This window comes from Pseudoalteromonas sp. 23_GOM-1509m (assembly GCF_000518425.1).
Lineage (GTDB): Bacteria > Pseudomonadota > Gammaproteobacteria > Enterobacterales > Alteromonadaceae > Pseudoalteromonas > Pseudoalteromonas tetraodonis.
The window spans coordinates 1-57,671 of sequence record NZ_JADO01000012.1 but is presented as its reverse complement, the minus strand read 5'-3'; the positions used below and the strand labels follow the sequence as shown (position 1 = coordinate 57,671).

50 protein-coding genes (1 of these 50 running past the window's edge) are annotated in these 57,671 nt (G+C 40.0%); 21 read left to right on the top strand and 29 right to left on the bottom strand.

The annotated features are described in order from the left end of the window. The 13 genes from N523_RS0105985 to N523_RS0105925 all read right to left on the bottom strand — a co-directional run. A protein-coding gene (locus N523_RS0105985; RefSeq protein WP_028834589.1) for a tetratricopeptide repeat protein crosses the window boundary here: on the bottom strand, positions 1-1,140 show its 5' portion. Its footprint begins 189 nt before the window's first position; the window shows 1,140 of its 1,329 coding nt (coding positions 1-1,140); it begins with the start codon at positions 1,138-1,140; the stop codon falls past the left edge of the window. Positions 1,141-1,177: 37 nt separating this feature from the next. Further along, entirely contained in the window at positions 1,178-1,783 is a 606-nt protein-coding gene (locus tag N523_RS0105980; protein WP_008111498.1) for an energy transducer TonB, read from the bottom strand. Between the two features lie 6 nt (positions 1,784-1,789). Continuing rightward, on the bottom strand, positions 1,790-2,200 hold the full coding sequence (locus N523_RS0105975; RefSeq protein ID WP_008111500.1) for an ExbD/TolR family protein: 411 nt from the start codon (positions 2,198-2,200) through the stop codon (positions 1,790-1,792). Between the two features lie 53 nt (positions 2,201-2,253). Next, positions 2,254-2,781, bottom strand: a complete 528-nt coding sequence (locus tag N523_RS0105970) for a MotA/TolQ/ExbB proton channel family protein (RefSeq protein ID WP_008111501.1) — start codon at positions 2,779-2,781, stop codon at positions 2,254-2,256. A gap of 3 nt (positions 2,782-2,784) precedes the next feature. Next, positions 2,785-4,152, bottom strand: a complete 1,368-nt coding sequence (locus N523_RS0105965; RefSeq protein ID WP_028834588.1) for a MotA/TolQ/ExbB proton channel family protein — start codon at positions 4,150-4,152, stop codon at positions 2,785-2,787. Between the two features lie 10 nt (positions 4,153-4,162). After that, positions 4,163-4,915 carry a DUF3450 domain-containing protein gene (locus N523_RS0105960; RefSeq protein ID WP_016900178.1) on the bottom strand — a complete coding sequence of 251 codons (753 nt, stop codon included), beginning with the start codon at positions 4,913-4,915 and terminating at the stop codon, positions 4,163-4,165. Positions 4,916-5,138: 223 nt separating this feature from the next. After that, on the bottom strand, positions 5,139-5,759 hold the full coding sequence (locus tag N523_RS0105955) for a DsbA family protein (RefSeq protein ID WP_028834587.1): 621 nt from the start codon (positions 5,757-5,759) through the stop codon (positions 5,139-5,141). Beyond that, complete coding sequence (locus N523_RS0105950) at positions 5,737-6,843, bottom strand: GGDEF domain-containing protein (RefSeq protein WP_028834586.1); 1,107 nt, start codon at positions 6,841-6,843, stop codon at positions 5,737-5,739. The genes N523_RS0105955 and N523_RS0105950 overlap by 23 nt, the downstream gene beginning before the upstream one ends. Beyond that, entirely contained in the window at positions 6,840-8,729 is a 1,890-nt protein-coding gene (locus tag N523_RS0105945; protein ID WP_028834585.1) for a methyl-accepting chemotaxis protein, read from the bottom strand. Before N523_RS0105945 ends, N523_RS0105950 begins: the two co-directional genes overlap by 4 nt. Before the next feature lie 238 nt (positions 8,730-8,967). Continuing rightward, positions 8,968-10,611, bottom strand: coding sequence for a M1 family metallopeptidase (locus tag N523_RS0105940; RefSeq protein ID WP_231485789.1), 1,644 nt, complete (start codon positions 10,609-10,611; stop codon positions 8,968-8,970). A gap of 196 nt (positions 10,612-10,807) precedes the next feature. Further along, positions 10,808-11,323: an RNA methyltransferase gene (locus N523_RS0105935; RefSeq protein WP_028834583.1), complete on the bottom strand. Its 516-nt coding sequence runs from the start codon at positions 11,321-11,323 to the stop codon at positions 10,808-10,810. After that, positions 11,323-11,835 carry a YcgN family cysteine cluster protein gene (locus N523_RS0105930; protein ID WP_016900173.1) on the bottom strand — a complete coding sequence of 171 codons (513 nt, stop codon included), beginning with the start codon at positions 11,833-11,835 and terminating at the stop codon, positions 11,323-11,325. Before N523_RS0105930 ends, N523_RS0105935 begins: the two co-directional genes overlap by 1 nt. 96 nt (positions 11,836-11,931) lie before the next feature. After that, positions 11,932-13,749: a DUF885 domain-containing protein gene (locus tag N523_RS0105925; RefSeq protein ID WP_028834582.1), complete on the bottom strand. Its 1,818-nt coding sequence runs from the start codon at positions 13,747-13,749 to the stop codon at positions 11,932-11,934. A gap of 159 nt (positions 13,750-13,908) precedes the next feature. Between N523_RS0105925 and N523_RS0105920 the strand changes: the two genes are divergently transcribed. After that, a complete protein-coding gene (locus tag N523_RS0105920; protein WP_028834581.1) occupies positions 13,909-15,180 on the top strand; it encodes a Xaa-Pro dipeptidase in 1,272 nt (423 codons plus the stop codon). Between the two features lie 294 nt (positions 15,181-15,474). Beyond that, positions 15,475-17,895 (top strand): TonB-dependent receptor, encoded by a 2,421-nt coding sequence (locus N523_RS0105915; protein ID WP_028834580.1) that lies wholly within the window; start codon positions 15,475-15,477, stop codon positions 17,893-17,895. Between the two features lie 52 nt (positions 17,896-17,947). Here the strand turns inward: N523_RS0105915 and adhP are convergent, their stop codons facing one another. Next, positions 17,948-18,958, bottom strand: coding sequence for an alcohol dehydrogenase AdhP (adhP, locus tag N523_RS0105910; protein WP_013463315.1), 1,011 nt, complete (start codon positions 18,956-18,958; stop codon positions 17,948-17,950). A 217-nt stretch (positions 18,959-19,175) separates the two neighbouring features. On the opposite strand from adhP, the gene N523_RS0105905 reads away from it, so the two are divergent. Then, the gene (locus tag N523_RS0105905; protein ID WP_013463314.1) at positions 19,176-19,724 is read left to right on the top strand and encodes a GbsR/MarR family transcriptional regulator; all 549 of its coding nucleotides are present in this window, start codon (positions 19,176-19,178) and stop codon (positions 19,722-19,724) included. Between the two features lie 48 nt (positions 19,725-19,772). On the opposite strand, the gene N523_RS0105900 is transcribed toward N523_RS0105905, so the two are convergent. After that, entirely contained in the window at positions 19,773-20,789 is a 1,017-nt protein-coding gene (locus N523_RS0105900) for a lytic murein transglycosylase (RefSeq protein ID WP_016900168.1), read from the bottom strand. Then, complete coding sequence (locus tag N523_RS0105895; protein ID WP_013463311.1) at positions 20,782-21,063, bottom strand: YcgL domain-containing protein; 282 nt, start codon at positions 21,061-21,063, stop codon at positions 20,782-20,784. The genes N523_RS0105900 and N523_RS0105895 overlap by 8 nt, the downstream gene beginning before the upstream one ends. A gap of 155 nt (positions 21,064-21,218) precedes the next feature. Here N523_RS0105895 and minC point away from each other — a divergent pair, with 155 nt between their 5' ends. Genes minC through minE form a run of 3 tightly spaced genes read left to right on the top strand, consistent with a single transcriptional unit; the run spans position 21,219 to position 23,003 of the window. After that, positions 21,219-21,923, top strand: a complete 705-nt coding sequence (minC, locus tag N523_RS0105890) for a septum site-determining protein MinC (RefSeq protein WP_013463310.1) — start codon at positions 21,219-21,221, stop codon at positions 21,921-21,923. 5 nt (positions 21,924-21,928) lie between these two features. Beyond that, on the top strand, positions 21,929-22,738 hold the full coding sequence (gene minD / locus N523_RS0105885) for a septum site-determining protein MinD (RefSeq protein WP_013463309.1): 810 nt from the start codon (positions 21,929-21,931) through the stop codon (positions 22,736-22,738). A gap of 1 nt (position 22,739) precedes the next feature. Continuing rightward, positions 22,740-23,003, top strand: coding sequence for a cell division topological specificity factor MinE (gene minE / locus N523_RS0105880; protein ID WP_008111532.1), 264 nt, complete (start codon positions 22,740-22,742; stop codon positions 23,001-23,003). Between the two features lie 54 nt (positions 23,004-23,057). Here the strand turns inward: minE and rnd are convergent, their stop codons facing one another. The 3 genes from rnd to N523_RS0105865 form a co-directional block, all read right to left on the bottom strand. Continuing rightward, positions 23,058-24,188: a ribonuclease D gene (gene rnd / locus N523_RS0105875; RefSeq protein WP_028834579.1), complete on the bottom strand. Its 1,131-nt coding sequence runs from the start codon at positions 24,186-24,188 to the stop codon at positions 23,058-23,060. A gap of 50 nt (positions 24,189-24,238) precedes the next feature. After that, on the bottom strand, positions 24,239-25,891 hold the full coding sequence (gene fadD, locus N523_RS0105870) for a long-chain-fatty-acid--CoA ligase FadD (protein WP_028834578.1): 1,653 nt from the start codon (positions 25,889-25,891) through the stop codon (positions 24,239-24,241). Positions 25,892-26,006: 115 nt separating this feature from the next. Next, positions 26,007-26,858, bottom strand: coding sequence for an alpha/beta fold hydrolase (locus N523_RS0105865; protein ID WP_028834577.1), 852 nt, complete (start codon positions 26,856-26,858; stop codon positions 26,007-26,009). Positions 26,859-27,045: 187 nt separating this feature from the next. Here N523_RS0105865 and N523_RS0105860 point away from each other — a divergent pair, with 187 nt between their 5' ends. Further along, a complete protein-coding gene (locus tag N523_RS0105860; RefSeq protein ID WP_028834576.1) occupies positions 27,046-28,332 on the top strand; it encodes an alkaline phosphatase in 1,287 nt (428 codons plus the stop codon). Between the two features lie 65 nt (positions 28,333-28,397). Here N523_RS0105860 and N523_RS0105855 read toward each other — a convergent pair whose 3' ends face one another. From N523_RS0105855 to N523_RS0105830, 6 genes are all read right to left on the bottom strand, one after another. Then, the gene (locus N523_RS0105855) at positions 28,398-28,727 is read right to left on the bottom strand and encodes a hypothetical protein (RefSeq protein ID WP_028834575.1); all 330 of its coding nucleotides are present in this window, start codon (positions 28,725-28,727) and stop codon (positions 28,398-28,400) included. A 74-nt stretch (positions 28,728-28,801) separates the two neighbouring features. After that, complete coding sequence (tsaB, locus tag N523_RS0105850) at positions 28,802-29,503, bottom strand: tRNA (adenosine(37)-N6)-threonylcarbamoyltransferase complex dimerization subunit type 1 TsaB (RefSeq protein WP_016900163.1); 702 nt, start codon at positions 29,501-29,503, stop codon at positions 28,802-28,804. A gap of 8 nt (positions 29,504-29,511) precedes the next feature. After that, positions 29,512-31,428 carry an ATP-dependent DNA helicase gene (locus N523_RS0105845; protein WP_013463302.1) on the bottom strand — a complete coding sequence of 639 codons (1,917 nt, stop codon included), beginning with the start codon at positions 31,426-31,428 and terminating at the stop codon, positions 29,512-29,514. Positions 31,429-31,528: 100 nt separating this feature from the next. After that, positions 31,529-33,385 carry a M28 family metallopeptidase gene (locus N523_RS0105840; protein WP_028834574.1) on the bottom strand — a complete coding sequence of 619 codons (1,857 nt, stop codon included), beginning with the start codon at positions 33,383-33,385 and terminating at the stop codon, positions 31,529-31,531. Between the two features lie 71 nt (positions 33,386-33,456). Further along, a complete protein-coding gene (locus N523_RS0105835; protein WP_028834573.1) occupies positions 33,457-35,637 on the bottom strand; it encodes a M4 family metallopeptidase in 2,181 nt (726 codons plus the stop codon). 497 nt (positions 35,638-36,134) lie between these two features. After that, positions 36,135-36,368, bottom strand: coding sequence for a hypothetical protein (locus N523_RS0105830; protein ID WP_013463298.1), 234 nt, complete (start codon positions 36,366-36,368; stop codon positions 36,135-36,137). Between the two features lie 396 nt (positions 36,369-36,764). Between N523_RS0105830 and hisG the strand changes: the two genes are divergently transcribed. Genes hisG through N523_RS0105800 form a run of 6 tightly spaced genes read left to right on the top strand, consistent with a single transcriptional unit; the run spans position 36,765 to position 42,465 of the window. Further along, positions 36,765-37,664 carry an ATP phosphoribosyltransferase gene (gene hisG, locus N523_RS0105825; RefSeq protein ID WP_013463297.1) on the top strand — a complete coding sequence of 300 codons (900 nt, stop codon included), beginning with the start codon at positions 36,765-36,767 and terminating at the stop codon, positions 37,662-37,664. Positions 37,665-37,669: 5 nt separating this feature from the next. Beyond that, positions 37,670-38,971 carry a histidinol dehydrogenase gene (gene hisD / locus N523_RS0105820; protein ID WP_028834572.1) on the top strand — a complete coding sequence of 434 codons (1,302 nt, stop codon included), beginning with the start codon at positions 37,670-37,672 and terminating at the stop codon, positions 38,969-38,971. Next, positions 38,961-40,061: a histidinol-phosphate transaminase gene (gene hisC / locus N523_RS0105815; protein WP_028834571.1), complete on the top strand. Its 1,101-nt coding sequence runs from the start codon at positions 38,961-38,963 to the stop codon at positions 40,059-40,061. The genes hisD and hisC overlap by 11 nt, the downstream gene beginning before the upstream one ends. Then, a complete protein-coding gene (gene hisB, locus N523_RS0105810; RefSeq protein WP_013463294.1) occupies positions 40,058-41,119 on the top strand; it encodes a bifunctional histidinol-phosphatase/imidazoleglycerol-phosphate dehydratase HisB in 1,062 nt (353 codons plus the stop codon). The genes hisC and hisB overlap by 4 nt, the downstream gene beginning before the upstream one ends. Further along, positions 41,116-41,706 carry an imidazole glycerol phosphate synthase subunit HisH gene (gene hisH / locus N523_RS0105805; protein WP_013463293.1) on the top strand — a complete coding sequence of 197 codons (591 nt, stop codon included), beginning with the start codon at positions 41,116-41,118 and terminating at the stop codon, positions 41,704-41,706. The genes hisB and hisH overlap by 4 nt, the downstream gene beginning before the upstream one ends. A 33-nt stretch (positions 41,707-41,739) precedes the next feature. Continuing rightward, on the top strand, positions 41,740-42,465 hold the full coding sequence (locus N523_RS0105800) for a 1-(5-phosphoribosyl)-5-[(5-phosphoribosylamino)methylideneamino] imidazole-4-carboxamide isomerase (protein ID WP_028834570.1): 726 nt from the start codon (positions 41,740-41,742) through the stop codon (positions 42,463-42,465). A 66-nt stretch (positions 42,466-42,531) separates the two neighbouring features. Here N523_RS0105800 and N523_RS0105795 read toward each other — a convergent pair whose 3' ends face one another. Together N523_RS0105795 and N523_RS0105790 are read right to left on the bottom strand one after the other, a co-directional pair. Continuing rightward, on the bottom strand, positions 42,532-43,071 hold the full coding sequence (locus N523_RS0105795; protein ID WP_028834569.1) for a cytochrome b: 540 nt from the start codon (positions 43,069-43,071) through the stop codon (positions 42,532-42,534). 16 nt (positions 43,072-43,087) lie between these two features. After that, positions 43,088-44,095, bottom strand: coding sequence for a catalase family peroxidase (locus tag N523_RS0105790; protein ID WP_028834568.1), 1,008 nt, complete (start codon positions 44,093-44,095; stop codon positions 43,088-43,090). A gap of 555 nt (positions 44,096-44,650) precedes the next feature. Between N523_RS0105790 and N523_RS0105785 the strand changes: the two genes are divergently transcribed. From N523_RS0105785 to N523_RS18950, 7 genes are all read left to right on the top strand, one after another. Further along, on the top strand, positions 44,651-45,721 hold the full coding sequence (locus N523_RS0105785) for an efflux RND transporter periplasmic adaptor subunit (protein WP_028834567.1): 1,071 nt from the start codon (positions 44,651-44,653) through the stop codon (positions 45,719-45,721). 10 nt (positions 45,722-45,731) lie between these two features. Then, positions 45,732-48,791: an efflux RND transporter permease subunit gene (locus N523_RS0105780; RefSeq protein ID WP_028834566.1), complete on the top strand. Its 3,060-nt coding sequence runs from the start codon at positions 45,732-45,734 to the stop codon at positions 48,789-48,791. Between the two features lie 238 nt (positions 48,792-49,029). After that, positions 49,030-51,012: a GGDEF domain-containing protein gene (locus tag N523_RS0105775; RefSeq protein WP_028834565.1), complete on the top strand. Its 1,983-nt coding sequence runs from the start codon at positions 49,030-49,032 to the stop codon at positions 51,010-51,012. A gap of 295 nt (positions 51,013-51,307) precedes the next feature. Continuing rightward, positions 51,308-52,084 carry an imidazole glycerol phosphate synthase subunit HisF gene (gene hisF, locus N523_RS0105770; RefSeq protein ID WP_028834564.1) on the top strand — a complete coding sequence of 259 codons (777 nt, stop codon included), beginning with the start codon at positions 51,308-51,310 and terminating at the stop codon, positions 52,082-52,084. After that, positions 52,078-52,692: a bifunctional phosphoribosyl-AMP cyclohydrolase/phosphoribosyl-ATP diphosphatase HisIE gene (gene hisIE / locus N523_RS0105765; RefSeq protein ID WP_013463284.1), complete on the top strand. Its 615-nt coding sequence runs from the start codon at positions 52,078-52,080 to the stop codon at positions 52,690-52,692. The genes hisF and hisIE overlap by 7 nt, the downstream gene beginning before the upstream one ends. A gap of 423 nt (positions 52,693-53,115) precedes the next feature. Then, a complete protein-coding gene (locus N523_RS0105760) occupies positions 53,116-53,631 on the top strand; it encodes a hypothetical protein (RefSeq protein WP_028834563.1) in 516 nt (171 codons plus the stop codon). A gap of 14 nt (positions 53,632-53,645) precedes the next feature. Further along, complete coding sequence (locus tag N523_RS18950; protein ID WP_036959698.1) at positions 53,646-53,834, top strand: DUF1289 domain-containing protein; 189 nt, start codon at positions 53,646-53,648, stop codon at positions 53,832-53,834. Positions 53,835-53,850: 16 nt separating this feature from the next. On the opposite strand, the gene N523_RS0105750 is transcribed toward N523_RS18950, so the two are convergent. Then, positions 53,851-54,510 (bottom strand): NADPH-dependent FMN reductase, encoded by a 660-nt coding sequence (locus tag N523_RS0105750; protein ID WP_028834562.1) that lies wholly within the window; start codon positions 54,508-54,510, stop codon positions 53,851-53,853. A 68-nt stretch (positions 54,511-54,578) separates the two neighbouring features. Beyond that, positions 54,579-55,850, bottom strand: coding sequence for an O-acetylhomoserine aminocarboxypropyltransferase/cysteine synthase family protein (locus N523_RS0105745; RefSeq protein WP_028834561.1), 1,272 nt, complete (start codon positions 55,848-55,850; stop codon positions 54,579-54,581). Positions 55,851-56,184: 334 nt separating this feature from the next. On the opposite strand from N523_RS0105745, the gene N523_RS0105740 reads away from it, so the two are divergent. Further along, positions 56,185-57,255 carry a hypothetical protein gene (locus N523_RS0105740; protein ID WP_028834560.1) on the top strand — a complete coding sequence of 357 codons (1,071 nt, stop codon included), beginning with the start codon at positions 56,185-56,187 and terminating at the stop codon, positions 57,253-57,255. Positions 57,256-57,671 lie beyond the last annotated feature (416 nt).

Here is a 57,671-nt window from a genome sequence, read left to right as displayed (position 1 = left end):
AAGGCCGCCTTTATCCAGCGCCATTCGCGCCGCATCGGCAGCTTCGTCATACTGTTCTGTGTTTACATACACTTCAGCCAAGCGCTGATCGTATTTACCATGCTCTGAACGCTCTGCAGCTTTGGTAAAGTAACTAATCGACTTAGCATCTTCTTTAGCTTGTACCATGGCCTCGGCTACAAAGGCATAATTTTTAGCAGTTGGTTCAGCAATCCCTTGCTCTATTGCTTTACTCATTACACTGGCTGCTTTATAAGCAAGCTGATTATATAAATATACCTGCGCAAGCTGCCTTAAGTCAGATTTAGAGGTTAAAAATCCTTGCTGGTAAGCAGCCTCTAAAACACTAAGCTGCTGTTTTTCTTGCCCAGTTTCACCATACATACCGGCTAATTGGACCCAATACTCAGGTTTATTGTAAAGCTTTACCATACGCTCAAGTACGCTCACTACTTTATCGGTTTGGTTAAGTGAGTAATACATAGCGCGTTGCAGTACCAGCCAGTTTTCTTTGGGTACTTTGCCTTCGCTATCACTTAAGTTAATGGCTTGCGTAATGTAACTCAGGCCTTGCTCATAGTCTTTTAATTGATAGTAGGTTTGCGCCCTTAATAAATAATAGGCGTCGGTTTTAGGCTTAGTGTTTATAGCATCCCATTTGTCTAAAAATGCAATCACCTTTTTATAGTCACTGTTAGCCATAGCAAGCTGCGCAAGGCTGAATGTTGTGCTCAGGCGTAGTGTTTCAGGAATGCCATCTTCGGCAATCACTTTTTCAAATGAAGCAATCGCTTTTACAAGGTCGTTTTCATTGTAATAAATAAACCCATAAAAGTTATGCATCATCGCAATTTCATAAGAGTTCATACTTGATGAGCGCGCTTGTATGCTGTCAAGCGCAGCCAAGCCCGCTTTACTGTCGCCATCATCCGCAAGTTTTTGGGCGCGAGCTAATTGGCTGTATACTTTTTCACGCAGTGCGGGCACTCGTGTTGTTTTTTGCTGTTCAGCGGCCTGTACTGTCGCCAAGTTTATACCCGGAAATACACTCAATGCACTTGGTGTAACAACGCTGGCACTGATTGCAACAGTGCACAACATACTCAGCTTTAATAGCTTGGTTGTTAGTTTTAATTTCATAATTGCCTCACGTTCACTCTTTGCTTACTTAACAGAATTAACCATTAATTTGGAAAGAAATTTTATTTTGCACACCGGCTACTTCAACGGCTTCACCATTAACCACGCGCGGTTTATATTTAAATTTAAGGGCCGCATCCATCGCTGCTCTGTCAAATAATGACTCTGGCTCGGCTTTAATAACTTGCGGCTCTTTAACCGTGCCTTGCTTTGTCACTGTAAATTCAACAATGACATACCCTTCAATACCACGCGATAACGCACGCCTTGGGTAGACCGGTGCTACTTTTACTATGGGTAAATACTCACCATCACTGGTTTCTAACGCTAATCCACCCGCTAGATTTACATCCGCATCGACATTGGCAGCAAAATCAAAGTTGTTGCTAGCAGCGTTGTTATCGCTACTTTGCATTTGTGGCGATTCCATTGGCGGTGGTGGCTCTTTAGGTGTTGGTGGCTTTTGTGGTTTACGCTCCTTTTTTTGTACCGTTTCTTCTTTTTTCAAACGGACAAAATCTAACACATTCCCTTTGGCAGGCTCCGTCATGGCGCCTTCACCACCGGTGATCAATGCCTGCATACCTAAAAACAGCATAAAGGTCACCACACCCGCTATAATTAACGCAAGTACATAACGCATCACTCGTTACCCTTCTTGAGCCGCTATTGAAACATCAAATACACCCGCTGCACGCGAGGCATCCATGACTTTTATCAAGGTTTCTGTGGTGGCTTTTTTATCGGCCTGAATAACTACACTGCCTTGTGGATTTTCAGCTTTTAAGCGCTCAATGTTGGCTTGTACAGCGCGTACATCAATTTGACGTTTATTGATCCAAATTTCGCCTTGATCTGAAATGGCCACTAATATGTTAGCCCGCTCTTTTTTAACTGCGGTTGCCGCTTCTGGGCGGTTTACATCAATACCCGCTTCTTTAACAAACGAGGCTGTCACGATAAAGAAAATAAGCATAATAAATACAACATCCAGCATAGGGGTCATGTTTATTTCTTCTGCTTCGTCTTCTTGGAATAAATTACCTAATGGGGCTCTCATGTTATTTCTCCTAGAATAAGCGGTCATTATGTTCACCGCTTTTCAATAATTATTTAGTGGTCTAACACCATAGTGTCTTGCAACAATTCAACTTCACGCTTTGCTTTTCGTTGTAAATAGGTTGAGGCAAACACCCCAGATAACGCACCGACCATTCCTGCCATTGTCGGTATGGTTGCTTTTGAAACACCTGATGCCATAGAGCGTGCGCTGCCTGTACCTGTAATGGCCATTACATCAAAGACTTCTATCATCCCTGTAACTGTGCCAAGCAATCCTAATAGTGGACACAGCGCCACCATTACATTAATCAGCGGTAAGTTTGCGTTTAAACGCATGCTGGCGCGTGACACCATGGCTTGGCGTATTTGCTCTGCGTTCCAGCTGTTGCGTTCACTGCGCGTTTTCCACGTATTTTTAACGTCTTTTTTGTAGTGTCGATAGCCATTAAAAAAGTACATAAATCGCTCGAGTATCAATAACCACATCGCGAAAATTAACACGGCAATGACCAAGAGTACTTGGCCACCCGTGTCGAGAAAATCACGGATAGCATTGATTGAATCAATCAATAGCACCATGGTTTAGGCTCCTTTCTCGCTTCGCTCGGCAATAATACCTGCACTTTGTTCTTGTAAAATAAGCAGTAAACCTTTTGAGCGAGTATTCAATAAGGTGTATAAAAACACCGTTGGAATGGCAACAACAAGACCTAATACCGTAGTAACTAGGGCTTGAGAAATACCGCCCGCCATTAGTTTAGGGTCGCCAGTACCAAATAAAGTAATTGCTTGGAAGGTATTAATCATCCCGGTTACCGTACCGAGCAAGCCAAGTAATGGCGCTACCACAGAGATAATTTTAATAAGCGTTAAATTACGGGTGATTTTTGGCATTTCGCGTAAAATGGCTTCGCTTAACTTAAGTTCAAGCGTGTCGTAGGCCACATTTGGGTATTGATCTTTCACTTTCATGACGCGCCCTAACGGGTTGTCATCACAGGCTGTATCGTCTTTTAATTGACGACGGATTTTTCCACCCATCAGCATGAGCGATACAAAACGCTCTAGCGCAATTAATAACGCTAATAAACCAACGCCTAAAATAACGTAACCGACCGCACCACCTTGATGAACTTGCTCGCTGGTATCAGGGGCTTGTACTAACAAACCTAAAATTGAGCCGCCTGTTGGGTCAAGCGCAAACGGTACAACACCCGTGTTTGCTTGCTGCAAATCAGCCGCAGTCGCAGTAAAGCGGCTACTTGGTTGGCGAGTAAGCTGGCTAATGGTATTGGTGGCCGGTGTATACTCTAAGTACTGACCGTCACTAATAAGGTTAAATGCACCCACACGTACCACTTCTTTTTGTACTTTATTGCCACCGTCAACAATTACATCAGTATTGAAGCGGCTTACTTTTCCTTGTTCGGTCATTTCGCGTTGTAGCTCAAACCAAACCTTTTCTATATCTTCAATAGACGCAAGCTTTGAAGTTGAACCCATTTTTTGCGCCAATTCGTCCATAAAAGTACTACGCCCAGGTAACTGTGCCGATACCACAGAGGTAGCAAACTTGTTACTTGAATCGCCAGCGACTTGTTGTAGCACACCAAATAGCTCTTTTAATGAACCCATACGCTTTGATAAGGTATCAGTTAGATTAGCCAATTTAATTTCGTTTTCTTCAAATTGCGTCTCTAAACGCTCTGACTCGCTAAGCATTTGGTTACGTTTAGCTTGGGTGTTTTTAAGCATTTGCACTTGTTCATTTTGGCGTGCTGCAAATTCTTGTTCACGTTGTTTATTTTGCTCTGATTGCGCTGATTTACCCTGCTCTAAGGTTTTTAATAAAGCATCTAAATTCATCGGCTCAGCGGCAATGCTGGTGCCCACAAAGCTTAAGCTGGCTGCAAACACGGCCATTTTTGTCATTTTCGTTAATAATTTCATGGTAAACCTCTTATTCTGCAGCGTGAATTGGCAGTGTTAACATATCGGGGGCAAGTTGTTTGCGAGCAATGCGAAGCCCTTTATTAATTTGGCTTATAGTTGAATCTGGTAGCGCAACAAACGACTGTGACTGCTGATCCCAACTACCTGCTTGTTTACCATCGCGGGTGAGGTAAATTAGCTCTAAACGACCAATGCGTAGGAAGTCGACTTCGCGTTCTTTATTATCCACATCAAGCAATGCGGTATACGCCTCAATAGTGCGTCCGTAGTCAACCTCAACTTGGTAAGCTTCTAAAACACGACGAAATTTTTCACTTGATGAAATATCAGCACGCGCCATCATTGCATTTAATGATTCAAGGCGCTGCTTACGCTCTTGCTTTAAAAACGGCACATCTAAGGCAACAAACTGTTCAAGCCCGGTGATCATACGAAGCATTAAAGGGGTTATTTGGCGTTCAATTATCGATACTTGATCCATCGATAAATTAATCGACTCCATCTCTTCTATTTGATTATTTAACTGTTTGGTAAGCTGTGCGTTATAAACGGCTAGGCCATCTATTTCTTTATTTAGGGTTTTAAATTGCTGTAAACGCCCTTGCATTGAATCTGCAATCTTGTCTATTTTTGTTTGTGATTGCGCAGCTAAATTATTAATTTCGCTGCTTTTATCAATTACCGTGTTTAAATCATTGGCGTGGACTGCTGCACTTGCGGCTACAATACCAGCTAAAATTAATGGTTTAACGCCTTTCATCGTATACACCTTTGCTCGTTAATTAGCGGATTTGCTAGTGTTTATTAATCGCTTTAGCTCGTTTATAAAAAACAATTTAAAGCGAGATAGTTTCAATGAGCGAAAGTGTATAGATTAAAAATGACAAGCGTGTTGCGTAAAAAAGTCGCTTTTATGACAACGGTAATAAATTAGCCTTATTGGCCTATTTTACAATTCAGGGATGAAAATAGTGGGATTAAGTTTACAGGTAGGATTGTATTTCAATCAGGGTTTGTCGCCAATCTGTGTAGTTAATAGCAATAGGGTAAGCGCGATTGTTATGTATTAATACTAACGACGGAAAACCTTGAATAGGTAAACTGCGAACATAATTAAGCTCATCATCAAAGCGACGCTTAAGCTCATTAGAGTGAAGTAACTGTGCAAATAAACGGGCGTCTAAACCAATTATTTCGCTCAGTTTAATTAAAACCGCTTCATCCGATGGGTTTTGTGCCTGTAAATAATATGCCTGCTGTATTGCCGCGATCATCTGTGGTTCTTTGTTGAAGCTGCGGGCAATTAAAGCGGCCCTGCAAGAGGGATAGGTAGAACGGCGAGGTTGGCAGTCTCGCCAAAAATCAAAGTTAAACTCTGTGCCTAACTGGCTGCTAATTTTTTGCCATATGGCTTGTAGTTGCAACTGCATATCCTGACTCATTGGCAAGTCAGTATCTGCAGCTAAACCACCCACTCTGTACTCAATGGGAAGTTTGTTTGCCAAGGCAGCCTCAAGCGCATGCCATGTAGGTTTATAACCCCAGCACCAGCTACACATAGGGTCGTGTACATATATTAATTTATTCTGAGGCGTGTTGATCATGTACAGATACCACCTTATTTCTACCTTGCGCCTTAGCGCTGTATAAATACTGATCCGCTTGCTTTAACGCATTATTATAATCATCTACACTGTTAGCCTGAGCAATACCCATACTACACGTTAATGATACTCGCTGATGTTTGTCGGTTAGCATCACATGGTTTTGCACACATTCTCTAAAACGGTTGGCCAAAATGCTGGCCTCAAGGGTTGTTTGTTGCGGTAAAATAACCACAAACTCTTCGCCGCCATAACGTGCTTTAAGCGCTGTTGCAGGAAACTGAGACTCTAATAACTTAGTAAATTGAATTAAAACCGTATCACCAAAATCATGTCCGTAGCTGTCGTTTAATTGTTTAAACTTATCTAAATCAATGAGTAAAATAGACAGCGGCAAATAATGTTCTGGCCTTGAAGCAGCGAGCTTTAAAAAATGTGAGGTAATAAAACGACGATTAGGCGCCCCGGTAAGCTGATCGGTATGAGCATGCTGTTTTTGCTCTAAGGTGATATCAGCAATGGCAAGGTGGCTTCGGTGACGAAAATACTCACCGATAAAAGAAAAGACCAACACCAGCGAAAATGCAGCAACAAAACGGGTCTTTTCTACCGCGCCATAAATAACTTGCCCCATATCAGGGCCATACAACATAACAATACAGCTCAATAACATGGCACTGCTTAACCAGGCGCCAAACTTCACACCCAGTATGGCAAATACAGCAACGGGATAAAACATTAGCCAATATAAAGCAGTGTTTTCTTTACCGCCGGTGTATACCAAAGCTAAGCACATCACAAATACAATCACTAAAGTGATGAGGGCGATTGCATCAATCTGCTTTGTTTTCATAAAATAAATAATACACCCTACAATCGTTACGTTAACCACAATTAACGCAATAGTAAGGATTGGTGCATACACTTGATGATTGGCAATTACTAAATAGGTAATTAACACCAAGGCAATCGCTATCATGGTAAATAACGAAAATACTTGGCGTTGTTTATCAAAGCTATAAACGCTGTCAATATTGATTAAATTGAGCCAGCTTGGCTTATTTATTTTTGTTTTACTGATCATACTTTGAATTTTTTAACCATACGCTCTAAGTCACTAAATTGATGCTTAAGTTTGGTACACTCTTCCAAAGTAAGATTTAGGTTTGATTGGCCTTGAGTCGATAAGTCGCTGATAACGTGAATATCACTATGTAATGACTTAACCACTTGGTTTTGCTCATCCGTAGCATTAGCGACACTATGATTGGCGTCGGTTATTTGCTTTATCGCGCTGATTATTTGTTTCATTACATCGCCAACCGCATCCGCTTGCTGAACACTTTTTTCACTTTCTTCTAAACTGGTTTTCATAAGTTCAACGGCAGAGCTTGAACCTTTTTGTAATTCAATGACGGTGTTTTCTATTTCTTGGGTTGATTGCTGAGTACGCTGTGCTAGTTGCCTTACTTCATCGGCAACAACCGCAAATCCTCTTCCTGCTTCGCCAGCACGAGCCGCTTCTATCGCCGCATTTAAAGCCAGCAAATTGGTTTGCTCACTCACCCCTTTTATTACTGCTAATACATTTCCTATATTAGCGGTATGCGAGTCTAAACTATTTATGGTTTCTTGCGCTTGCTCTATATTTTGTGACAGTTGATGAATACTTGAAACGTTGTTTGTGAGGGTCTGTTGATTTTTAGCACAGTATTGATCTGCATCTTTGGCAAGCGTCGAGGCATTACTGGCGCTGGTTGAAATTTCTGTTGAGGTAGCTGAAAACTGATTAATTGCCGACGCCACACTGTTGGTGCGCTCACTTTGGTCATCATACATAGTTAATGTTGAGTCTGTCTGCGTAACCAGTTTAGCAACTGCCGTTTCTAGTAACTGCGTTGAAGATTTAACCTGAATTATTGAATTTTGGATTTTTTCTATAAAAATATTAAACGAATTGCTCAATTGACCAAATTCGTCATCGTTTTCTACGCTTAACCGACAGGTTAAATCGCCCTCACCCTGCGCTATATCTCTAATGGCATCATTGAGACGATACATAGGGCGCATCAAATAACGCAGTAAAAATTCCAGTGACGCAACAATCACTAAAATACCAATAATTAAAAATACAATTGCCTTTTGCCCAAACGAAGAAACACTTGAATACGCTTTATCTTTATTGACTACTACACCTAAATACCAATCAACGTTTTCAATACCACGAATTTTAGTAAAGGATACCAGCGAGGTTTCACCTGCTACTTGATACTCGGTGAATTCTCTTGCTAACGGTGCACTTTTACCAATTAAGTCAGCGACTGTTTTTGAATTTAATTTACTATCAGGGTGACTTAATATTTGCCCTTTATTATCAAGTAAAAAACCATAACCGAGTCCTAAAAAATCAATATCTCCAATAATTTCAGCGATGGTTTGCATATCAATATCTGCCCCCGCTACCCCTTTAAATTGACCATTACTATTAATAGGGGCAACGGCTGAAATTGTCAGTTCGTTGGTCGTTACATCGATATAAGGCGTTGTAAAAGCCGTTGTTGTTTTATTTTCTACTAATTTATACCAAGGGCGACTTGTCGCATCAAAATCGCTTGGGAGTACAACACTCTGATCATTTAAAATAAATGTACCCGATGATTTACCTATGTAGGTATTTTTAAAATCCCCCGCAAGCTCAGCGGTATTTAATTGCGAAAGCGTTAAAGACTTGGCATCGTCATCTTGGTATGTTTTTGCGATAGAGATCACAATCGCTAATTTATTATTTAGCCAGCTTGCAATATTTTTAGAGACAGACTCAGAGTTTTGCTCTAGTACCAGCGATAACTGCTCTTGAGTTTGATGCCGCATTGAAAAATAATTATTTATGGTGAAAACACCTAACACTAAAACCAACACTAATGATGCAGCAATGGTGATTTTGGAGGTGAATTTAAGCGAGCTAAACATAAGTACCTTAAGTATTAATCATTATTATCAGTGTCTTTTTAACAAATTTTTAACTGAATGTCTTAGCAAATATGATTTCAATGAAATTAAAGAACAAAAATAATAATAAATAACTAGTTATTTCAAGGATGACTTTGCCACAGTGCGTTTAATTTTTAGACTAGCAGAGCCTAGATAAATAAGTGTTTAAAAGCACTATGGGGAAAAATTTTATCCCCATAGTAACGCTTTATCTAAATTACTCATCTTGTTGGCACTGGCTTGTGATCGGTAATTGCCGAAGTACCTTCATCTGTGGATCAACAATAATATGATCAACAGGTTTAGCTTTAATGGTAATGACTCCTTCAATTGGTGTATAAACTTGAAGCTGGCCATTAATTGAAATGGGTACTGGCATTTTAAAAGGCGTCGCATCTTTTTCACTTTTGCTCCAATATAAATTGGCCACGTTATTTTGACGTTCCATGGTTAGTGTTGGCAATGCAGCTTGTTTTAAATACACATCAAATAGCCAGTTATAGTCTTTTTTTGTAATGCGATTAACAATATCAATAAACTGCTGCGTGTTGCGATATCGCGATTGAATTGGGTAACTGAGACTTTGCGTGTCGCTACTCCCGTAGATTAACTCGCGTGTTGCTCGCCAAAATAACTCATCACCAATTAACCAACGCAAAGTGTGTAATGTCCAGCCTCCTTTACCATAAATATCTGAGTTAAAAGCTTCCTTTGAGCTTAATTCACCTTTTTTAACAATAGGTTGGCAGTTTTTTATACCTAAATAGGCTTTATACATTGCATGGTTATAAGCGGCCTCACCAAAGGTATATAAACTGTAAGAGGGTTGCATGTAAAAGCCAAAACCTTCATGTAACCACGCATCATTCAATTGCTCATGTGTCATTAAATTACCAAACCACTCATGCGCTAATTCATGCTGAATAAGCCAATCATAACCACTAGGGTCGCGAGTGTACCCTTTGCCATAAGCATTTATCGTTTGATGTTCCATGCCTAAATGAGGCGTTTCTACAAAGCCAAGTTTTTGTTGCCCCCAAGGATATGGACCTAACACAGATTCAAAAAATGCCATTTGTTGATAAACATCGTTGGTGAGCAAATTACTGGCTTTTTGCCTATTTTCAGGTAACACCCAAAATTCCACAGGAATGTCAGTACCATTTATACTGGTATATTGCTGTTGAACACGCTCAAATGGGCCAATATTCAGCGCAATGTTGTAATCACTCGCAGGCTCAGATAAAAACCAATCAAACTCGGTAGTCTTGTTTTGTAATACAGTTACATTTTTTAGTACCCCGTTACTGGCAACATACAATCCAGTGGGTACCGTTACCCGTATACGCATACTATCGGCTTTGTCACTAAAGTGATCTTTACAAGGCCAAAATAAATCACAGCCCTCACCTTGCACCGCTGTTGCTATCCAAGGTTTACCATCGTTTGTTTCACTAAATACAAAACCACCACTCCATGGAGGGTTAAGCGCAATATGTGGCTTGCCTGAATAGTTAATGGCAACTTCAACCACTTCTCCAGGGTACTTTTTCTCATATAAGTTAATCGTGATCACACCACGAGAATGGATAAATTCGGCTTTCTTATCACCCACTGTTACTGTATTTATACTAAAGCGACTATCGAGTTTTAGTTCAATTTGCTGAGTTTCTTTAACGACCCGAAATACTGTTTTCCCTGTGCCGGCTATCTGCTTTGCTTCTGGAAAAACGGCTAACTTAAGATCATAGAAAATAACATCGGTTGATTGAGCCACGCTAGATAATTGTTGACCAGTATTAGCAACGAGGGGATCTAATTTTGCAGGTTTGCTGGTGCAGGCACTGAGTATATATATCAATGTAACAACCAAGTAACACCTAATCGCATGGTGCAAGAACAACATAAATAATAAGCTCTTATAATTATAATTTTTTAATATAATTACATAGTTTTACATTTATAGTGTTTAAAAAAGACGAATTGCTTATTTTTTAAGTTAACTAGTTACTTTATTTTACATTTAGCAAGGGATAAACCTTAAACAGCAAATATGTTTAAGGTTGTTTTTGCCATTTCATTTTATTATTGGTATCGCGTGAAGTGATAATGGTTTCATCACTACTTTGAATACCGCCAAGCTTGGCGAGCCGGTCATAAAGAACAACATTACAGGTTGCTGCTAAATTCATACAGCCTATGGTTGGAATATAAACAACTTCATCACACCATTTTAAAACGTCTTTTGGCACTGAACCATCCTCTGGACCAAACACATAAAATGCGTTTTCAGGGTGGGTAAATTCAGGCAAGGGTGTCGCCCCTTCTATTAGCTCTATCACCACCACTTTAGCACCTTCAGGCTTACATGATGCTAAGTTATCAGTGGCGGTTAATGGAATACGTTGCACTACATTTTTAGTATCGGTATGAAATTTTTGTGCGTTTAAATAACGGTTACCAGTAAAAAAAACCTGCTGTGCGTCATAACAGCCTGCAGCGCGTAATACGCCCCCCACGTTGGTCGGGCTTTTTGGATTAATTAAACCAATACTTGCTTGTAATTTACTCATTAATTGCAATCCTTGGTTGGCCACTCGGCTATATACAAATCAAAATCTTCTAGCTTTACGTCACAGTCTTTTACGGTTTTATCTTTAACAGAAATGTTTAGCTCGTGCATTTTAGTTTTATCGCCGTTATTAAGTAACGGATGCCACGTTGCTAATCCACGTCCTTCGTGAAGTCGGCGATAGCTGCAGCTTTGCGGCATAAAGAAAATGTCTTTGAGGTTTTCTTTGGTAAGCTTAACGCAAGAAGGCACTAAGGTTTGGCGGTTTTCGTATTCACTACAACCACAGGTTGCGTTATCAAGGTATTGGCAAACAATATTGGTAAATATAAGTTGCTCACCTTCTCTTAGCTGATCAGTGGCGGTAAAGTCATCTTCGTCTTCGCTGTCAATAAAGGTGTTTAAACAACACTTTCCGCATCCGTCACAAATGGCTTCCCATTCTTGCTGGTTCATTTCATTGAGACTTTTGCTAAGCCAAAATTGGGTTTTTGCTAATTGTTGATCAAACATGGTGTTCTCGCGCCTTTTAAGAGCGCGCATTCTAACGTATTGCAGCAAAGCGCGCAAAGCCAATCCCTGTTCAAATAATGACTTTGCGCGATTATGTTACTGCTGAGATTTAACCCAACGTTTAATTTTTTGCTCTAAGATAGGCATAGGCAATGCGCCATCTATTAATATTTGCGTATGAAAGGCTTTAATATCAAATTGCTCGCCTAACTGCTGGTGGGCGTAATCTCTGAGCTCTTTAATTTTAAACTCACCCAATTTGTACGATAATGCTTGCCCAGGCCATGCAATATAACGCTCAACCTCAGCAATAACATCGCTTTTTGCCATTGAAGAGTTTGCTAACATGTAGTCAATGCCTTGTTGACGTGTCCACCCTTTGGCATGAAAGCCTGTATCAAGCACTAAACGCATAGCTCTTAGCTGCTCATCGTTAAGACGCCCATACCACATATACGGGTCGGTAAATAAGCCAAGCTCTTTGCCAAGACTCTCTGCGTATAATGCCCAGCCCTCAGCAAACACAGTGTAGCCGCCAAATTTACGAAAATCAGGCAGGCTTTCCACTTCTTGTTGCAGTGCAATTTGAAAGTGATGACCTGGTGCTGCTTCATGAATAGACAGCGTTTCAAGTAAAAATTTAGGCTGCGCTTTTAAGTTGTAAGCATTAATATAAAAGATACCCGGACGAGAACCATCTGGTGCAGGCCCTGCATAAGATGCCCCCGCTGCCGATTGCGCACGATACGCTTCTACTGCTTTAACAATGTAAGGGGCTTTAGGCTCAATATTAAATAATCGCGGTAAGCGCGCATCTATTTTTAGTTTAATATCTTCATAGGCGGCAATTAACTCATCGGCTGTTTTATAATAAAACTCATCTGAGTCACGTAAATGATCAAAAAACGATGCTAAATCACCTTCAAATCCCACGGTGTTTTTAACCGTTTTCATTTCACTTAAAATTCGAGCCACTTCACGTAAGCCAATGTCATGAATTTCATCTGCTGATAAACTCAACGTGGTGTTTTTCTTGATTTGATATTCGTACCACGCTTTACCATTAGGTAAATCAGCATAACCAACAGAATCGCGAGCATGAGGAATATAGTCGTTGAGTAAAAACTCACTCATACGCTGATAAGCGGGCACTAATTTATCTAAAATAAGCGTTTTATACTGCTCAGTGAGTTGCTGTTTTTGTGCATCAGAAAATGAGTCAGGCATGGCTTTTATTGGTGAGTAAAATAATGAATCTTCTGCGTTAGTTACTACGTGCACTTTAAACTGAGGCAATAATTTTTTAGCCAATGGCATAGGCAATACCACGCCTTGTTTAACACCTTGCGCCATTGATTGTTCAACACTGGCTAACCATTTCACAAAACCATCAGCACGTTTAATAAATTGCTCATAGTCGGCAACAGTATTAAAGGGCTGTGCACTTTGCCCTGAACCAAATCCAGCAAAGGTATTATGTGCTCCCGACATTTGGTTAATCGGTAACAAATAATCTTTATATTGCATGCCCTCAAGCTTCAGGGCTAAATCTCGCGATAATACTTCAAAGTTAAGTAGCGCCTGCCCTGTTAATTGTGATTCATCGATTAGCGTTAAACGTTGTTGATATTTTTTATAAAAAGCAGTTTTTTTATCACGATTAGCCTGCGATATCACCGGCAAGAATTGATCATCGAATTCATGGCGACCGTTATAAGTGGCGCTTAAGGGATTAAAGGTTAATGACTCATCGTAGTACTGTGCAACGAGCACATCCAACTGTTGCTCGGCTGATAACTCGCTTATTACAGGCGCGACCGGCTGATTTGTGTTTAATTGTGAGCTGGTGCTCATACAACCACTTAATGCAAACATAACGCTACTGGCAACCAGTGCTATTTTAATAACTTTCATAAAGATCCTTGTTAGTTTTTACCCGCCAATTATGCGGTTTTAAATGCCTTAAATAAAGCAATTACGGTGAGTGGGATTCGTCGCTAAATAATTTACTCAATAGCTAATGATTGCTACATTCAGGTAAATTTAAATAATTAAATAATAAAAATGATCAAAATAAAAAAACATTTACTAACTACATCAATCGCATTACTGAGCTTAACCAGCGCAAGTACACTGGCAACCACCTATATATCCGCCAAAGCTTTGCTTGATGTAAAAACTGGAGAGCTAAAAGCTAATCCGTTAATCGCGATTGACGAGGGTGTAATAAGCCAAATTCAATTTAATAAAAAGCCAACGCTTACCAGTAATGATGAACTGATTAACCTACCTGAACTCACCGTAATGCCGGGGTTGATGGATATGCATGTGCATTTAACCAGCGATCCAACCGTTTCGCGCAGTGAACGTATAGGCCAATCAGTACCGCGTATGGCTATTAAAGCCAGTTACTTTGCTAAAAAAACATTAGAAGCCGGCTTTACCACGGTGCGTAACCTAGGTGCAGAGGGCTTTAGTGTTATTGCGGTTCGCGACGGCATTAATGCAGGTGATATTATTGGCCCTCGCATCTGGGCTGCAGGCCCTTCTTTGGGGATTACTGGCGGACACTGTGACAATAATCGTTTGCCTCCAGAAATGAAGTATACCGCTTCGGGGGTTGCTGATGGCCCATGGGCTGTTCGCATTAAAGTACGTGAAAATATTAAATATGGCGCTAATGCAATTAAATTATGTGCAACTGGTGGGGTATTTTCTAAAGGCACAAAGGTGGGCATACAACAATACGCATTTGAAGAAATGAAAGCCATTGTGGATGAAGCGCACATGCGAGAATTGCCTGTTGCGGCTCACGCACACGGCACTAACGGCATTAAAACAGCCATTAAAGCCGGTGTAGACAGCGTAGAGCATGCTAGCTTTTTAGACGATGAAGCGATTGAGCTTGCTATAAAGCACGGTACTTGGCTCTCTATGGATATTTACAATACTGAATATACACTGAGCTTTGGTGAGCAAAATGGGGTAGATGAAGAGAACCTAAATAAAGAACGCCTTGTTTCTAAAAAGCAAAGAGACAGCTTTAAACGCGCCGTTGAAGCTGGGGTTAACATGGTATTTGGTACAGATGCGGCTATTTATCCACATGGTGATAATGCGAAACAGTTCTCGCGAATGGTTGAATTTGGTATGAGTGAATTACAAGCTATTCAAGCCGCGACCATTAATAGTGCTAAATTACTAAAGGCAGATTCACAACTGGGGCAAATTAAAACTGGTTTTGCTGCTGATATTATAGCGGTGAGTGCTAACCCACTTAAAAATATTTCTACACTAGAGCGTATTCCTTTTGTAATGAAAGCCGGTGTCGTTTACAAGCAGTAAACCCAAAACATCTTTATAAGGTTGAGCTTAGCTCAACCTTAACAATCTTTTAGCTAATGTAGCTAAACTGCCCATTTAATCATCAATACTTTATTTAAATTCTCTCTTGGTAAAGCCAACTAGGGGCTGCAATACCCCGTTAATATTTTTAAATGTGATTGTTTTTAAATCACATTGTATAACTATCAAGCAAACACACCCATTAAAGTAAAAAAGTTTGAACTTTTTATTTTATTTTAAAATGATAACCATTATCATTCACGAAAATTAACAAATGCGAATGGTTATCACTCTATGAAAAGGTTTCAATACTCACTACTCACACTCGCGTGCTTAAACGCGCACTTGGCATTGGCAAACGAGTCACAAGTTAATTCCGATATTGAACGTATTAGTGTTTACGAGCAACAAAACCGAGTGGTAATGAGCTCAGGTTTGGCCACTAAATCTGATATGTCACTAATGGAAACCCCTGCACCCGTGGTCATTGTTGATAAAGCGCTAATTGCATCGCAAGGTATTGATAGCTTACAAGATGTGATCCGTAATGTAAGTGGTTTAACGCAAGCCGGTAACAACTATGGCATTGGTGATAATTTAGTAATTCGTGGTTTAGGTGCTAATTATACCTATGATGGCATGTACGGTGGTGCAGGATTAGGCAATACCTTTAATCCAACGCGTTCTTTAACCAATGTTGAATCAATTGAAGTATTAAAAGGCCCAGCAACTGGTTTATACGGCATGGGCAGTGCTGGTGGTGTGATTAACCTGATTGAAAAAAAGCCACAGTTTAACGAACAACATACCTTAGAAATGGATATTGGTCAGTGGGATAGTTATTCACTGGCACTCGATAGCACCAATGCAATAACAGACGACTTAGCTTATCGAGTCATGGCGAAAACCGCCTCTAGCGATGGCTTTCGTGATTTAAAAGAACAACGTGATGAAATTTATTCGTCTTTAAAATATGTTCTAAATGATCAACATGCGTTTGTGTTATCGGGAGCCTATATCAAGGACGCCATTGCTGTTGATTCTATCGGCCACCCTATTCGTATTTTTAACAATGAATCGGTTAACGGTTTAACTGCAGGTGAAGTATCAGGCGCCGATTTAGTGAATGACCCTACAGCAAGTGGCTTACAATTGAGTGAAGCACAACGAAATGAACTAGCTAACTCTTTGGCAAGCAATGATGGTTTAACACCCTTTAACTTTGGCACCAATGGCATAATATCACCGATGGCAAAGGATAACGAAGGTGAAGAGCTGCGTTTTAAATTAGCCCATAATTATTACATTAGTGATGATTTATTTGTTAATCAACAACTACAGTACCGTAATTACACCTCAAGTTTTGCCCGCCAAACAGGTGCTTACAACTACGTTTACTGGAAACGTAACGGCGTGATCAACCAAGACCCACGCGCACCGCTAGTTGTTGATGACGTGTTATACCCTTTTGCAGCCAGACGCCAAGAGTACCGCCAAGTAGAAGCGGATGAAAAATCATGGCAATACTTTTTAGATTTACGTTATGACTTTATACTCGGTAACATAGAAAACGAATTACTGGTTAATGCCAATTATGAAGACCGTGATATTCGTTTTAAACAATATTCTATTTACGATGCCGATAAGGTCATTAAAAACAAAGCCGGTGAAGTTATTTACCAAGGCGCACTGCCGTATATTTTTGATATGCGTCAGCCAAATTGGCCTACAGGTGAATTTAATGATTACGATCCGCTTAAAAGCAGCGATTATAATAAAAAAGTACAGGCATGGGGTTTAGGCCTTCAGCATGTTGCCTACATTAACGATAAAATCACCACCCGTATTGGGATTGCTCATAATCGTATAAAACAAAGTTACGAGCATTTTGGTGTTGACCCACGTTATAGTCAAAGCCGCGCAAACCCAACGCCAGAGGCAAACACCTCAGATAGCGGTTTAACGTACAATTTAGGGGCTACTTATCAATTAAGCGCTGACATGGCTTTATTTTTAAATCACTCAAAAGGTCGTACTGCCTACAGTGTACTTGGCTCTGTTGCTGGTAATGAAGCCGATAGAGAAGACTCAGAATCTGTTAGTAACGATTTAGGATTTCGTTTTAAAGCGTTTGATGACCAATTACTGGCTTCAATTGTAGTATTTGAAAGTGCACGTACTAATTTAGAATATGCCAACCCACTTTATGAAGCAGGCGTGTCTGCACCAAACGTAGTGGAAAGTTTCTTTGATGGTGAAGAACAAACCAAAGGTGTAGAAATTGACTTAAATGCGTATTTGAACGATCAATGGAAAGTTAACATCAACGGTGTTTATCAAGATGCTAGAGATAAAACTAACCCAAACAGCACAAGCTTTGATACTCGCCAAAAAGGCGTGCCTTATGTAACTGCTAGCTCATGGGTAACTTACTCTGCTGCGTTATTTGAATTACCTCACGCAGTAGATTTAAGCGCAGGCTTAACGTTTGTTGATAAGCGCAGTACTAACTCAAGCTCGTTCGGTATTGATAACGGCTACGTCCCTGCTTATACCGTGTATGATGCTGCAGTTAGCTATAAAGCAGACAACTGGCAAATGCAATTAAACATTAATAACCTGTTTAATAAAAAATACTATTCTAAAGCCATGTTTTTAGGCGGTATGCCAGGTGAGGAAAGAAATGCAAAGTTAAGCTTTAGTTATACGCTATAGCATACAATGCGCACAAGCCAGGTTGGTTTGTGCGCACTATATTTTGGTATAGTTAGATTGTAACAACTATACGGCCGTTAATTTCACCTTTGAGCATGTCATCGAAAATTTCATTAATATCTTCGAGTTTTTTCTCTTCAATGATGGCTTTTACTTTACCTTGTGCGGCAAATTCAAGGCATTCTTGAAGGTCTTTACGTGTACCTACAATAGAACCTACTACTGAAACACCATTTAGCACAGTATCAAAAATTGGCAATGGCATATCTTCTGGTGGTAAGCCAACTAATACGCATTTGCCCCCACGGCGAACACTTTTATACGCTTGTTCAAACCCAGGTTTTGATACTGCGGTACAAACAACAGCGTGCGCCCCACCTACTTGCTCAAAAATAGCCTCACTTGGCACCACTTCTTTAAAATCAAGCGTAATATCAGCGCCTAACTCTTTAGCTAGGGCCATTTTTTCTTTGCCTGTATCTACAGCAATAACATTAAAGCCCATTGCTTTTGCATATTGCACCGCTAAGTGACCTAAACCGCCCACACCAACAATAGCAACCCATTGACCCGGTTTTGCATCTGATACTTTTAATGCTTTATACGTTGTTACGCCGGCACAGAATAACGGGGCAGCTTCAGCAAAGCCTAATCCTTCCGGTATTTTGATGATGTAATCACCATGTGCTAAACAATATTCTGCATAACCACCGTCAATTGAGTAACCGGTATTATGTTGCGATAAACACAGGGTTTCACGTCCATCTAAACAAAATTCACAATGGCCACAGGCGCTATACAACCAAGGTACACCCACTCGGTCGCCCACTTCTAAATGTTTAATATTACTGCCTAGTTTTTCTATCACACCCACGCCTTCATGACCTGGTACCAATGGCATTTTTGGTTTTACCGGCCAATCACCATGACACGCATGTAAATCGGTGTGACATACACCACAAGCGGCTATTTTAACCAGCACATCGTTAGGACCTACCTCTGGGATTGGTAAATCGGTGATTTCTAACTTGCCTTTATATTCTGTATTTATTGCTGCTTTCATAGTCATTCCATCGTTTATAAAAAATTTATGCTATTTAACAAAGGCGTTAAACAACAATGTCATGTTGCATACCCGCAACATAACCCACTATAAATGCTTAAATATTAATCTATATCAATCATTAGTCGTAAAACGTGGTTTTTTATCCAAGCTAAACGCTTGCCATACTTAACCAGCGTGCTAGCATAGATTTCATTTATTTTTGAAACTTGTAACAATGACATTATCAGAAAAAAACTTTGCCTTTGTAATGCATTGTGGCGAGATGGGCAGCCGCTGGGGATTTAATCGTACAATCGGCCAAATGTGCGGATTACTTATTATTACCAAAGATCCAATGACGGCAAACCAAATCGCAGATGCACTGAGTATTTCACGCGGTAACGTAAGTATGGGAATTAAAGAATTACAATCTTGGCAGCTGATCAAGGTAATGCATATCCCAGGAGATAGAAAAGAATACTATGCACCTGCAGGCGATATTTGGGATATGGCTAATCGCGTGTTTGAAGAACGTAAAAAGCGTGAAGTAGAACCTACGCTTAGCTTACTCAGAGATAATTTATTAGATGAAGCAAGTAACGACGATGAAATCTACGCACAAAAACAAATGGGCGAAATTCATAACTTACTTGAAACAGTGACTAAATGGTCGTCAGAATTACAACGCTTAACCCCTGAGCAGCTCAACAAGTTAATGAAGCTAGGATCAGGCATTGGTAAAGTCATTGACCTTAAAGATAAAATATTCAAAAAAGAGCAGTAAACCATTAAAAAAGCCGCAATGAGCGGCTTTTTAGTTATTCGCTTTAGCTTAAATTTTTGGGTAAGCAATTCTATCTGACAAATAACCTACGCTGGTTGCAAAGTAGTATGAACGATTCCAGTGCATAAATACTTTGTAGTTATCGTATGCTAAATACATGCGTCCATTTATATCATCCGGCATGACTAATGCTGCATCTACAGCAACCGTAGGTAAATCACTGCCATCAACACGACGAACACCTAATGCTTGCCAATCTGCTAAAGAGCGCTCTGATTTATCCCAGTACTCTAGCCATTGCTTTCGGGTTTTAGTACCGCGCTTTAATATATACTGCTTATCAAAATCAGCGGGCAATTGTACCTGGCGACCCCAGGTTAAATTATCATTCCAACCCTCTTGCTTTAAGTAATTTGCAATTGAAGCAAACGCGTCTTCTTTGGTTGTCCAAATATCTTTGCGGCCATCGTTGTTGTAATCAACGGCGTAGGCATTAAATGAGGTTGGCATAAATTGGGTTTGACCCATAGCACCCGCCCATGAGCCTTTAAATTTATCAAGCGTGATATGACCCGACTTTAATATATCCAGTGCTGCCCACAATTGGCGTTTGTATAACGCTTCACGCCGTCCATCAAATGCTAAAGTTACTAAGGATGAAATAACATTGTGGCCGCCTTGAATAGCGCCAAAATTGCTTTCTAAACCCCAAATAGCCACAATAAAACGCGCTTGAACACCAAAGTCTTTTGCTACTTTTTCCAAGACTTCTTGGTTTTCTTTATACAATTTACGCGCACGATCTATTTTCCATTGCGGTACTCGTTTTGGTAAATACGTTTCCAGCGTTTCTTTTACTTCTGGCTGGTTTTTGTCTGCTGAAATGACTTTTTCTTTATAAGATGCAGTGGCAAATGCTTGCTCAATTAACTGAGTATCGTAGCCTTTTGCTATTGCCTCTTGCTTTAAATTAGTAAGATATTGTTGAAACTCAGCTTGTGTTTTTGCCATCACCGATGAGCTTAAACACACACCACACAATACAACCGCTAATTTTTTAATCACTATCTGCTCCATTTTGTTTTCTTAATTGACTTAGCAAGTTTTCCTCTGGTGGCGGAATTTGTAAATAATAGCCTTGGTCGCTAAGCGACTGTTTTAAAGTGTCTAAATCCGCTACGCCTAATTGAGTCCGCTTCGCTAAGTTAATGATCATCACGTACTGAGGTTGACCAAACATGGCCATTAAAGGTTCCGGAACTTTACTAAAATCGTCTCTTTTTTCAATAAATAAGAAAGTATCTGCTTTTTTCTTACTTTTATATACCGCAGTTAGCATTATGGCCCTATAAAATCTTGCTTAACAGTGCTACACACTATAACATGGCAATAATAATAAGTTATAAAAATTAGTGTGGAAACTGTAATAAAAGCCTTGTTCAGCCTAGGTTTATATAAAGTTACATGCTAACTAGACAATCCAGTTGAGCATCTATGTCGGACCAAATTTTTGAGCTAAAAGGCAACCTTTTTACGTTATCAGTTTTACATCTTTATAGTACTGATATTAACCTTTTAGCAGAACAACTGTATGTAAAAATTGCCCAAGCCCCAAAGTTCTTTGAGGGTGCCCCCATTGTCGTCAATTTAATTGAAGTAAAAAACAGCGCAATCGACTTTGTTCACTTAAAATCGCTTATTGAACGCATGAGCTTTAATGCTGTAGGTGTATGTAATGGTTCGGATGAACAGCATAAACAGGCAAAAGCCGCAGGGTTATCTGTTTTAAACTATTCACAAGACGTTAAGAGTGAACCCGCAAGAGTAGAGTCAAATACTTCGGTTGTAGAAAAAACCGTGTATTTACCAGCGCAAATTATTAATGGTGCGGTGCGCTCAGGCCAACAAGTTTACGCCAAAGACCGCGACTTGGTGGTGTTAGGCGCGGTAAGCCATGGCGCAGAAGTGATTGCCGATGGCAATGTACATATTTACGGAACCCTACGAGGGCGTGCAATTGCCGGCGCAAAAGGGCTCGAAAACGCATACATATTTTGTAATAAATTAGAAGCAGAACTCGTTTCAATCAATGGTAATTACTGGATCAGTGACTCACTGCAAGGTGAACACTGGGGTAACGCAGTTCAAATACAACAAAAAAATGAATCTTTAGAAATTTCAGCTTTGGTTAAAGGATAAATCTCATGGCAAAAATAATTGTCGTTACCTCGGGTAAAGGGGGTGTTGGTAAAACAACATCAAGCGCAGCAATTGGTACAGGCTTAGCATTAAAAGGCTACAAAACTGTTATCATCGATTTTGATATCGGCTTACGTAATTTAGACCTCATCATGGGTTGTGAACGTCGCGTAGTGTATGACTTTGTTAATGTAATCAATGGCGAAGCTAACCTTAATCAAGCACTCATAAAAGACAAACGTGTAGAAAAGTTATTTTTACTTCCTGCTTCACAAACTCGCGATAAAGACGCACTCACCCGTGATGGTGTTGAACGCGTATTGAACGAGTTAAAAGAAGACTTTGACTATATTGTTTGTGATTCTCCTGCAGGTATTGAAGCCGGAGCTATGATGGCGATGTACTTCGCTGATGAAGCAATAGTTACAACCAACCCTGAAGTCTCGTCAGTACGAGATTCGGATCGTATTCTAGGCATTTTACACAGTAAATCGAAACGTGCCGAAGAAGGATTAGAAAACATTAAAGAGCATTTGCTAATAACACGCTATAATCCAGATCGTGTATCAAAAGGTGAAATGCTATCTGTTGAAGATATCCAGGACATCCTAGCCATCGACTTACTAGGTGTCATTCCTGAATCTCAGGCAGTGCTTAGTGCATCAAACTCTGGACAACCGGTAATTCTTGATAGCGAATCAGACGCAGGTCAAGCTTATGCTGATGCGATCAGTCGTTTATTAGGCGAAACGGTTGAATTTAGATTTTTAGATGTAGAGAAAAAGGGTTTATTCAAACGGATATTTGGAGGTTAATGTGTCTTTACTTGACTACTTCCGCTCAGAAAAGAAAAACAGTGCGTCATTAGCAAAAGAGCGATTGCAGATCATTGTCGCGCACGAGCGTTCTCAGCGTGGAACACCAGATTACTTGCCACAATTAAAGCAAGATATTCTTGATGTCATTCGTAAGTACGTTAATGTAGGCGCCGATGCGGTTCAAGTTCAGTTTGATCAAAATGAAGACGATTTAGCGGTACTCGAGCTCAATGTCACATTACCTGACGAAGAAAAGAAATAATAAAAAAGGGCGCTAAGCGCCCTTTTTATTTTTTACATCAAGCTATTTAATACTCTAATTATCCCACTCTTTTAGCGCATCTTTAACAAAATCATATCGCCATGAGCTGAGTAAATCTGGTTTTATGTGTTTTTCTTTTTGCTGAGCAGTTAATTTCCAGTTCCAACTAATTAGCTGATTTATTTGCTTTTTAGAGGCCATAACGTCTTCTGGAATGTTATGCTCTTTAGCAACTTTAGTAATTTTTTGTTTGATCTCCTTCGCTACTTTTTTATAGGTAGGAAAATCAATTAACCGCTTTAATACTTGTGGGTGTTGCTCAGCTGGAATGGCTTTGGCCTGCTCAATACACTTTAAAATTTCAACCCCAGAACGATTCACTTCAATGGGTTCTACCCCAGGAATTTGTCTCAGAGCATTTAAACTTGAAGGGCCTCGTTTGGCAATTTCGGTCATATTGTGCTCTTTAAGCACAAAATTAAGCGCTAGATTTTTATGAATAGCTTTATTTCGACGCCATACTGCTAACTCTTTAAGTACCGCTAGTTCATGCGGCTTAAGTTGCCATGCATTTTTAATTTCTTTGTAAAGTAGCTCATCCGGAATTTGAAAAGCACGTTTATTGGCAACTAATTCACTTTCATTGATCACAATATCAAATAAATCAGCGGCTTTAATGCTATCTATAATTAACTCAAAACAAGGCAGCAGGTGATACGTATCAGCAGCAGCGTATTCAAGTTGCTTTTGAGTAAGGGGGCGTTGTAACCAATTAGTGCGCGATTCGCTTTTATCAATCTCAATGTTCAATAATGTTTTCACCATTAAGGCAAAGCCCATACAGTTTCCCTCACCTAATAGCTGAAGTGCAAACTGGGTATCGAATAAAGGATAAGGAACAAACCCTGCGTACTTTTGAAAAACTTCAATATCTTCTGAGGGTGAATGGAGTACTTTTAGCACTTTAGGATCTTTAAGTATTTGCCAAAAATCAAACAAGGAAAGCTCGGCAAGCGGGTCAATAAGCGCTAAATGTTCACCATCATAAACTTGAATAAGTGCAACTTCTGGATACAAAGTACGGCGGCGCATAAACTCGGTATCAATAGCAAGAATGGGTTTGTTTTTAATTTGTTCTACAAACGTATTAAGCTCATTTTGGGTTTGGATCAATTGGTAGTGCACTGAGTCTCCTACAATAAAAAAGCCGACTGATGTCGGCTTTTTTATAGTTGCTAATCTTTTAAGGCTCTTCTGAGAATTTTACCCACGTTAGTTTTGGGTAACTCATCCTTAAACTCAACGAGTTTAGGAACCTTGTAATTAGTTAAATTATCACGACAATGTTTTATTATATCTTTTTCAGTTAAAGAAGGGTCTTTTTTCACAACAAAAACTTTAACTTGTTCACCACTAATGTCATGAGGGATACCAACCGCGGCCACTTCAAGGACGCCTTCGTGCATGGCAACCACTTCTTCTATTTCATTTGGGAAAACATTAAAGCCTGAAACAATAATCATATCTTTTTTACGATCAACAATGTAGAAAAAACCTTCGTCATCGTAAGTGGCAATATCACCAGTTGCAAACCAGCCATCTTTTAAACATTCAGCCGTTGCATCAGGGCGATTATAGTAACCAAGCATTACTTGCGGACCTTTTACCCACAGTTCACCCGGCTCACCTTTAGCAGCTTCTTCACCGTTATCGAGCATTAATTTAATGTCAGTACTTGGCGCAGGTAGACCGATAGAGCCATTATAAGCTTCTAAATCATACGGGCTAATTGTGACTAAAGGAGAACATTCTGTCAGGCCATAGCCTTCCATTAGTTTGCTGTTAGTGACCTTTTGCCATTTTTCTGCAACAGGGCGTTGTACTGCCATGCCGCCGCCTAATGACATTTTAAGGTGACTAAAATCAAGCTCAGAGAAACCAGGGGTATTTAATAAGCCATTAAATAAAGTGTTCACCCCTGTAATAGCAGTAAATTTATGCTGACTAAGCTCTTTTACAAATCCAGGCATATCACGTGGATTAGTAATTAAAACGTTTAAGCCGCCGTATTTCATAAATGCTAAACAGTTCGCTGTTAATGCAAATATATGATAGAGCGGTAGCGCGGTAATAACCACTTCTCTACCACGCTCAAGCACGTTATCTAAACAACCAGATACTTGCTCAAGGTTACCCACCATATTACCGTGGCTCAGCATTGCCCCTTTAGACACACCGGTTGTACCACCTGTGTATTGTAAAAATGCTAAATCGCTTAAGTTAACGTCTGGGCGCTTATAGCCATTCAGATCAGCTTTTAATAAATCACAAAAGTTAATCGTGTTAGGCAACGTATAGCTTGGTACCATTTTTTTGAAATGCTTAACCACAAAATTAACTAAATGCTTTTTAAGACCACCCATCATGTCACCAACCTGCGTAACCACAATGTGTTTAACGTCAGTATTAGGCAGTGCTTTTTCAAGCGTGACAGCAAAGTTAGCAAGAATAAATATTGCTGATGTTTCAGAATCTTTTAATTGGTGCTCTAGCTCACGAACGGTATAAAGCGGGTTAACGTTAACCACAACACACCCTGCGCGTAGAATACCTAATATAGCAATTGGGGTTTGCAACAAGTTAGGCATCATAACAGCGACTTTATCGCCTTTTTTTAATCCTAAATCGTTTTGAATATAAGCCGCAACACGTTTTGTTGCTGCGTCAATTTCGTTGTATGACAATGTTTTACCCATATTAGTAAATGCAGGTAAATCTTTGTAATCATTAAAACTTTTTTCAAACACTTCGAGTAACGAGTTGTAGTGCTCAGGATCGATTGTTTCAGGCATACCTTCTGGGTAGCGCTTAAGCCAGATTTTTTCCACTCTTAGCCCCTGTTTATAATTATATTTTTATTAACCTTAATCTAAGTAAGGCACTTTCACAATTGAGCAAATACTCTAATCTAGAGATAATCCCACATTTATCGGTAATATACAATTAACATGCACTACTTTGCACCATAAATGCGTGAATGTGTTCAAAACATAGTCCACTACTTTGCATATGGCAATGATGCCCACCAGGCACATCTACTACACTCAAGTTATTGTAATATTTACTATACTTGTCTAGATTTTGTTTTACAAATGGATAACCTTTATCACCTAATATTAATTGGCATGGTGCAATTAATTCTTTTATTGCACCAATACATTGCGCTTCATCAAATCGAAAACCTGAGTGATTTTTAAGCTTAGGATCGCAAGTTAGCTCAAAACCACTGTGCATTTGTTTTATGTTTCTGTCCATCAGCAATGCAATTTGTTCATTATTTAAATCAGTTGTTTTTGCACGTGCTTGATAAATTTGTTGTTTTGAAGTGTATACCCGTGATTTTTTTGTACTAAGCCTTGCTCGGTTTAGTATGGCATTTCTTAGCTGAGAACACACTTCATCGCTATCGGTAGTGACACAACCTAAACCTTCAATAAAAGAAACAGATTTTACATACTCACTAAAACAACTAGCAAATAGTCCTGCAACCATAGCCCCCATAGAATGACCAACTAAGTGTACCTTCTTTAACTTAAGCGCTGTGATTAATGCATACACATCATCCACATAATCAATAAAGTAGTAATGTGCCTGAGGGCTTCGCCAAGATGACAGTCCATGCCCTGGAAAATCAATGCAATACCATGTTTGCGAAGGTGCAGCTCGACTCAGCATAGGCACAAAGCTAGCACTATTATCTAGCCAGCCATGCAGAGCGATAACGACGTCTTCACCGTCTCCAAATTTAATACCGTGTATATCTAGGCCATTAGCTTTTACCGAAAATGGTTGCAACGCAAACCTCAACTTTTTTATTTGGTTATGGCCATAACATACAAGAGTTAATACACAAATAATAGAACTGAACTAATAGAACACACACTTAAATTTCAAGATTTCATAACATATTCATTTATTTATCTTGCTATCGGTATACAATAATAGTCGCTATTAAAATAAGTACACTTAAAGGGTACACACAATGAAAAAACAGTTCGGCTTATTAGCGCTTTTATGTACAACAGGAGCATTCGCTCAAACAGCGCCTAAAAATGTTATTTATATGATTGGTGATGGCATGGGTCCCGCTTTCACTACCGCTTATCGTTATTACAAAGATGACCCTACAACAAAAGAAATAGAAACAACCGTTTTCGACACCATGTTGAAAGGCATGGCGCACACTTATCCTGATGACCATACTTATGTAACAGACAGTGCCGCAGGTGCAACCGCACTTAGCAGCGGCCATAAAAGTTATAATGGTGCAATCGCTGTCGATACGGCCAAAAAACCGGTTAAAACCATGCTAGAAATTGCAAAAGAGCAAGGAATGACAACAGCGTTAGTGGCTACATCACAAATTAACCATGCAACACCTGCAAGTTTTGCCGCGCATAATGAATCAAGAAGAAATTATGATGACATCGCAAACGACTACATTGACAATAAAATTGCTGGTAAATTACCGGTTGATTTAATGTTAGGCGGTGGTACTCAATATTTTATTCGTGATGACAGAAACTTAGTCGACGAATTTAAAAAAGCAGGTTATCAATACGGCGACGATATTAAAAACTTAGGTCAAATCACACAAATCCCTGCCATTGGTCTATACGCACCTAAGGGATTACCTTTTGCGCTAGATGAAAACCCTACGAGATTAAAACAGTTAACCTCTAAAGCGTTTGATTTGCTTGATGGGCAAAACGATAGAGGCTTTTTTGTAATGATTGAAGGCAGCCAAATTGACTGGTGTGGTCACGCAAATGACATTGCTTGCGCAATGGCTGAAATGGACGACTTTGCAAAATCAATCGAAACGGCAAAAGCCTATGTAGATAAAAACCCAGACACTATTTTAGTGATCACGGCTGATCACTCTACAGGCGGTTTAACCATTGGCGCGCATGGCCAATACAAATGGGAAACCGACATCATCAAAGGTGTTAAAGCCACTGCGGGTACATTAACCAAATTATTAATGGGATCAGATAACCTTAAAACGGTATGGCAGGCCAATACCCGTATTGAGTTTACAACTGAAAACGAAATTAAACTTAAGCAAGCTAAAGCCATGGGTGAAAAAACCCTTAATTTAGCGGTTAAAAGCATTATCAATGATTTAAGTTTCACTGGTTGGACAACGGGCGGACATACCGCTTCTGATGTGCAAGTATTTGCCTATGGTAAAAATAGCGATGATTTTATTGGTTCACAAAACAATACTGACATAGCTAAAAAACTAATTGGTTATATAGAGCAGTAATCACTGGTATGAAAATAAAAAGCCCGAATAAAGTATTCGGGCTTTTTTTGCTTTTTTAATCTTAGCTAAGCGTATATATCAACACCAATTAAGCTTTGAACTTCAGCTCTTCGCTCTAAATTAGCAAACTCAGTGTAAGTAGAAATTGCCTTACTGACTTGCGCACTCGGTTGATCGTAAATAGTTTGGCTATATTGGGCCTCTTTGGTGTTCGCTTTTACAAACTCTTTTGCAAGTTCGAGCCCTTCAGGACTGCTCTTAACATAATCTGTATTGGTTTTCAGTGGTATTGGCTGCTCTGATAGTCGTTCAGGCTTTGCCGTAACAACAGCAGTAGAACGCACCTTAGCAGGGATATCACCAGTAAAAAAACCAGAGCTTATAGGCAGCGACATTACGCTTCTCCAACCAACAACATGCTTAAATTATGATTTAAAATAGCTCAATATGCAAACAATACAACTTAGCGTTATTCGCGGCCCGGTAATTTTTTCCATGTCACTGTGTCACGCACATACTTAGGCTGAGCATCACTGGCTTTTACGCCATTACCTGCAAGGTACTGTGCATCCACTAACGCTAACATGTATTGTGCATCGGGTAGCGTAATTTCAGGGTGTACACTCACATTTGTAAATGTAGTTAATGCATCGGGATAACTTTTAAATCCTGTCCCCACGCCGGTTGCTGTTTTGTTTGTGTCTATCAATGAAGCATCAAGCAGTTCTGGCTTAAAAACACGTTCTTCACCTTGAAGTGTCATCAAATTATTATTAACTTGGTATTGAGCAAAGTATATTTCCCCCATACGCGCATCAATGCTTGAATAAACCACTTCATCGCCAAATTGTTCAAACGCTTGTTGCGCCATAACCGCTAAGGTAGAAACCCCCACTAGCGGTAAATTCGTTGAATACCCAAGCCCTTGTGCTATGGCCACACTAATACGAACACCCGTAAAGCTGCCTGGACCTTGGCCAAAGCCAATAACATCTAAATCTTTTAATTTACAATTGGCTTTATTAAGCAGCTCATCAATAAGTGGCAGAATTTTTTGGCTATGCTGCTGCGGACACTCTTCAAAATGATGAAATGTTTTACCCTGATAATGCAAAACAAGCGATAAAGCCTCTGTAGAAGCGTCTAGGGCGAGAATGTTACTTTTGATCATTTTTGTACTCAATTAATATGTTTTAAAAATGTATTTGCATCTTCTAAGCTACGTGTACGGCGCATTGGCGGTAAACTCTTTAAAAATACTTGTCCATATTGGCGTGTAACTAAACGATTATCGCAAATTACTAACACACCTTTATCTTTGTTATCACGAATTAAGCGACCTACCCCCTGCTTTAAGGCTATAACCGCTTGTGGTAACTGAATATGCGCAAACGGGTCTTTTCCTTGCATTTGGCAATCTTGCATTCTAGCTTGCAAAAGCGGATCATCGGGCGCTGCAAACGGCAGTTTATCGATAATAACACAGCTTAAAGTACTGCCTCTTACATCAACCCCTTCCCAAAAGGACGCAGTACCGAGCAACACGGCATTACCATGACGGGTAAATTTCTCTAATATAATGCGTTTAGACATTTGCCCTTGCATGTAAACCGGATAGTCCATTTGTGTGGTTAAGCCCTCAGCCACCAAATGCATCATTCGGTAACTAGTAAATAGCACAAAACAACGCCCTTTTGCTGATTTTATGAGTTCGAGAGTTAACTTTACAATCGCATGCGGCATATTATCTGCGTGGGTTTCAGGTAAATAGCGCGGTAAGCACAATAGCGCCTGATTTTCATAATCAAACGGACTGTCTACCATCATACTTTGCTTTGGTTTTAACCCAAGGCTGGCATTAAAGTGAGTGAGTTCGTTGTCGACCGATAACGTGGCTGAGGTAAACACAAACCCTGCACCAGACTCTTTCATCATCAAAGCAAATTTAGCCGATACATTCAGTGGCGTTATATTTATGGTTAAATAGCGACGCGTGGTTTCGTACCAATAACTAAAGCCTGTTTGGGCGGTGTCGAACACACGCTCTAACTGGCCTTTAAATGCCAGCACCCGCTCAAATGGGTGTTCAATTTTATCACTTCGTTCTAAGCAATGTTTTAAAACCTGATACACAAATTCTAAATCACTAATAACACGATGTAATGCAGAGCAAATAAGCTTATTACTGAGCTTTTCACGCCAATCCCCGCGGCTACCGTCCACACCAAACTGCAATCTTAAATCGGCGACACTGGTTTCCAATTTATTCAAACTTTTTCCTAATTGCAGCATGTCAGGAATTTCAGCGCGGTAAATAGCGCGTAAATCATTAATTAAATCCACCAGCTTTTTAGTACTCATGGTTTCGCCAAAATAGTCGCTGGCAATTTCACTTAACTGGTGGGCTTCATCAAAAATATAAGCATCTGCGTTGGGCATTAGCTCTGCAAAGCCAGACTCTTTAACCGCCATATCGGCAAAAAATAGATGATGGTTAATTACGACAACGTCGGCATCCCCTGCTTTTAAACGCGCTTTACGAATGTAGCACTCTTGAAAGTCAGGGCACTCTTTACCTAAACAGTTATCTGCAGTCGAGCTGACATACGGCAACACTTTGGCATCTTCTTCAATACCAATACAGTCGGCTAAATCGCCCGTATGCGTTTCACTGGCAAATTTAGCAACCATAGCGAGCTGATGCATTACATCAGGGTCGTCTGTGGGTACGTGTGCAACATGTTGGGTAAGCCGATAAGTGCATAAATAATTGGCACGCCCTTTTAACAATGCCGTTTTTTTAGCCGCGCCTAAGGCTTTTACTAACACCGGTAAATCACGATGATACAGCTGTTCTTGCAGTGCTTTAGAACCGGTTGAAATTATTGTTTTGCCTTTAGATTTAAGGGCTGGTGCTAAATAAGCAAAGGTTTTACCTGTGCCAGTACCGGCCTCAACAACAAGCTGGGAACTTGTTTTTAATGCATCCTCAACAGCCACGGCCATATCAATTTGAGGTTGGCGTGGTGAGTATCCATCTATTGATAAAGCCAAAGGCCCGGTTGCACTAAACAGCTGTTTGATAATACCAATCACTTTATAAAAAATAATAGCGGGATTCTACGTAAGCTATTGATGAAGGGCAAGCCAAATAGCGTGAGAATTTGGCCTTTAAAGGGGCTTATGCCCCTGTTAATTATTGTGCATTTATAGTTAGCGTAATACCACTTGCATTACGATAGCCTTTAACATCTATGTGCCATACGCCTGCCTGGGGTGCAGAAATAGTGCAACTTTCTGTGTTGCCGTTTTTATATGGCCTACACACAAATTGTGTATTTGAAGATGGCGCACCGAAATTTAAATACAAATCAGCATCGCCGCTTCCGCCTGAAATAGCAACGTTCAGGGAGACATAACCCGCGGCTAAACGTTGTTCAAAACGCTGCCAATCACCTGTATTTACGCTAATGTTATCTTCTACGCGATTAATGGGCTCTAAAGCGCCTGCTGGCTCAAAACTGCCTGTCAAAGAAACATTATTAATTGCGCTGTATGCCTCAACCATGACATAGTAATTGCCTTCATTGCTGGTTGGAATGTCGCAACGCTCATTACTTGTGGCAGAGGTACTTTTACAGTCGTAATCAGTTAACGTGGGCGCCTGATTATATTTAACGTATAAATCGGCATCGCCATTATCACCTGAGGTTTCAAACGTTAAGTTTTGCGCTCCTTTTGGTACATTCAATGTATAGATAAGCTGCTCTTTAGCAGTGGCATTGATACCAGAAATTGGTTCACCATTGACTAACTCATTATTATTTGGCGGAGTGACATCACCGGCATTTTTTGCCAATTCAGCAACAAAGCTAACGGCTAAGTTAGCAAATTTAATTGCATGATCAGCGTCAAAATTACTGTCGTTTTGTGTATGTATCAGTGGGTTAATGTCATTCATTTTTGATTCGAAAGGCATAGAGGCCGCAAACCCTTGTTGATACCACGAAGCATGATCGGAGCAACCATACCCACATTGATCAAAGCCATAACTAATTTGTGGTAAGTAGGTGTCTATCAGCTGGGCTAAAAACTGGTTTTGAGCATTGGTGGTGTAATCCGTCATCATAATAATATCTTCGATACTGCCGTTATTACCAGTCATATCAAATTGCACCATGCCCACTACATTCTTACCCAGCGAACGATAGCTACTGGCTATAGCTTTAGACCCTTTTAACCCCACCTCCTCTGCTGCAAACGCCATTATTTGAATAGTTTTTTGCGGTTTATAATTTGTATCAACAATTGCTCTTAACGCTTCCGTTAACACTGCAATACCCGATGCATTATCATCCGCGCCAGGAGAGCGCCCTTGTGCTGGATTTGCTTGATTAATCGAGTCTAAATGCCCCCCAATAATAACAATTTCATCTGCATTTTCAGCACCTGCAATGGTTACAATCACTGATGATTGCGCCCAGCTATGCTGATAACTCTCAATGGTTATATCACTTCGAACGCTGGCAATTTGTTGCCAATAACTTTGCAGCCACTGTGAGGCATCAACGCCGGTTTGCGAAGTATAATAACGATTATTAAAACTAGTGAGTGAATTTACAGTGCTTTGTAAATTAATTGGGCTTTGTGCACTAATTAAACTTTGTACTGTTTGCGCATTATCAATTGAATAATTAAAGGCTGATGTAGCTTGGCTATTTTGAACAACAGCTAATTGTTTTGCGTAATCATTCGCTTCTTCGAACGAACTATGCGCAACAAACCCACCACAACGGTTATAGTTCTGGTGCATAAACTCACTTAAATTGTTTACTGCGTCACGCGGTACACTGAGTAAATCAACGTCAGGTAAAATACTTGATTTTCTATGCGAAAATGGCATTTTTTGCAAAAATGTACCTTGTTCATGTTGATAATGCTGGGCTGCAGTTGAGTCAATGGTGACCCAAATATTGTCTGGATTTTCATTTGCTAAGCAATTAAAACTTAAGGTTAAAGTAGTAATAACTGCTAACTGTTTAAAGTAGTTCATAAATATTCCTTATCTTGTCACTTTTATTTTAAGCATTAAAAAAGGGGCAAAGCCCCTTTTGATATGTATGCCTAATTAGCCGTTACGTTGAGTGTTACGCCGCTTGCTAAGCTGTAACCTCTTAAATCAATGTACCAAGTACCTGCTTGTGGGTTATCAAATGTACATTCTTCATTATTACCATTTTTGTAGGGTCTACATAAGTATGAAGACGTACTTGAAGGCGAGCCAAAGTTTACATAAAGATCAGCATCACCATTACCACCGGCAATACTAATATTTAAAGTGCTATACCCTTCTGATAAATCTTGAGTAAAGCGGCTCCAGTTATTAGTAGTCACATTAATATTAGACTCAGTTCTATTAATTGGCGTCACACCACCATTCCCATCAGAGTAGCTTCCCGTTAGCGATACACCAGATATCGCACTCCATGCTTCAACCATTACATAGTAAGTTCCTGCTTGTGCATTACTTATGTTGCAGCTTTCTGTACTGGTAGATGTTGTGCTATTGCAATCATAGTTATTTAAGCTTGGTCTACTAGCAAATTTAACATATAGGTCTGCATCACCTGAGCCACCCATTGTATTAAATTGAAGATTTGTTGCGCCGTCAGGGACTTCCAAAGTAAAGAATAGTTGCTCTTTTTCTGCGCCGCTAATACCCGTACGGGTTACCCCATTGGTTAACACTTCATCGTCAGTCGGTGGTGGTGTAGCACAATCACTACCTGAACTAAGATTTGAATTAACACCTACCGCAGCCAAAGCGGCTTTTACATCATTAGGGTCATAATTTAAATCACAGGCTGCATCCATCACACCGTTACCGGCTAAATCCCAGCCTACACCCGCACTCCAATATAGTTGGTTAGCACGTGCCATTACGATAAAGGCTTTTTGCGTATCCCAACCCGGCGTGGTTGCTAAATTATAAAATGCCTTGTTATAAACACCTGAACTATAATGCACGTCCATACCTGAATAATAGTTACTTTGGTTATCTATAGAACGGCCATCTTGGGTAGGGTTATTCATGTAACGCAGTGCACCATTACCTTTAAAAATATCCTTTCCAACTAGCCAATCGTTGCTGCCTTTCATATAAAATTCAGCGGCTTCACCAGCCATATCCGAAAATGCTTCGTTTAACCCGCCTGGTTTACCATTGTAAATCAAGCCTGAATTTTGCTGAGTAAAGCCATGGCTGACTTCATGCGCAGATACATCTAAACTGACCAACGGGTAGAATGTATTTTGCCCATCACCAAAGGTCATTGCGCTGCCATCCCAAAACGCATTTTCATAGTTACTTGAGTAATGAACACGCATTTGTAACTGAAAACTCAAAGGCGCAGTCCCTAACCAATCGTTATACATATTAAAAATAACGTTACCAAAAAAATGAGCATCGTTTAGCGGTGAATAAGCACCGTTAATTTCTTTAAACGTATTTTCAGGACATGTAAATGAATACGCAGAAGAGCCACTTGTTCCGCCATTTAAATTAATAGTGCGAACATTTGCGTTATTCATGCTACAAGTATTACCTGATTGACTAACATCTAGGCTGTCAAAATCAGTTCCATAAAAATACTTGCCTGTTTTTAGATTACCGCCAGGGCCTGTTGCATTGGCATGTTGCAGGTTATCGTAACTAAGCAAGATCTCACCGGTATTAGCATCAATGATCAGGTATGGCCTTGATGGTGACTTGCCATAAGTAACATAAGACACTTCATAAACTAAATGCGCCTTATTTTGATCGTCAACCCAGATAGCAAGTCTGGATTGCTCATTATGTTTTTTTAAGCCTACTGATTTTGCAGCTATACCCGTTTTAGACCCTTTTAAAATCGCATCTTTTTTTGTCAATTTAGCCGATACATCAGATAAATCTTCATCAATATTATAAACAGCTGCACCATGGGCTTTTTTAAGCAACCCATTATTAAATGTTAAGCTGACCGTATCACCAATCACAGGAATGCCCTGATACGTTTGTTGATAGCGGCGGGTTACTTCTCCGTTATTGCTAGTAAATTCTTTTAATACAACTAATTCGTTCCCTACACTCAACCCAATCAACTGATTTGGACTTACTGATAACAAGGAAGCAGAGTTTGATTGCACCATATTATTAATTGTCGGTTGTTGATTTAGGTATTTCTTATTCGCAGCTACTGCATTTGTTGCTTGAACCAAAGTTAAAGCAGCAAAAGTTGCTATTGTGATTTTAGATAAATTCACGTTTACGCTCCGTTAAAGTTTAAGTTTTTAATATATTTGTATTAATCGGCACACCTTGTACCCGATTAAGGATCAGAGTAGATCACAAACTTAAATAACGAAAATTAAACATTTGATTTACAATTAAAGTATTAGCTCGAAAATTAATCTATTATTTTACAATGATTTAAAAACTACTGTTTTAACTAATGAAGGCCAGAAATAACATTTCGTATACATATATTTACATAAAACAGCCCAGAGAAAGTATTAGATTTTAAAATCACACGCTTTATTGTTAATCACTAATCAACTGCTCAATGAGCATGTAGTTGCTAAGAAAAATACTTTACCTGTTGAGCTTTAAAAGAGGGGTAATCTATTTTAAATGGGTAGGGAGTAGTTTTAAAAACACGCAGTTCATAGCCATGCACCACTATTTGCTATGTTTAAACAAATTTGCTTTTATTGAGGGCGATTTTAACTTGAGGCAATAACGGTATCGCCAATCACTTGTACTAAGCCCATGTATCTAAATGGGGTTTGTCGTCATCTTCTTCAGCGGTTTTATTGCGCGATTTATTTTCGTCAAACGCCAGCTTATGTTGCTTTTCTACTTCTCTTTTTTTACGCTCTTCTAACTCGACTTTTTTGGCACTGGCACTTTGTTGAACCCCAGCAATATGAAAAGCCCCTTTAGATTCAAGCGTTAAACGCGTAATAGGCCCTAAATAAGGGATCATTATATCCATGCGTGCCTCCATTGAATTGAATGTAATTTAATCACTATAAAACTGTTGATAAATAAAGCAAACCTTTAGTTATTATCGACAGTTATAAGGTATTCTTTAATTTAAGAAAATTTTTCTTGCCATGCTATTGGTTTATGTGTTTTTATAAATGCGAAATTTATTAAACAAACAGCAGCTAAGCGTTAACATAATAACGAATAGCTAAACAGGATAAAAAATGCGCAACACTCTGACAGCAGTACATCACCACCATCATTCATCGGAATAACCTGTCAGGTCTTTCGCTGAGAGGTTGTTCCTAAAAGGAAACCTCTGGCGAATCAACATACCAAGATTCATTTTCGCCCTGAGGTTTCCCTCGGGGTTTTTAGTTTTTAAATTAAAGGAAAATGAGTAATGAATAATAGTAATCGTCTTCGTATCGCCATCCAAAAAGGCGGCCGCCTATCTAAAGATTGTCAAGATCTGCTTAAGCAACTGGGTGTAAAACTCAACCTTCGCGAGCAGCGCCTTATAGCACACTCAACCAATATGCCAATTGACGTTTTACGTGTACGCGATGACGATATCCCAGGTTTAGTAATGGACGGTGTATGTGACTTAGGTATTGTTGGCGAAAACGTATTAGTTGAAGTACAAGCAGAAAGAGAGCGTCAAGGCGTTCCAAGCGAAGTAACTAAATTATCAAAATTAGATTTTGGTTACTGTCGTCTTGCACTTGCATGGCCACAAGAACTAGGTAAGCAAGACAAAAGCTGGTTTGAAGGCAAACGTATTGCAACCACCTACCCTGAAATTTTAAGCCAATATTTAAAACGCGAAGGCATCAACGCCAGCACTGTTATGCTCACAGGCTCTGTTGAAGTGGCGCCGCGTGCTGGTCTTGCTGATGCCATTTGTGATTTGGTCTCAACAGGTGCAACCCTTGAAGCTAATGGCTTAATGCAGGGTGATACCATTTTAGAGTCAAACGCCTGTTTAATTCAAAACACCCAACTGCAAGATGCCGACAAACTCGCGCTTATCAATAAATTGATGCCGCGTTTGCGTGGTGTGAAGCAAGCCAAAGAAAGCAAGTACATCATGCTACACGCACCAAAAGATAAGCTGGATGAAATTTGTGAAATCCTGCCTGGTTCTGGTCAACCTACATTACTTGCACTAGCAGGATCTGACGAATATGTAGCATTGCACATGGTAAGTAGCGAAACGTTATTTTGGGAAACCATGGAGCAACTTAAAGCACTCGGCGCGAATTCTATTTTAGTTATGCCTATTGAAAAAATGATGGAGTAACAGCCATGCTTCGTTGGAATGAAGAATCATCACAGGTTCAAGCAGCGGCGCTGATGCGCCCTGCTGTATCAGCGAGTGAAAAAGTAGAAAGTATTTGCCAAACTATTTTGGCAAAAGTAAATGCGCAAGGCGATGCTGCATTACTAGCATTAGCAAAAGAGTTTGATAACCGAGCTGAGCCGCGTTTACGTGTTCCACTTGATGAAATTAATGCCGCTGAGAAAATGCTAAGCCCTGAGCTTAAGTATGCAATTGATACCGCTTATGCAAATGTAAAATGTTTTCACCAAGCGCAACTGCCTAAAGATATTAAGTTATCGACTCAACCAGGCGTTGAATGTGAACTGAAATATCAAGCCATCGAAGCGGTCGGTATTTATGTCCCTGGGGGCAGTGCCCCATTGCCATCGTCAGTTATAATGCAAGGTGTATTGGCGCAGTTAAGCGGTGCAAAAACCGTGGTACTCACTACCCCCGTACAAGGCGATAAAGCAATAAATCCTGCTATTTTATATGCTGCTAAATTATGTGGTATCAGCACAATTATTGAAAGCGGTGGTGCTGGTGCGATTGCTGCAATGGCCTACGGCACTGAATCAGTACCTAAAGTGAATAAAATTTTTGGCCCAGGTAATAGCTTTGTGACTATGGCAAAGCAGTTAGTTGCACAAACAATTCCAGGAATGGCGATTGATATGCCAGCAGGTCCATCTGAAGTATTAGTGATAGCAGATGAACGAGCTAATCCAGAGTTTATTGCGGCCGATTTACTCTCACAAGCAGAGCATGGCGCCGACTCGCAAGTTATTTTATTATGTAACAGCGAAACTATTATTAAACAAACGCAAGACGCGCTTACTCGTCAATTAGCTAACTTAAGCCGAAAAGACACCGCTGAACAAGCGTTGGCCAATTCGTCACTTATTTTAGTGGATTCAATAGCGCAAGCATTTGATGTATCAGCGCAATATGGGCCAGAGCACTTAATTTTACAGCTGGCAGATGCAACCCCGTACCTTGATTCGGTTAAAAATGCAGGTTCAGTATTTGTTGGCGACTACACACCAGAATCGGCTGGCGATTATGCATCGGGTACTAACCACGTATTACCTACTTACGGTTATAGCGCGACATACTCAAGCTTAAACTTGCTTGATTTTTTCCGCACATACACAGTACAAACTATTAGTAAAGGTGGCTTAACAGAGCTTTCAAAAGCTATTTTACCACTGGCAGACGCAGAAGGCCTTGATGCCCACGCTAATGCGGTTTCAATTCGTTTAGAGGCAATAAACAATGAGCAATGAGAGCGCCCAAGCACCTGGCTTATTACCTGATAATATTAAAGCGCTTGCTGCTTACAGCTCGGCTAAAAGTGAAAAGTTAACAGGCACAACGTGGCTCAATGCCAACGAAAGCCCATATGCTAAAAACCTTGAGCTGAGTATTGAAGATTTAAATCGCTATCCCGATCCACAGCCACAATTGGTTATTGATCGCTATGCAGCTTACACCGAGCTTAAAAGCGACAATATCCTTATGACGCGAGGTGCAGACGAAGGCATTGAGCTTTTAGTACGCACGTATTGCCAGCCAGCTAAAGATAGTATTGCGCTGTTTTTGCCTACCTACGGTATGTATAAAGTCACTGCTGATACGCACAATGTGGCTATTAACGCGCTTACTCAAGAGTTATTATTAACAGCCAATGTTGATGATATTGTCACTGCGGTCGGTAGCTCAAAACTGGTGTTTATTTGTAATCCAAATAACCCAACAGGTAGTTTAACGCCGCTAGATAAAGTAAAAGCCATTGCCACTGCGCTTGCAGGTAAAGCATTGGTGATTGTTGATGAAGCCTATATTGAGTTTTGTCCAGAGCAAAGTGCAACACAACTTATAAACGAGTTTAGTAATATTGTAGTGCTACGTACACTGTCAAAAGCGTTTGCGTTGGCAGGCCTGCGAACCGGGTTTACCCTCGCTCAAGCCAGTGTACTTGCGCCCATTCGTAAAGTCATTGCACCGTATCCGGTATCGAGCGTGGTAGCGAGTATTGCAGCGCAAGCCATTGCCCCTGATGCCATTACCTCTATGCGTTGCCAGGTGAGCATTTTAAACAGCTTAAAATTAAAGCTAATAGAGTGGTTAAACGCCTCCCCTGCTGTATTAAAAATTCTCACTGGTGAAGGCAACTTTGTTACCTTAAAATTGGCCGATAAAAACAGCTTTAAAGTTGCCCTTGAACAAGGCTTAGTCATGCGAGCATTTACCTTATACGGTGAAGACGACTGGCTACGCATTTCAATTGGTAGCGAACAAGAATTAGAACAAGTAAAAATTTGGCTCGATGGTTTAACCACCCCAACAGCCCTATCACAACAGGAAGTATCATGAGTAATCCCTATTTATTTATAGACCGTGACGGCACCATTATTGAAGAGCCAATCACCGACAAACAGGTAGATAGCCTTGAAAAGTTGGCTTTTTTACCTGGTGTTATTCCGGCATTATTACAACTACAAGCCGCTGGTTATCGCCTAGTTATGGTATCTAATCAAGATGGTTTAGGCACTGACAGTTTCCCTACTGCGGATTTTGACATAGCCCAAGACAAAATGATGGACATACTCAACAGCCAAGGGATTAACTTTGAAGATGTACTCATTTGCCCACACTTTGATGAACAAAACTGCGATTGCCGTAAGCCAAAAACAGGCTTACTGACCGAGCTTATGCGCTCTGGCAACGTAGATTTAGCGCGCTCTTTTGTAATTGGCGACCGCCAAACAGATATTGGCCTTGCGCAAAACTTATGTTGTGAAGGTATTTTATATGATGGTAGCTGGCCTGCTATTGTTACTAAGCTGACCACAGCCAACCGTGAAGGCCGTGTTACACGCAACACTAAAGAAACACAAATTGATGTAGCGGTTAATCTTGATCAAACTAAAAACGGTAGCATAGACACCGGCCTAGGCTTTTTTGATCACATGCTGGATCAAATACGCACCCACGCAAACATTGGCTTAAACATTAAAGCCAAAGGCGATTTACACATAGACGAGCATCACCTTGTTGAAGACATTGGTATTGCCTTAGGGGTTGCTCTTAAACAAGCGCTGGGCACAAAATCACAAATAGCGCGTTATGGTTTTGCATTGCCTATGGATGAATGTAAAGCCGAAGCGCAAATTGACTTATCTGGACGTGCTTCGTTTGTGTTAAACGCAAACTTTAGCCGCGAAAAAGCCGGTGATTTAGACGTACAAATGGTAGAGCATTTTTTCAAAAGCTTAAGTGATAACGCTGCAATTAGCCTTATTTTGTCGGTAAGTGACGGTAACTGTCATCACCAAGTAGAGGGCTTATTTAAAGCGTTTTCACGGGCACTGCGTATGGCAATTGCACAAGATACAAGTCAACAAACAGCCAGCTCTAAGGGGTGTTTATGATAGCGATAATTAATACCGGTTGTGCCAATATTAACTCGGTACGCTTTGCATTTGAGCGTTTAGGTAAAACCCCTACCGTTATTACCTCGCCAGAACAATTAGCGGGCTATGAGCGCGCTATTTTACCTGGTGTTGGCCATGCATCTGTGGCTATGAAGCGCCTAGTCGATAATGGTTGGCAGCAAGCGATTAACGAATATCAGCGCCCGCTAATGGGAATTTGCTTGGGGATGCAACTGCTGTGTGAAAGCACCGAAGAAGGTAACGTGCAATGCTTAGGTAAAATACCAGGCCAAGTAAAAGCACTGGATGTAGGTAGTTTAACGTCACCGCATATGGGGTGGAATAACTTATCTATCCAACAAGCACACCCACTAACTAAAGGGCTGCATAAAGACGATCAGGTTTATTATGTGCACAGCTTTGCGCACACCGTTAACGATGCCACTTTAGTCAGTAGTGAATACGGGCAAACTTTTTCAGCCATTGTCGCTAAAGATAATTATGCCGGTATGCAATTTCACCCAGAGCGAAGTGCTAAAGTAGGCACCCGTTTATTACAAAACTTTCTAGATTGGCAGTTATAAGCGACTGTTAATAAATAATAAAAGAGATACACAGTGATTATTCCAGCATTAGACGTATTACAAAATCAAATTGTACGTTTGTATCAAGGTAAATATGATACCGCACAGTTTTACCCTTTTGAACTTGGCGCTCGCCTAAAAGAATACGCTGACAGCGGCGCGGGTAAACTGCACCTAGTTGATTTAGAAGGCGCACGCGATCCAAGTAAAAAGCAGTGGCAACATATTCAAGCAGCCACAAAAGCACTGGATGTGCCCTACCAAGTGGGTGGCGGTATTCGTTCAGAGCAAGATGTTAGCGATTGGCTAAAAGCCGGTGCAAATCAAGTGGTTATTGGTTCAATGGCAGTTGAAAAGCGTGAACAGGTTAAAGCTTGGATTGAACAATTTGGCGCTGAGCACTTTGTGATTGCCCTTGATGTTAATAAAACAGAGTCCGGCTGGGCGCCAGCAACCCATGGTTGGTTAAATGAATCTGAGTTTGGGCTATTTGAACTTATTGATTTTTATGTAGAACTGGGCATTATTGATTTTTTATGTACGGACATCAGTAAAGACGGCACCATGACCGGCCCCTCTTTTGCGCTTTATGAAGATTTAATTAATCATAATGCAGATATTAAAGTACAAGCGTCGGGTGGTGTGAGTTCATTAGATGATATTAAAAAGCTAAATGAACTTGGTGTTGGCGGCGTAATTTTAGGCAAGTCTTTATTAGATGGTGCTTTTAGCGTAGAAGACGCGCTTAAATTAAGCTAAAAATATAGCTCTAAAAAAGGCACAGGTGCGAGCGCATCTGTGCCTTTTTTGTATAAAACTATTAGTTTATTTATGCTTACCAGGTAACATAGAGCCTAATACGCCATCTCGCTTTATTAAACCATGATAAAGCGCAGCGCTTATATGCATAAAAATAAACAATAAAAATGCATAAGCAATTAAACCATGTGCTTCACGGAAAAAAGCATACGTTTCAATATCTTTACTTACTAGGCTAGGCAAAGTAAGTAAACCAAAAAAGCTCACATGACGGCCATCAGCGCTTTGCATTAACCAACCAGAAATCGGCATTAAAATCATAGATGCATATAAACCCACTTGGGTTAAATGCGCGGCTAATGCTTGAGCCTTAGGCACACTCGGTGGTAATGCAGGACTGGTGGTGACTACTTTATTGATTAATCTAATAGCAACTAACACCAACGCTAAAATACCAAATGACTTATGCAGCGCAATGGCCTCTATTTGCCAAACCGCTAAACTTTGTACCATCGACAAACCAAGAAATAACATAGAAAGTATGATTAACGCCATCGCCCAGTGAATAAGCATACTCGACGCCGAGTATTTATTAATTGTTTTCATTCGATATTTCCTGTTATTAATTATTTAAAAGTACTTCTTTAGCACGACGACGAAATGACTCAGCATAAGCCGCGCCACGGGCACGTAATATAGGATCGGCGCTTGGCTCTATCCCTGTAGGAAGTACCAAGGGATCAAAGTTCATATCAGCACACACGCCTCCTTCTTGCTCCTGAAGGCTTGAGATAACTAATGTGCCTGCGTTAATTGTTTTGCGTGATTGTGGCCATAAAACAGTTGGGTTGTTTTCATCATCTTCAGCGGTTGCAAAGCTAAACAGCATGTCGAATTTAACAGGGGCTTGAGCAACTTGATCTTTAAGTTGTAGCTGCAATGCATCGGCTGAATCATTATTAAGTGGTTGAATGTTTTCATCGCTTAATTGTGGTTTAGCTATCCAACGTACGGCGTGCTTTTCATTATTTTCATCAACCAAATAAAAGGCATTAATACTATGGTATTGCTCAGTGGCAAAACTGCTAGTTGGTTTATAACTTGCTTTCCAGTTATTAAATGCGGCACTTTCAGGGTGTGCGGCAAAAAAGGCTTTAATTTTTTCAGGACTGCGTTTTTTAGTTACCGGATCAGGGGATAGCGCTTGTAACTGTTTAAAGAACGCATCTGGCGTCGCTACAGCCATAACTGGAGGCGTGTTCATTGCTACGCGCCATTCTTGGTTATCATCGGTTGTTATAGAAAACGCTAAACTACGCACCGGTGCTTTTAAATCAGGTGCGGTTGGATTATTGCCCGCAATAGAAAAACGGCCAATAAAAGGAGTGGCGCCTAAATCAAATACCTTGGCTTGCGAATATTTAGCAAGCTCACCGTTAGACTCAAACGACCCCGCTAAACAAATACCTTTTGCATGGGCTCGACGAAAACCCGCATGGGCTTGATCACCTTGTTGTAAATTAACAAAACGCTGCGCAGTAACCGCATCGCTGTTAAAAGCGCCGGTAAAATATAAAATCGTCAGTGCAAATAAAGTGATTATTGCAATTAAGGTGATTTTTTTACTCATGGTAGGATTAGACCTCGTATGATTATTTTCATGATGATTATGTTTGGAATTTTTCATAGTTTTAATTACGTCTTTAAATTAATGGCTAACCATTACTGAGATATGCTTTAGATCGGATAGCTTTTATTTAGTTATACCGACACGACACTCACAAGACCGACCCCAAGCAATTAATATTTCAATTCAATTAATAAAAACCGCACTTTAAGTATTTTAAATTCCAAAAATATAATCTTTATGAGCTGCGCTTTAAAAAAGCCGATTGTTAATTATACTAATGTTGATACAAAGCAAGCATTGGGGTGCTGATTTATTACGTTCTACAAAATCACACAAATTAAAACAAAACCGTACAGCAATAATAAACTGTTGAAATTAAAATATTATTTATTACTCACTCGTTATCTACTGCTTTTTTCAAGTAGTAAGTAGTTATAGCTTAATAAACAGCATTACAGGTAAATTCGAAAATAAACACATTTACGCATTTTATAATTTTGAACCACACAAAAATGCCAACGATTAACACCGCACTTTTTATTTAAGGTAAGCAAGATGATCAATAAACCATGTTTTACTAAATTTAATTTTATTAGTATTGCGCTACTGTTGTTGTTAGCCGGTTGTTCAGATAGCGAAGTCAGCACTCAAAAGCAAAACAAGCCACGCCCTGTTAAGTTAATAACCATTGATGATGGCTCTCAATCAAAAACACTCACCTATCCTGCCACTATAGATACAATAAACAGCTCAAAACTGGCCTTTCAGGTCAGTGGTAAACTTGAAAAGCTCAACGTTATTGCTGCGCAAAATGTAAAAAAAGGAGACGTAATAGCCGCATTAGAGCAAAGAAACTTTGTTAATGAGGTTAAGTCGAGCAAAATACAGTTTGAAACGGCCAACAATGATTATCAACGTGGTTTAAAGCTTGCAAAAGACGGTGTTATTTCACAGCGAGATATAGAGCAACTAAAATCTAAAAAAGAAGTGGCCGAATCACAGTATGACTCAGCGCAAAAGGCATTATCTGACAGTAAAATCATAGCGCCTTACGATGCCATTGTTGCAGAAGTTCCGGTAAAGCAGCTTGAAAACATCAGTGCTGGGCAACATGTAGTTACCCTATTTGGTAAAGGTGAAATGGAAGCGGTTGTAAATATTCCCGCGTCTATTGTGGCTACGGTAGATTCTAAACAAAACAATGTAGCGACTGTTATTTTACAAGATGTATCGGCTGCGCCTATCCCTGCCACATTTAGACGTGCGAATTTAGAAGCCGACTCAGCCAGTCAAACCTATGAAGTACGCTTTTCGTTTGCTGTACCCAATAACCTTAATATATTACCTGGCATGAATGCCAGCCTAAAAATAGAACGTCAAACAAGTTCAAACGCAACACGACTGGCTGTCCCTACCTTTGCTATTTTTGAAGAAAACGGCCAGCATTTCGTATGGACTGTTGACCAACAAACAATGCAAGTATCAAAAACACTCGTTGCTATTGAGCAAGGTATTGGCGAACAACTGATTATTACTGAGGGCTTAAAAGCAGGTGATGTGATTGTAGGTGCAGGTGCAAACTATGTGACTGAGGGTATGAAAGTACGTCCTTGGACTAAAGCATAGGAGCGCAGTCATGGATTTAGCAAAGTGGACAATAAATAATAAATTAATTAGCACTATACTCATCATTTTAACGCTTGGCTTTGGTTTTTCGTCATACAAAAACATGGCTCGGTTTGAAGACCCCGAATTTATAATTCGCACCGCGCAAGTATTTGTTTCTTATTCAGGCGCGAGCCCGCTTGAGGTTGCTAAAGAAGTGACCGAGCCGCTTGAGCGTGCCATTCAAGAACTACAAGAAGTTGATACTATATCGTCGACCTCATCTACAGGGTTATCTGAAATTAAAGTAGAAATTAAATCAGAATTTTCGCCAACCAAATCTGAGCTACAAGTTATTTGGACTAAACTCAGAAACAAAATTAACGATACTCGCCCAACACTTCCTCCTGGTACAGGGACCCCCAAAGTGTTTGATGATTATGGCGATGTATATGGCTTAAGTTATTTAATTACTGCCGAAGGTTACTCCCCCGATGAACTGCATGCCTATGCTAAAACGCTACAAAGTGACATTTTACAAGTAGACGGTGTAGCGAAAGTTGCCATGACGGGCGTACAACAAGAGGGGATATTTGTAGAAATTGCCCGAGAAGAGTTAGCCTCTTTAGGTGTATCTATCAATAACATTTACGGTATTTTGGATGAACAAAACGCTGTATTGAGTGCAGGTAATACCCAAATTGGCAATCAACGTATTTTTATTGATCCCACCGGCGAATTAAACTCCGTTGATACCATTAAAAACCTACTGGTAAGTGCCAGCGCTAAAGGTAAAACAATTTACCTAAAAGATATTGCCAATGTATACCGCGGTTTTCAAAGCCCAGCAACCAAGTTAGTGCGCTACAACTCTAAGCCTGCCATATCACTGGGGGTTGCCAGTGTATTAGGCGCTAATGTGGTAAAAGTGTTTGACCGCGTTGATGATAAAGTAAAGCAAACTGAAAACCTCAGACCGCTTGGCATCAGCGTGCATGAGTTTTACCACCAAGGAAAAGTGGTACAAGACTCAGTCGATAACTTTGTGGTTAATGTATTAGTCGCGCTGGTGATTGTCATGGTCACGCTACTGCTATTTATGGGGTTGCGCTCTGGGATTATTATTGGCGCCGTATTACTGCTAACCATTTTTGCCACCCTTGCTACCATGGACTTTAGCGGTATACCCATGCACCGTATTTCCTTAGGTGCGCTTATTATTGCCCTCGGTATGATGGTTGATAATGCGATTGTGGTGACAGAAGGAATTTTGGTAGGCACACAACAAGGGCGTAAAAAGTTAGACATTGCCAGTGAAGTTGTAAAACAAACTAAATGGCCACTACTTGGCGGCACATTAGTCGGCATTGTTGCCTTTGCACCTATTGGCCTCGCACCGGGCGATACCGCTGAATTTACCGGCCATTTATTTTGGGTTATTTTAATCTCTTTGTTATACAGCTGGTTATTTGCCATTACCCTAACTCCCCTGTTTTGTTATTGCTTATTTAAAGAACAAGATACCGATACCTCAGCATCAGCAAAACCAAATAAACTCATGGCGTTATATCAATCGGTTGTGGTGTCGGCACTGCATCATCGCTGGTTAACGGTTACTGTTGTGGTTGCCATGTTTAGTGTGTCTATGTGGGGTTTTCAATTTGTAAAATCAGGGTTTTTCCCAGCTTCCACCACGCCGCAAATGGTGGTTGATTTTTGGTTACCACAAGGCACCGATATTGAAAAAACCAAAAAAGACATGCTCAAACTTGAAGTGTTTGTAAAACAACAAAACGGCGTTGAAGGCATACAAACGCTTATTGGCGGTGGCGGATTACGTTACATGCTTATTTATGGCAGCGAATCACCCAACAGTTCTTACGGGCAAATTTTAGCTAAAGTCGATGACTATAAAAAACTAGATCAACTCTTACCTAGGGTACAAAACTACATCGATAATAACTTTGTGGATGCGCAAGGCAAAGTATGGCGCTTTGTAATGGGCCCCGGTGGTGGCTCTAAAATAGAAGCCACATTTAAAGGCCCCGATCCGAGTGTATTAAGAGAGCTGGCAGCAAAAGCAAAAGCCGTATTAATTGAAGATGGCGGTGCGCTGTCAATTAAAGACACTTGGCGACAACGCATTAGTGTTATTGAGCCACAGTACTCAGCCATTAATGCACAGCGCGCGGGTGTAACGCGCAAAGCGGTTGCCGAAGCACTGCAACAAAACTTTTCAGGGCAAGTGGTTGGGCAGTATCGTGAAGGCGAAGAGCTCATTCCTATTATCGTCAGAGCGCCACAAAAAGAACGCGTAGACATAAACGACATTGGTAACATTCAAGTGCAAAGCAATATCACCGGTGAAACACTGCCTCTTGCTCAAGTCACCAATGGCTTTAAAACCGTATGGCGCGACGGCATATTAAAACGTGAAGACCGTGAATGGACCATAAAAGCCCAAGCCGATCCACTGCCAGGTGAGCTTGCTTCTGAGTTATTTAATAGAGTAAAACCTAAAATAGAAGCCATTGAGCTACCACAAGGCTACCGCCTAGAATGGGATGGCGAATATGGTCAATCGAAAGAGTCTAACGAAATGCTGGCCTCAACTATTCCACTGGGTTTTTTAGCCATGGTACTCATTGTTATTGTGTTATTTAACGCATTAAAACAACCAATTATTATTTGGCTTGTGGTGCCATTAGCCTTAATTGGTGTTGTTTTTGGGCTGGTTACTACACAAATCCCATTAGAGTTTATGGGTATATTAGGATTACTGTCGCTCTCTGGTTTATTGATTAAAAATGCCATTGTATTAGTGGATCAGATGGATATGGAAATTCGCCAAGGAAAACCTGCTTATAATGCCATTATCGATTCGGCAAATAGTCGGGTAAGACCAGTAATGATGGGCACACTCACCACTGTACTAGGGGTTATTCCACTGTATTTTGATGCGTTTTTCCAATCGATGTCAGTGGTACTGGTGTTTGGGTTACTGTTTGCCACCCTACTGACTTTAATTGTGATCCCCGTACTCTACGCGATATTTATGAACGTAAAAACAGATGAACATATACATAGTTAATTGTTGATCACACTGAATCTTGGTCAAATGTTATGAACACTTTGATCAAGATTCACCCTACTTTAGTCAAAAATTACAGAATAAACGCACAACCATAATGGCAATAAACGCACTTTCTAATTATTATATTAATATCAAACAGCAGTATTTTTAAATTAACGATAACAATTCTACTGTCCGCCCTATATTAAATTTAGTCGCTTTTGTTATTCAATAATAATTGGCTCGGAAACTTTATATGCCATTACAACGCTTACTTATTCTTTTTATATCACTGGCGTTAAGTGAAGCCATTATTATGATGTTATTGGCATCATTTGTTACGAAATATACAGGCATCTGGTTTTCTGTAATATTAGATGCCAGCCTTATCTCATTCATTGCTATTATTACTATTCACTACTTATTTAATGATAGTGACTTTGTAAAAAACCAACAATCGAGAACCGAATTCCTAACATTTAAAATAGCTATGATCGTTTTTACGATTGAGGCTTTAGTTATGTTTGCCTTTAATTTTGACGAATTTGTTTTACAGCAATGGCAAGTCATAGCAATTGATAGCTTAATACTCAGTAGTCTGAGTGTGCCGATAATTTACTTTTCCATTATTAAACCTGCCTTCTTGCCCTTACAAGAGCAAAATTCGCAAAAGCTAAACACAACCATATTTACTAGCCAACTGACCTATTTTTGCTCTGCAATTATTTTATATATTGCCTTGTATATGTTTTACGAAAACCAAATACAAACGCGTATAGGTTCTGTTATTCAAAAAGAGAAAAATGAGTTAAAACAAGCTAAATATTCGTTTTTACAACAACTTAATCATGCATCTCGTGATCTGTTAATTCTTAAAAATAATCACCACTTTAAGGAACAGCGTTTTTTTAGTAATGAAAACAAAACACTATTAGAACAGGACTATTTTAATTTTATCACCATAAAAAATTATTACACCCAAATAAGAATTCTTAGCTTAAAAGGCCAAGAGTTAATAAGGGTGCAAAGAGAAAATAACAGTACCGTTATCGTACCTCCAGACAAGCTTCAAGATAAAAGCGATCGATACTACTATAAACGCGGGATAAAGCTCAGCCCTGATGATATTTTTATATCTCCATTAGATTTAAATATTGAAAATGGTCAAATTGAAAGGCCATTAAAACCAATGATCCGTTTAGGCTCAGTGCTAGTTGACAAAAACAATGAAAAGATTGGCTTACTTATAATAAATCTCGGAGGTGTGCATTTACTTAGTCAATTAGAAAATATTTCTAAAAGCTCACTAGGTGACATTATGCTCTTTAATGAAGAAAGTTACTGGTTATTTGGTGATGTACAAAAACAATGGGCTTTTATGTTTGCCAATAAACCCCAGCAACGTTTTCAAGATATCCATCCAGATATATGGCAAGCGATGGAAACTAAAACAAATGGGATCATTGAAAAGGATAACAACATTTATATTTTTGAACACATGACCTTACTAGATCAAGTACCAACACTTGATAATCAGAGAAATAGCAACGGGAAATGGCCCAAATGGAAGTTAGTAAATAAGGTCCCTCTATCACTGATTGAAAACGAATTTAGTAGTTTAAAAAAATTGATTGTTTTGCTCTATCTAGGTGTAATGTTATTAATGATATTTGTTATTTACACCTTTGCTAATCACACTATCGCCAGACGAGAATACGAGGCCAAAGTAGAAAGTTATGCGTTTGTAGATAGCTTAACAGGACTTTATAACCGTAGGATATTTTTAGATAAGCTTGATAAAGAACTAAATAAAGCCCAGTTCAATGAGTCACCATTAGTCCTCATGTATTTAGATTTAGATTACTTCAAGCCAATAAATGATGAGTTAGGCCATGGTGCAGGCGATGAAGCACTTAAAGAAGTTGCAACGCGCATAAAAAGCTGTTTACGTAAGCACGATATTATTGCTCGAATAGGTGGAGATGAATTTGCAGCAATTTTGCCACAGTTAAATGATAAAGACGTGATCTCTGAGATAGCACAAAGAATCATTACAAATATTAGCAAACCATTTATTTTATTTGACCAAAAACGCACGCTCGGAATAAGTATAGGAATTACCATCACAAACGGACAAGCTCATACTAGCTTAGAAGTAAAAACACACGCAGACCAAGCACTTTACGAGGCTAAAAATTCCGGTCGAAACTGCTATCGGTTTTCTAAAGAAACACGCTAATTTTTAGTATTTTATGAATTTAGTATACGGTTTCAAGATTGCGCGTTTTTCCGGAATGAATTATCACTTTTAGTTCTAGCTTTTACCATTAACATAGCGCAAGTTTTATTATATAGTGGAGCCAAGAATTCATTGCATAGTAATGCATTTAGATTCATTCATTAAATTAACTATTCATTTTTATTAAAAATATAACATATCAAGTGCAGTCTATGTGTTTTCTAATGAGTTATACCAATAACAAACGTAATAATAACCATATTACAATCCAGAATTTTAAAAACGAGGTAAGCGCATGTTATCAAAACGCATAATTCCTTGTTTAGACGTAAAAGACGGCCAAGTCGTTAAAGGCGTTAAATTTAAGGGCCATGAGGTAGTCGGCGATGTTTTAACACTTGCTAAAGCCTACAGTGAAGCCGGTGCCGACGAACTGGTATTTTACGAGATCAGTGCAAGCGTTGAAAAACGATTACTCGATGTAAATTGGGTAGAAAATATTGCCCGCCATATCGATATTCCATTTTGTGTAGCGGGTGGCATTAAATCGGTAGCCGATGCAGCGCGCGTACTTGAACGCGGCGCTGACAAAATCAGCATTAATAGCCCTGCCATTGCTCGTCCTGAGCTTATAAAAGAGTTACACGATGAGTTTGGCAAGCAGTGTGTGGTTGTCGGTATTGATAGCTTTTTTGATGAAACGACCGGTGAATACTTAGTGTATCAGCTTACAGGCGATCCTAATGCCTCAAGCCGTACTCGTTATAAAACCCAAGAGTGGGTTCAGCGGGTGCAAGACTTAGGCGCTGGCGAAATTGTTTTAAACTGTATGAACCAAGATGGCGTTCGTAATGGTTACGACAACGAGCAACTAAGCAAAATACGCGAGCTATGCGACATCCCTTTAATCGCCTCAGGGGGCGCAGGCACAATGCAAGATTTTGTTGATGTATTTAAACAAAGCAAAGTAGATGGTGCACTCGCAGCCAGCGTTTTTCATAAAAACGTGATTAACATTGGCGAACTAAAACAATTTTTAATAGATAACCAAGTGGCAGCCAGATTATGCTAGTAACGCAAGAAAACCTAACTCAAGTTGATTTCGCTAAAAGCGAGATGATCCCTGCCATTGTTCAAGATGCACGCTCTGGCGTTATTTTAATGCAAGGTTTTATGAATAGCGAAGCGCTTGCTGTCACGCTTGAAAGTAATAAGGTTACTTTTTATTCGCGTTCTAAATCGCGTTTATGGACCAAAGGCGAGTCATCAGAAAACTACTTAAACGTGGTCTCTGTGCATACAGATTGCGACTACGATTCAATTTTAGTATTGGCAAACCCAGAAGGGCCAACGTGCCATTTAGGCACGCAAAGCTGTTTTGGCGATGCTGCAAAACCAAGCTTAAGCTTTTTAGCGCAACTTGAAGATGTGATTGTTGCACGTAAAAACGACGATCCAGCTAAAAGCTACACCGCGTCTTTATTTGCTGAAGACTTAAGCCGCAGCTGCCAAAAAGTAGGTGAAGAAGGCGTTGAAGTGGCGCTTGCGGCAATGAAACACGACAACAATGAGCTTACTAACGAATCGGCTGACTTGTTGTATCACTTAATTGTGTTACTACAGCGTCAAGGCTTAGAGCTCACCGATGCAGTTGCTTGCCTACAAGGGCGTCATAAGTAAAACCGCCTGTTACTGTATGCGCCATTTTGTGGCGCACTCAGTATGTTAAAACCATAAATTCACTTTAAATTACACCTTGCGAATAGCATTTACTCCCTCCCTTAGGTATTCTTTAACTAGGGTCTGTTGACCTTTGCGGATTAAAATTTGTTCAAACTAGGGGCGGTTTAATCGCGGCGCGAGGTTTGCAACCTAGTGGGCTAAGTCAAAACCGAGCAACAAAGAGTAAATCGCCCCTAGGCAGAACCCGAAGGGCAGCGCCTGTTTGGCATTGATGCTGCGTTATCACCTATTTATGGGGAATAACCACACTACATAGGCTCTGCCTTGCCTAAATACCAAACAGACTGCTGCAAATTCAACCTTGAAAGGTCAATAGACCCTAATGTTCAAGGAATAGCTATTACAAAAGGATAGCGCATTATGAAAACCTATATATCGCTGGTATTAACTGGCCTAATTTTATCTGGCTGTAGCAGTTTAACCACTGAACAAAAAGCTAAACTAGATAACCTAACTCCCTGCGAAAAAATGGATGGGCTGATTGCCGCCTATGACAATCGCTTTGCAGCGTTAAAAGACACCAAAGTAAAAACACCTTATTTAGATGTGTGGAGCGCAAAGTACAACGTATTTGGCAATAACTGCCAAGTAACCAGCTTTAACAATCAAACCGTGACCTATCGCTGTCAAGAAAACTACAAAGACCAACAACAAGCCGTTGCCATGCATCAACAAGCCGTTGAGCTCACTCGCCAATGTTTAACAAAAAATAGCAACTGGTTAGAAACACAAAAAGAGTCGGAAACCTCTCTGCGCACCACCTTTGTACTTGATGATAAATCGCCGGTTATTTCTGTTTATACCAGCAAAACCTTATCAAAAATTAAAACCTGGTCTACCTCGTTAGAAGTAGGAAAGCCCGTCGCCACTAAATAATTACGAGAGAATGTATGCGCCTAACACCCAGTAAACAATCCACTCATTTAAAAACAGACTGTATCGGTGAATGTTATAGAATGAATGGCTACTGTACTGGGTGCGGGCGCACAAATGACGAAATATTCGACTGGATTATTTTAACCGATGAGCAAAAGCAAGCTATATTGGCCTCCCCTCGTGAAGATGCCAAAAAAGACTAGCTTAAATTTATAACCATTAAGGCGCATTACGTTGTGATGGGTCACGTTTAAAGTCTTTACTTAATCGCTTAGGGTCTAACGCTTCACGTTGTTTGCTAGCACCTTCTGCCCACCAAATTAATTGATTAAACGTGCGCGAAAAATAGCTATCCCACGATATTTGCTCTGCCGCATTATTTGCGTCACCACTTTCAATAAACACGTCTTGCGCTTTTGGTACATGGATCATTGCTGATACCGGCAAACAGCCCAGTTCACTTAAAAAGCTGCGCATACCAACAGCAGCGCGCACGCCGCCCCACTGCCCTGCAGAATAGGTAACAATTGCGCTGGGTTTATAGCCAAATAAAGAACTACCAAAGTGGTTTAGCAAATTAGCGAGTGCCGGACTCATCGAATGATTATATTCAGGGCTCACCATAACAAAGCCATCGCTGGCTTTAATTTTTGCTGCTAAATCATCAAGTTGTTTAGGTACCTCAGCCTGCGTATAGGCAAAGTGCGGTTTAAACACAGGGTCTAAATCATAATCGAGCGGATCAATAAGCTCTATTTCGTGTTCAGAGTAGTGCTCAAGCAAACAACGCTCACATGCTTTTGCTACTCTCTCCCCTAAACGCGCAGGCTTAGGTGGGCTACTTTTTCTAACCGAACCGAGAAAAATTAAAAATTTCATGTATCTGCACTCCTTTTTGATTACAAAAATAAATACCTCAAAAAAGTTTGAGGTATTTACTGTACAATTTAGGCCTTATCAAGCGCTTGGCTTACATCGGCAATAATGTCGTCAATGTTTTCAATACCCACCGATAAACGAATTAAATCGCGGCTAACGCCCGCATTGGCCAGTTCTTCATCATTTAATTGGCGGTGCGTAGTAGATGCAGGATGACACGCCAGCGATTTAGCATCGCCAATATTAACCAAACGTAAAATCATATTGAGGGCATCAATAAAGCGCGTACCGGCTTCAAGGCCACCGGCAATACCAAAACTTAAAATACCTGACGCCTTACCATTAGTAATTTTTTGGCTCATTTCGTTATATGGGCTTGATTTTAATCCCGCGTAATTAACCCACAGCACCTTAGGGTGGCTCTCTAGGTATTCAGCAATTTTTTGCGCGTTTTCGCAGTGGCGATCCATTCTTAGCCCTAACGTTTCAAGGCCAATTAAAATATCAGAGGCGTTTTTAGGCGCAAGCGCCGCACCTGTATTCCTAAGGGGTACAACGCGACAACGTCCAATAAACGCCGCCTCAGCAAACGCATCGGTATACACTACATTATGGTACGACGGATCAGGCTCGTTCATCATCGCAAAACGGGTGGCATTGGCTTTCCAGTCAAACTTGCCCGAATCAACAATCATGCCGCCAATAGCGGTTCCATGGCCGTTAATGTATTTAGTGAGTGAGTGCACCACAATGTCGGCACCTAACTCAAATGGACGACACAGATACGGCGTAGCCACGGTGTTATCTACAATTAAAGGCACCCCTTTACTGTGGGCAATTTTCGCAAGGCGAGCAATATCAACAATATTCCCAGCAGGGTTACCAATTGACTCGCAAAAAACCGCACGGGTGTTTTCATCAATCGCGTTTTCAAAGCCGTCAAAATCATCGGCTTTAATCATCCGTGCTTCAATACCTTGGCGCGGCAAGCTGTGAGCAAATAAGTTATAAGTACCGCCATACACTTGGCTGGTGCTTACAATATTAGTGCCCACCTCACATAAACATTGAATTGCATAAGTAATTGCTGCCATACCCGAGGCCACAGCCAGCGCACCAATGCCGCCTTCCATCGCGGCAATACGCTGCTCAAGTACCGCATTGGTCGGGTTCATAATGCGGGTATAAATATTGCCCGCCACCTTTAAATCAAATAAATCAGCGCCATGCTGGGTATTATCAAAGGTGTACGAAGAGGTATTATAAATCGGCACCGCCGCCGACTTAGTGGTGGCTTCAGATTCATAACCATGGTGCAACGCTAAAGACTCAAGTTTCATAATTTATTCCTTCAATATAGTTACATTTAACGTAGCATTTAATGGTTACAAAGTGCACATGAAATATACTAAAGAATGTTGAAGGAAATAGATTGAATACTGTATCTAGCTAAGTGATCAAACTACCGTTTGCTCATATATTCAAGAAAATGGGCCAAGCGCGCATATTAATCTGTTCTTTATTACTTAATAACAATAAAAACTTAGTGATAGTAATATGTTAGATAATTTGTTAAAACTATATAAAATAAAAAAGTGAGCGCGACATTGGCAGAGATATGCGCGATGAGCGCACTATTAAATTGTTAGAAATTTTTTTTGGAATATGATGTAAATGTCTAGAGAACATGGATATGTAATTACAATTGAATTCTCATCCGATGATAGTAGTTCGCTATTTTCTGGTAAAGTTTCTTATCCTTTCTCTAAGTCTTACAAAGACGAATTGACTATCACGGATAATAAAATAAAAATTGTTGCTTATAGAAGCAATAAAGTCATTCTTAAAGGAATCTTTGATAACCACAATAGTGCACTGTATACACAGATTATTAAATCATTGGTCTATTATTACTGTTCTGTAGGTAAACCCAACGAAATAAAGAAAATTGAAATTAACTATATTTATAATGGTGCAATTAAGGACGGGCTAATTTTTCTAGGTAATAAAGTTAAGCAACTCGTTGATAATGAAGATGACCTCTCACGTTTGAATAAGATAAAGGCCGATGAGCTAGAGATTATTTTCGAAGAAAGTACCAAAGGGCATTCTTACCTAATTGCTTTAACGCATTTGGTAAAATCATTTTGTTCAGAGAGTTCGTATGATTCATTTGAAAGAAAATGGAAATCTTTCAATGCAATATATCGACAAATTTCAAATAAAGATAATGAGTTTCAGCGTCAAGTATTTGTTCGTGATCACTTAATTAAGCACCCAGAGCTTTATCCCCTGACTTTTGATGTGGTAAGTAAACTGACAACAGCTGATATTCGCGACCGAGTCCGTTGGATTAAATTTATTCACAACAACTTTTCTACTTTGAAACAAACTGAAAATTTTAAAAATTTTGTTATAGCGAATGAAGATTATCGTTTAGCAGAAATCAATAAGAGTACTTTGACAGTACGTGAAAAGTTCTTAAAAGATAAAGGTTTTTATCAAGAAGTAGAGGCGCACTTAGATAATCATATTAAGAAAAAAACAATCAATAATTCGCACCTAACAGCAACGCTGTGTATCAAGTATATGTACTTTGTGCGCAATAAGTCTGTCCATGCTGAGATAGTTGACTCGGGTTTTCGCTTAACTTCAAACACCAAAGAAGAGAGAGAAGTGACATGGTTGTCTAGTTTGCTTGAACTGCTACTTATTGATTTAGTTAATGCACACTCAAATTTCTAACAAACGGTTCATGGTGGGACGCAAAAAGCTTGGCTTGCACTACTTCGTCGATAATTATAGCCAAGCATTTTCCGCCCCATAACCGGGCGTTGGTATGACTCCCACTGTCAAGTTAAACGCACTGACCCTTGCCTAACTTTTTAAGCCATAATTACTTCTGCTCGAATTAGAGCGAGTTAATACATAGGATGAAGCAAGTAATGTCGTCGGTTATCTTGCTGATATTCGTTGATTATTACTATTTCTAGTAACAGAGCAGACCTTACTTAGTTCGTCGTGGCACCTGTCTTCAGTCTATGTTCGTGGTTCAATGCAGCGTTAGCTGCATTGCCATCCTAACGCCGTCGGTGGTTGTGCCACACCCGATGCTTGATCCCATGCACTAACTCTAATTCGTTTATCATGCGGGTACTCTT

Coding starts and splice junctions, on each gene's coding strand:
- N523_RS0105980 (WP_008111498.1), bottom strand. CDS start 1,783: ATGCGTTATGTACTTGCGTTAATTATAGCGGGTGTGGTGACCTTTATG.
- adhP (WP_013463315.1), bottom strand. CDS start 18,958: ATGAAAGCAGCAATAAATACAGAATATAAAGGCAAGTTAGAAATCACC.
- N523_RS0105795 (WP_028834569.1), bottom strand. CDS start 43,071: ATGAAAACAATTAATAAATACTCGGCGTCGAGTATGCTTATTCACTGG.
- N523_RS0105750 (WP_028834562.1), bottom strand. CDS start 54,510: ATGAAATTTTTAATTTTTCTCGGTTCGGTTAGAAAAAGTAGCCCACCT.
- N523_RS0105950 (WP_028834586.1), bottom strand. CDS start 6,843: ATGATCAGTAAAACAAAAATAAATAAGCCAAGCTGGCTCAATTTAATC.
- hisB (WP_013463294.1), top strand. CDS start 40,058: ATGAGTAATCCCTATTTATTTATAGACCGTGACGGCACCATTATTGAA.
- N523_RS0105905 (WP_013463314.1), top strand. CDS start 19,176: ATGACATTATCAGAAAAAAACTTTGCCTTTGTAATGCATTGTGGCGAG.
- N523_RS0105740 (WP_028834560.1), top strand. CDS start 56,185: ATGTCTAGAGAACATGGATATGTAATTACAATTGAATTCTCATCCGAT.
- N523_RS0105775 (WP_028834565.1), top strand. CDS start 49,030: ATGCCATTACAACGCTTACTTATTCTTTTTATATCACTGGCGTTAAGT.
- hisIE (WP_013463284.1), top strand. CDS start 52,078: ATGCTAGTAACGCAAGAAAACCTAACTCAAGTTGATTTCGCTAAAAGC.
- minC (WP_013463310.1), top strand. CDS start 21,219: ATGTCGGACCAAATTTTTGAGCTAAAAGGCAACCTTTTTACGTTATCA.
- N523_RS0105935 (WP_028834583.1), bottom strand. CDS start 11,323: ATGAGTAAATTACAAGCAAGTATTGGTTTAATTAATCCAAAAAGCCCG.
- N523_RS0105915 (WP_028834580.1), top strand. CDS start 15,475: ATGAAAAGGTTTCAATACTCACTACTCACACTCGCGTGCTTAAACGCG.
- N523_RS0105960 (WP_016900178.1), bottom strand. CDS start 4,915: ATGAAAGGCGTTAAACCATTAATTTTAGCTGGTATTGTAGCCGCAAGT.
- tsaB (WP_016900163.1), bottom strand. CDS start 29,503: ATGATCAAAAGTAACATTCTCGCCCTAGACGCTTCTACAGAGGCTTTA.
- hisG (WP_013463297.1), top strand. CDS start 36,765: ATGAATAATAGTAATCGTCTTCGTATCGCCATCCAAAAAGGCGGCCGC.
- N523_RS0105855 (WP_028834575.1), bottom strand. CDS start 28,727: ATGTCGCTGCCTATAAGCTCTGGTTTTTTTACTGGTGATATCCCTGCT.
- N523_RS0105745 (WP_028834561.1), bottom strand. CDS start 55,850: ATGAAACTTGAGTCTTTAGCGTTGCACCATGGTTATGAATCTGAAGCC.
- N523_RS0105860 (WP_028834576.1), top strand. CDS start 27,046: ATGAAAAAACAGTTCGGCTTATTAGCGCTTTTATGTACAACAGGAGCA.
- N523_RS0105930 (WP_016900173.1), bottom strand. CDS start 11,835: ATGTTTGATCAACAATTAGCAAAAACCCAATTTTGGCTTAGCAAAAGT.
- minD (WP_013463309.1), top strand. CDS start 21,929: ATGGCAAAAATAATTGTCGTTACCTCGGGTAAAGGGGGTGTTGGTAAA.
- N523_RS0105965 (WP_028834588.1), bottom strand. CDS start 4,152: ATGAAATTATTAACGAAAATGACAAAAATGGCCGTGTTTGCAGCCAGC.
- N523_RS0105970 (WP_008111501.1), bottom strand. CDS start 2,781: ATGGTGCTATTGATTGATTCAATCAATGCTATCCGTGATTTTCTCGAC.
- N523_RS0105785 (WP_028834567.1), top strand. CDS start 44,651: ATGATCAATAAACCATGTTTTACTAAATTTAATTTTATTAGTATTGCG.
- N523_RS0105895 (WP_013463311.1), bottom strand. CDS start 21,063: ATGCTAACTGCGGTATATAAAAGTAAGAAAAAAGCAGATACTTTCTTA.
- hisD (WP_028834572.1), top strand. CDS start 37,670: ATGCTTCGTTGGAATGAAGAATCATCACAGGTTCAAGCAGCGGCGCTG.
- hisH (WP_013463293.1), top strand. CDS start 41,116: ATGATAGCGATAATTAATACCGGTTGTGCCAATATTAACTCGGTACGC.
- N523_RS0105955 (WP_028834587.1), bottom strand. CDS start 5,759: ATGATCAACACGCCTCAGAATAAATTAATATATGTACACGACCCTATG.
- hisF (WP_028834564.1), top strand. CDS start 51,308: ATGTTATCAAAACGCATAATTCCTTGTTTAGACGTAAAAGACGGCCAA.
- hisC (WP_028834571.1), top strand. CDS start 38,961: ATGAGCAATGAGAGCGCCCAAGCACCTGGCTTATTACCTGATAATATT.
- N523_RS18950 (WP_036959698.1), top strand. CDS start 53,646: ATGCGCCTAACACCCAGTAAACAATCCACTCATTTAAAAACAGACTGT.
- N523_RS0105760 (WP_028834563.1), top strand. CDS start 53,116: ATGAAAACCTATATATCGCTGGTATTAACTGGCCTAATTTTATCTGGC.
- N523_RS0105830 (WP_013463298.1), bottom strand. CDS start 36,368: ATGGATATAATGATCCCTTATTTAGGGCCTATTACGCGTTTAACGCTT.
- N523_RS0105780 (WP_028834566.1), top strand. CDS start 45,732: ATGGATTTAGCAAAGTGGACAATAAATAATAAATTAATTAGCACTATA.
- N523_RS0105790 (WP_028834568.1), bottom strand. CDS start 44,095: ATGAGTAAAAAAATCACCTTAATTGCAATAATCACTTTATTTGCACTG.
- N523_RS0105925 (WP_028834582.1), bottom strand. CDS start 13,749: ATGAAAGTTATTAAAATAGCACTGGTTGCCAGTAGCGTTATGTTTGCA.
- N523_RS0105975 (WP_008111500.1), bottom strand. CDS start 2,200: ATGAGAGCCCCATTAGGTAATTTATTCCAAGAAGACGAAGCAGAAGAA.
- N523_RS0105945 (WP_028834585.1), bottom strand. CDS start 8,729: ATGTTTAGCTCGCTTAAATTCACCTCCAAAATCACCATTGCTGCATCA.
- N523_RS0105840 (WP_028834574.1), bottom strand. CDS start 33,385: ATGAACTACTTTAAACAGTTAGCAGTTATTACTACTTTAACCTTAAGT.